Origin of the sequence: Psychrobacillus sp. (assembly GCF_032154225.1) — a bacterium.
Lineage (GTDB): Bacteria > Bacillota > Bacilli > Bacillales_A > Planococcaceae > Psychrobacillus.
This window is the reverse complement of sequence record NZ_JALDYF010000020.1, coordinates 1-57671: the sequence shown is the minus strand read 5'-3', so window position 1 is coordinate 57671 and position 57671 is coordinate 1. Positions and strand designations below refer to the sequence as shown.

General features: G+C 35.9%; 57 protein-coding genes and 1 pseudogene (1 of these 58 running past the window's edge). 7 read left to right on the top strand and 51 right to left on the bottom strand.

What is annotated here, in order from left to right; all coding sequences use genetic code 11:
- The 7 genes from RUH95_RS18600 to RUH95_RS18570 form a co-directional block, all read right to left on the bottom strand.
- Positions 1–142 carry the 5' portion of a helix-turn-helix domain-containing protein gene (locus tag RUH95_RS18600; protein ID WP_313894398.1) on the bottom strand. 74 nt of this gene lie to the left of the window's left edge, so only the first 142 of its 216 coding nucleotides appear in the window; its start codon is at positions 140–142; its stop codon lies beyond the left edge, outside the window.
- An 11-nt stretch (positions 143–153) separates the two neighbouring features.
- A complete protein-coding gene (locus RUH95_RS18595; RefSeq protein WP_313894397.1) occupies positions 154–636 on the bottom strand; it encodes a DUF2975 domain-containing protein in 483 nt (160 codons plus the stop codon).
- Between the two features lie 321 nt (positions 637–957).
- Entirely contained in the window at positions 958–1191 is a 234-nt protein-coding gene (locus RUH95_RS18590) for a permease (RefSeq protein ID WP_313894396.1), read from the bottom strand.
- Between the two features lie 154 nt (positions 1192–1345).
- Positions 1346–1630 (bottom strand): 3-isopropylmalate dehydrogenase, encoded by a 285-nt coding sequence (locus RUH95_RS18585; protein ID WP_313894395.1) that lies wholly within the window; start codon positions 1628–1630, stop codon positions 1346–1348.
- 403 nt (positions 1631–2033) lie between these two features.
- Positions 2034–2435, bottom strand: a complete 402-nt coding sequence (locus RUH95_RS18580; protein ID WP_313894394.1) for a DUF1801 domain-containing protein — start codon at positions 2433–2435, stop codon at positions 2034–2036.
- 57 nt (positions 2436–2492) lie between these two features.
- On the bottom strand, positions 2493–3161 hold the full coding sequence (locus RUH95_RS18575) for a DNA alkylation repair protein (RefSeq protein WP_313894393.1): 669 nt from the start codon (positions 3159–3161) through the stop codon (positions 2493–2495).
- A 344-nt stretch (positions 3162–3505) separates the two neighbouring features.
- The gene (locus RUH95_RS18570) at positions 3506–3790 is read right to left on the bottom strand and encodes a hypothetical protein (protein WP_313894392.1); all 285 of its coding nucleotides are present in this window, start codon (positions 3788–3790) and stop codon (positions 3506–3508) included.
- A gap of 208 nt (positions 3791–3998) precedes the next feature.
- Between RUH95_RS18570 and RUH95_RS18565 the strand changes: the two genes are divergently transcribed.
- Positions 3999–4559 (top strand): hypothetical protein, encoded by a 561-nt coding sequence (locus RUH95_RS18565; protein ID WP_313894391.1) that lies wholly within the window; start codon positions 3999–4001, stop codon positions 4557–4559.
- A gap of 652 nt (positions 4560–5211) precedes the next feature.
- Here RUH95_RS18565 and RUH95_RS18560 read toward each other — a convergent pair.
- From RUH95_RS18560 to RUH95_RS18485, 16 genes and pseudogenes are all read right to left on the bottom strand, one after another.
- Entirely contained in the window at positions 5212–5781 is a 570-nt protein-coding gene (locus RUH95_RS18560) for an SF0329 family protein (RefSeq protein ID WP_313894390.1), read from the bottom strand.
- 88 nt (positions 5782–5869) lie between these two features.
- Positions 5870–6625: a serine hydrolase gene (locus RUH95_RS18555; RefSeq protein ID WP_313894389.1), complete on the bottom strand. Its 756-nt coding sequence runs from the start codon at positions 6623–6625 to the stop codon at positions 5870–5872.
- A gap of 116 nt (positions 6626–6741) precedes the next feature.
- The gene (locus tag RUH95_RS18550; RefSeq protein WP_313894388.1) at positions 6742–7539 is read right to left on the bottom strand and encodes a class I SAM-dependent methyltransferase; all 798 of its coding nucleotides are present in this window, start codon (positions 7537–7539) and stop codon (positions 6742–6744) included.
- Between the two features lie 120 nt (positions 7540–7659).
- Positions 7660–8343 carry a uridine kinase family protein gene (locus RUH95_RS18545; RefSeq protein ID WP_313894387.1) on the bottom strand — a complete coding sequence of 228 codons (684 nt, stop codon included), beginning with the start codon at positions 8341–8343 and terminating at the stop codon, positions 7660–7662.
- Between the two features lie 3 nt (positions 8344–8346).
- A complete protein-coding gene (locus RUH95_RS18540; protein ID WP_313894412.1) occupies positions 8347–9285 on the bottom strand; it encodes a DUF2268 domain-containing putative Zn-dependent protease in 939 nt (312 codons plus the stop codon).
- Between the two features lie 39 nt (positions 9286–9324).
- Positions 9325–9903, bottom strand: coding sequence for a class I SAM-dependent methyltransferase (locus RUH95_RS18535; RefSeq protein WP_313894411.1), 579 nt, complete (start codon positions 9901–9903; stop codon positions 9325–9327).
- Positions 9904–10559: 656 nt separating this feature from the next.
- The gene (locus tag RUH95_RS18530) at positions 10560–11030 is read right to left on the bottom strand and encodes a YjdJ family protein (protein WP_313894386.1); all 471 of its coding nucleotides are present in this window, start codon (positions 11028–11030) and stop codon (positions 10560–10562) included.
- A gap of 123 nt (positions 11031–11153) precedes the next feature.
- Positions 11154–11708 carry a D-glycero-alpha-D-manno-heptose-1,7-bisphosphate 7-phosphatase gene (locus RUH95_RS18525; protein ID WP_313894385.1) on the bottom strand — a complete coding sequence of 185 codons (555 nt, stop codon included), beginning with the start codon at positions 11706–11708 and terminating at the stop codon, positions 11154–11156.
- 44 nt (positions 11709–11752) lie between these two features.
- Positions 11753–12730 (bottom strand): HD domain-containing protein, encoded by a 978-nt coding sequence (locus RUH95_RS18520; RefSeq protein ID WP_313894384.1) that lies wholly within the window; start codon positions 12728–12730, stop codon positions 11753–11755.
- A 186-nt stretch (positions 12731–12916) separates the two neighbouring features.
- Positions 12917–15523: a cation-translocating P-type ATPase gene (locus RUH95_RS18515; RefSeq protein WP_313894383.1), complete on the bottom strand. Its 2607-nt coding sequence runs from the start codon at positions 15521–15523 to the stop codon at positions 12917–12919.
- Positions 15524–15819: 296 nt separating this feature from the next.
- Positions 15820–16446: an alpha/beta fold hydrolase gene (locus tag RUH95_RS18510; protein ID WP_313894382.1), complete on the bottom strand. Its 627-nt coding sequence runs from the start codon at positions 16444–16446 to the stop codon at positions 15820–15822.
- A 56-nt stretch (positions 16447–16502) separates the two neighbouring features.
- A pseudogene (locus RUH95_RS18505) lies at positions 16503–17038 on the bottom strand (P-loop NTPase family protein).
- 47 nt (positions 17039–17085) lie between these two features.
- The gene (locus RUH95_RS18500; protein WP_313894381.1) at positions 17086–17478 is read right to left on the bottom strand and encodes a DUF4181 domain-containing protein; all 393 of its coding nucleotides are present in this window, start codon (positions 17476–17478) and stop codon (positions 17086–17088) included.
- Positions 17479–17651: 173 nt separating this feature from the next.
- Complete coding sequence (locus RUH95_RS18495; RefSeq protein WP_313894380.1) at positions 17652–18773, bottom strand: DUF2812 domain-containing protein; 1122 nt, start codon at positions 18771–18773, stop codon at positions 17652–17654.
- Positions 18770–19069, bottom strand: coding sequence for a PadR family transcriptional regulator (locus RUH95_RS18490; RefSeq protein ID WP_313894410.1), 300 nt, complete (start codon positions 19067–19069; stop codon positions 18770–18772). Before RUH95_RS18490 ends, RUH95_RS18495 begins: the two co-directional genes overlap by 4 nt.
- A 566-nt stretch (positions 19070–19635) precedes the next feature.
- Positions 19636–20865, bottom strand: a complete 1230-nt coding sequence (locus RUH95_RS18485) for an MDR family MFS transporter (RefSeq protein ID WP_313894379.1) — start codon at positions 20863–20865, stop codon at positions 19636–19638.
- A 98-nt stretch (positions 20866–20963) separates the two neighbouring features.
- Between RUH95_RS18485 and RUH95_RS18480 the strand changes: the two genes are divergently transcribed.
- Complete coding sequence (locus tag RUH95_RS18480; protein ID WP_313894378.1) at positions 20964–22616, top strand: ABC transporter substrate-binding protein; 1653 nt, start codon at positions 20964–20966, stop codon at positions 22614–22616.
- A 58-nt stretch (positions 22617–22674) separates the two neighbouring features.
- Here RUH95_RS18480 and RUH95_RS18475 read toward each other — a convergent pair whose 3' ends face one another.
- Positions 22675–23556, bottom strand: coding sequence for a LysR family transcriptional regulator (locus RUH95_RS18475; protein ID WP_313894377.1), 882 nt, complete (start codon positions 23554–23556; stop codon positions 22675–22677).
- 97 nt (positions 23557–23653) lie between these two features.
- Here RUH95_RS18475 and aroA point away from each other — a divergent pair, with 97 nt between their 5' ends.
- Complete coding sequence (gene aroA, locus RUH95_RS18470) at positions 23654–25003, top strand: 3-phosphoshikimate 1-carboxyvinyltransferase (protein WP_313894376.1); 1350 nt, start codon at positions 23654–23656, stop codon at positions 25001–25003.
- Here aroA and RUH95_RS18465 read toward each other — a convergent pair.
- The 7 genes from RUH95_RS18465 to RUH95_RS18435 form a co-directional block, all read right to left on the bottom strand.
- Positions 25000–25605: a hypothetical protein gene (locus tag RUH95_RS18465; RefSeq protein ID WP_313894375.1), complete on the bottom strand. Its 606-nt coding sequence runs from the start codon at positions 25603–25605 to the stop codon at positions 25000–25002. The genes aroA and RUH95_RS18465 overlap by 4 nt on opposite strands.
- A gap of 132 nt (positions 25606–25737) precedes the next feature.
- Positions 25738–26730 (bottom strand): LLM class flavin-dependent oxidoreductase, encoded by a 993-nt coding sequence (locus RUH95_RS18460; RefSeq protein WP_313894374.1) that lies wholly within the window; start codon positions 26728–26730, stop codon positions 25738–25740.
- 94 nt (positions 26731–26824) lie between these two features.
- Positions 26825–28126 (bottom strand): FtsW/RodA/SpoVE family cell cycle protein, encoded by a 1302-nt coding sequence (locus tag RUH95_RS18455; RefSeq protein WP_313894373.1) that lies wholly within the window; start codon positions 28124–28126, stop codon positions 26825–26827.
- Between the two features lie 7 nt (positions 28127–28133).
- On the bottom strand, positions 28134–28538 hold the full coding sequence (locus RUH95_RS18450) for a PadR family transcriptional regulator (protein WP_313894372.1): 405 nt from the start codon (positions 28536–28538) through the stop codon (positions 28134–28136).
- The gene (locus RUH95_RS18445) at positions 28531–29088 is read right to left on the bottom strand and encodes a sigma-70 family RNA polymerase sigma factor (protein WP_397469525.1); all 558 of its coding nucleotides are present in this window, start codon (positions 29086–29088) and stop codon (positions 28531–28533) included. Before RUH95_RS18445 ends, RUH95_RS18450 begins: the two co-directional genes overlap by 8 nt.
- Before the next feature lie 336 nt (positions 29089–29424).
- On the bottom strand, positions 29425–29673 hold the full coding sequence (locus tag RUH95_RS18440) for a hypothetical protein (RefSeq protein WP_313894370.1): 249 nt from the start codon (positions 29671–29673) through the stop codon (positions 29425–29427).
- Positions 29674–29717: 44 nt separating this feature from the next.
- Entirely contained in the window at positions 29718–30353 is a 636-nt protein-coding gene (locus tag RUH95_RS18435) for an HAD family hydrolase (RefSeq protein ID WP_397469524.1), read from the bottom strand.
- A gap of 166 nt (positions 30354–30519) precedes the next feature.
- Here RUH95_RS18435 and RUH95_RS18430 point away from each other — a divergent pair, with 166 nt between their 5' ends.
- From RUH95_RS18430 to RUH95_RS18420, 3 genes are read left to right on the top strand one after another with little or no spacing between them, the layout of a single operon-like run.
- A complete protein-coding gene (locus RUH95_RS18430) occupies positions 30520–31221 on the top strand; it encodes a response regulator transcription factor (RefSeq protein WP_313894368.1) in 702 nt (233 codons plus the stop codon).
- Entirely contained in the window at positions 31218–32687 is a 1470-nt protein-coding gene (locus tag RUH95_RS18425; RefSeq protein WP_313894367.1) for a sensor histidine kinase, read from the top strand. Before RUH95_RS18430 ends, RUH95_RS18425 begins: the two co-directional genes overlap by 4 nt.
- Positions 32671–33753 (top strand): LolA family protein, encoded by a 1083-nt coding sequence (locus tag RUH95_RS18420; RefSeq protein WP_313894366.1) that lies wholly within the window; start codon positions 32671–32673, stop codon positions 33751–33753. Before RUH95_RS18425 ends, RUH95_RS18420 begins: the two co-directional genes overlap by 17 nt.
- 61 nt (positions 33754–33814) lie before the next feature.
- On the opposite strand, the gene RUH95_RS18415 is transcribed toward RUH95_RS18420, so the two are convergent.
- From RUH95_RS18415 to RUH95_RS18390, 6 genes are all read right to left on the bottom strand, one after another.
- Positions 33815–35116, bottom strand: coding sequence for a dihydrolipoamide acetyltransferase family protein (locus RUH95_RS18415; protein WP_313894365.1), 1302 nt, complete (start codon positions 35114–35116; stop codon positions 33815–33817).
- 202 nt (positions 35117–35318) lie between these two features.
- Positions 35319–36302 (bottom strand): alpha-ketoacid dehydrogenase subunit beta, encoded by a 984-nt coding sequence (locus RUH95_RS18410; protein WP_313894364.1) that lies wholly within the window; start codon positions 36300–36302, stop codon positions 35319–35321.
- Positions 36302–37312 (bottom strand): thiamine pyrophosphate-dependent dehydrogenase E1 component subunit alpha, encoded by a 1011-nt coding sequence (locus tag RUH95_RS18405; RefSeq protein ID WP_313894363.1) that lies wholly within the window; start codon positions 37310–37312, stop codon positions 36302–36304. Before RUH95_RS18405 ends, RUH95_RS18410 begins: the two co-directional genes overlap by 1 nt.
- 16 nt (positions 37313–37328) lie before the next feature.
- Positions 37329–38759, bottom strand: a complete 1431-nt coding sequence (gene lpdA, locus RUH95_RS18400) for a dihydrolipoyl dehydrogenase (RefSeq protein ID WP_313894362.1) — start codon at positions 38757–38759, stop codon at positions 37329–37331.
- 90 nt (positions 38760–38849) lie between these two features.
- Positions 38850–39944 (bottom strand): Leu/Phe/Val dehydrogenase, encoded by a 1095-nt coding sequence (locus tag RUH95_RS18395; RefSeq protein ID WP_313894361.1) that lies wholly within the window; start codon positions 39942–39944, stop codon positions 38850–38852.
- An 85-nt stretch (positions 39945–40029) separates the two neighbouring features.
- Complete coding sequence (locus RUH95_RS18390) at positions 40030–42048, bottom strand: sigma 54-interacting transcriptional regulator (protein WP_313894360.1); 2019 nt, start codon at positions 42046–42048, stop codon at positions 40030–40032.
- Positions 42049–42175: 127 nt separating this feature from the next.
- Here RUH95_RS18390 and RUH95_RS18385 point away from each other — a divergent pair, with 127 nt between their 5' ends.
- Positions 42176–42421: a DUF2627 domain-containing protein gene (locus tag RUH95_RS18385; protein WP_313894359.1), complete on the top strand. Its 246-nt coding sequence runs from the start codon at positions 42176–42178 to the stop codon at positions 42419–42421.
- A 636-nt stretch (positions 42422–43057) separates the two neighbouring features.
- On the opposite strand, the gene RUH95_RS18380 is transcribed toward RUH95_RS18385, so the two are convergent.
- The 14 genes from RUH95_RS18380 to RUH95_RS18315 all read right to left on the bottom strand — a co-directional run.
- Positions 43058–43774, bottom strand: a complete 717-nt coding sequence (locus tag RUH95_RS18380; protein ID WP_313894358.1) for a glycerophosphodiester phosphodiesterase — start codon at positions 43772–43774, stop codon at positions 43058–43060.
- Positions 43767–45338 (bottom strand): flagellar assembly protein A, encoded by a 1572-nt coding sequence (locus RUH95_RS18375; RefSeq protein ID WP_313894357.1) that lies wholly within the window; start codon positions 45336–45338, stop codon positions 43767–43769. Before RUH95_RS18375 ends, RUH95_RS18380 begins: the two co-directional genes overlap by 8 nt.
- A 429-nt stretch (positions 45339–45767) precedes the next feature.
- Positions 45768–46559, bottom strand: a complete 792-nt coding sequence (spo0A, locus tag RUH95_RS18370) for a sporulation transcription factor Spo0A (RefSeq protein WP_313894356.1) — start codon at positions 46557–46559, stop codon at positions 45768–45770.
- 205 nt (positions 46560–46764) lie between these two features.
- Positions 46765–47727: a SpoIVB peptidase S55 domain-containing protein gene (locus tag RUH95_RS18365; protein ID WP_313894355.1), complete on the bottom strand. Its 963-nt coding sequence runs from the start codon at positions 47725–47727 to the stop codon at positions 46765–46767.
- 93 nt (positions 47728–47820) lie between these two features.
- Positions 47821–49524 carry a DNA repair protein RecN gene (recN, locus tag RUH95_RS18360; protein WP_313894354.1) on the bottom strand — a complete coding sequence of 568 codons (1704 nt, stop codon included), beginning with the start codon at positions 49522–49524 and terminating at the stop codon, positions 47821–47823.
- Positions 49525–49551: 27 nt separating this feature from the next.
- Positions 49552–50001: a transcriptional regulator AhrC/ArgR gene (ahrC, locus tag RUH95_RS18355; protein WP_313894353.1), complete on the bottom strand. Its 450-nt coding sequence runs from the start codon at positions 49999–50001 to the stop codon at positions 49552–49554.
- A gap of 100 nt (positions 50002–50101) precedes the next feature.
- Entirely contained in the window at positions 50102–50920 is an 819-nt protein-coding gene (locus RUH95_RS18350) for a TlyA family RNA methyltransferase (RefSeq protein ID WP_313894352.1), read from the bottom strand.
- Positions 50917–52812: a 1-deoxy-D-xylulose-5-phosphate synthase gene (gene dxs, locus RUH95_RS18345; RefSeq protein WP_313894351.1), complete on the bottom strand. Its 1896-nt coding sequence runs from the start codon at positions 52810–52812 to the stop codon at positions 50917–50919. Before dxs ends, RUH95_RS18350 begins: the two co-directional genes overlap by 4 nt.
- A gap of 88 nt (positions 52813–52900) precedes the next feature.
- Entirely contained in the window at positions 52901–53785 is an 885-nt protein-coding gene (locus RUH95_RS18340; protein WP_313894409.1) for a polyprenyl synthetase family protein, read from the bottom strand.
- Complete coding sequence (locus tag RUH95_RS18335; protein ID WP_313894350.1) at positions 53778–53999, bottom strand: exodeoxyribonuclease VII small subunit; 222 nt, start codon at positions 53997–53999, stop codon at positions 53778–53780. Before RUH95_RS18335 ends, RUH95_RS18340 begins: the two co-directional genes overlap by 8 nt.
- Entirely contained in the window at positions 53992–55356 is a 1365-nt protein-coding gene (xseA, locus tag RUH95_RS18330) for an exodeoxyribonuclease VII large subunit (RefSeq protein ID WP_313894349.1), read from the bottom strand. The genes RUH95_RS18335 and xseA overlap by 8 nt, the downstream gene beginning before the upstream one ends.
- Positions 55357–55423: 67 nt before the next feature.
- Positions 55424–56281: a bifunctional methylenetetrahydrofolate dehydrogenase/methenyltetrahydrofolate cyclohydrolase FolD gene (gene folD / locus RUH95_RS18325; RefSeq protein ID WP_313894348.1), complete on the bottom strand. Its 858-nt coding sequence runs from the start codon at positions 56279–56281 to the stop codon at positions 55424–55426.
- A 27-nt stretch (positions 56282–56308) separates the two neighbouring features.
- Positions 56309–56686, bottom strand: coding sequence for a transcription antitermination factor NusB (gene nusB / locus RUH95_RS18320; RefSeq protein ID WP_313894347.1), 378 nt, complete (start codon positions 56684–56686; stop codon positions 56309–56311).
- A gap of 753 nt (positions 56687–57439) precedes the next feature.
- Positions 57440–57671, bottom strand: a 232-nt coding sequence (locus RUH95_RS18315) for a tetratricopeptide repeat protein (protein ID WP_313894346.1), incomplete at its 5' end; no start/stop codon positions are given.

Below are 57671 nucleotides of genomic sequence, written 5' to 3'. Positions count from 1 at the left end.
AAGTGGATAATCGAATCGCTTTTGCCTTTCCATTTTTCAATATAGAAATGTTCGCCATTGTAATTCCAACCTTTTCCGCAAGTTCTGTTACGCTCATTTTCCTTTTTGCTAACATCACATCAATATTGATTATAATTGCCATTGTTATTCACCTCAGACCGTTAAATCATTTTCAGTTTTGATATTAATTGCTTCTTGTAAAAGTTTTTGGAGAACAGCCGCAAAGACTGCGATAACCATCGAAGCAAAGGGAACAACCAATCCGACAAAGATAACTCCTGGTGCGTCGTCTACTTCCGCAAAGATATAGAAGAGCGGCATAACTAGCACATGCAAAATACTGATTGTGATGGCACAGTATTTGATTTTCTTTAAAGCTTTTACAGATAAATCAGAGAAAGCTTTATTTTTGTCAATATATTGTAAGAGTTTGAAAGCCTGATACAAAGCAAAGTAAAAAGGTATTGCCGATGTATCAAAAGCGATGTAAACGAGGTATTTTATAAAAGCAAACTCTGGAAGCAATTTTACTGCAAGATTCGCCATTTCAGGCACAAAAAAGATGCACAGAGCAAGAACTGGTACTCCTAAAAGGATAACAGCTATTTTTAAAAACAACGTTGTTACTTTTTCCATAAAAAACACCTCACTTATTTATTCTCATTTTGATTTTAATATATTTTTTATCGTTTTACAATAAATTTTTATTAATTTGAAGAATGTTTTTATTGTAGATTTTTGTTTTAAGCAAAAATAAAGAGCACTCCTCATTCAAAGAAATGCTCTACAACTGTAAACCATTAAATTTATTACTTGTACAACTAACCCGCTTCGTTAGTTCAATTTGAAAAAATGCTTTACCTCTTCTTGAAGCATCCGTTAGCGATCCATGAAGCCATTCTTCATCAAATAATATGCAAGAAAATTACATTCTTCCATGGTAGTTGAACAAGCAAGTTACAAATCACAACTGTTACCCGTATTAGTACTCTTCTTTTTATCACCAAAATACTTCCAAAGGTGGTATGTCGACCAAAATAAAGCAGCAGGTATAAGCATTAATAATGGTGCAACGTAACTTTTTTCAAGAATATAATCAGGGGTAAAAACAGCAAACAAGACCAAGATAATTATAGCTGGAATCAAAAGAATCCAGTAACGTTTGTCTTTAAAAGTGCTAAAACTCCACATACAATCCTCCCTGTACCACAAATGATTTTCAAACTAAAGATATCCATTTATTATACAACACTGTTCAACTAACCTGCTGCGTTAGCTCAATAAGAAAAAGGCTTACACTTTCTTGAAGCACCCGTTAGTTGAATATAATCGTGAATTACATTTTTCAGTTCCTAAATTTCTTTATTACAGTTACTAAAATTGCAATAAGAAAAACGATCACACTATTTACTAATAGATATTGTCCTAGTTGAAAACCATAAAATATTGCAAAAGCATCACGAATAATAAATACTGCTAATGCACCACCGATTGCCCCAAATAAAACTGCTAATATCAATATTATAAAAGCTGCAAAATATAAATTTTTCTTTTTTTTGTAAGATATAAATCCAATAATATTTGCAATTACAATAAAAAAGCCCATAAGTATTAAGAAGAAATTAGTCATTTAAGTCCCTCTTTTCGCTAATATTACAAAAATGGCTAATGTCATTTTAGAAAACCCCTCTAAATATATTTTACCATTTAAACCAAAATCCTTGTTGAACTATTCTACTGTGTTAGTTCAATAAGATAAAAAGAGTTGCCTAAGCAACCCACGATCTTGAACTAAAGCACCAGTTAGTTTAAGTACATTTATTCACAATCATATAGAAGGAAATCAATAAAGTCAGAACCTTAAAGCATTTTGGAATCAAAATGGAATATTACTTTTGAAGTGAAAAAGGACCAATAAAAAAATTTCGCGAGGTATGGATACAGATTGGGAAACAAGCTATTACAATTACAAAAAGTCAGTAGGACATGGATTTAGAACAGTTGCAATAACTTTATTCGTTCGGATTAAGATTCTAATATATTTCTACTGTATGTTTTATTAAATCCTTTAAAACATTGGTATCAATATCAGCTAATTTATTCACATAAATACAAGCCTTACTCTTCGTGTGCTTACCAAAAATTTCTAATAACTTTTCTCTTTCCTCACTTTCATAGGCCAAATAAAGACTAATTTTCGCCTTTCTTGGTGAAAAACCTACTATAGGCGCATCCCCTTCATGTCCTGAAGCATACTTATAGTGATAGCTACCAAAGCCTATAATACTAGGACCCCACATTTTTGCGTTATAACCAGTTACCTCTTCAAAAATTTCTAATAACTGATAGGCATCTGCCTTCTTCTTCTCATTTTCCACACTTTCAATAAATTCAATTACACTATTGTCGGTTTCTTTCATCTTTGGTTCATACATTTATACGCCCTCCTATTCTCTGAGTAAATACTTGTTTGCATTATTTTTCATAGGTAACTACTTATTATGTCGTTTGTTAACTTCAATCGTAATAAACTCCGGCAAATAGTTAGGAGTACATCCTTTTGATACCATTTCACCTTTGTAAAGACCGTTTTTCTCACCAAGTTCAATGCAACGTGCACGGTTCTTTTCATCATAAATGCCTATCCAACCTGCAGTGAAATTCATAGCCCATTGCACTTCCGGTTCTTCCTGCATAATATTAGCTTCTAATGCAGATAGCAAGTCTGCAGTGTTATCAGGCGGTGTTTGTCCAGTCCATCTCAATCGCCCTTGATAATACCAGAAAGCTCGCCTTTGAAGAGCAGAAGGACTATTTTCCCATGACTCCATCAATGCAATTTTCTTCTTGTCTTTGGTGAGCTGATTAGCCATTAACCAATCCATTAAGTTATTTCGCTCATCAAAAGTGTGAGTCTGCATATCCTTATCAAGCTTATTTAGCACATCTTGTGAAAGAAGTTTTTTGTCCATAATTAAGATTGCTAATAGTCTGGGCAAAAACTCTTCGGTTGACCAAAGTTCCATAGCAAGTTCGTGATCTTTTTTAATCACCTTCGCGATTTTTCGTAAGTCGCCTAGAAGAGTTTTACTATTGATCTGAGCTAGAATGTTTTCTGCTTTTGAAAAGCTTTTTATCTCTGTATCTTTTTTTTCATCCATTTTATACAACTCCTTTATTAAAGTACTGTATCCTTGACGGGATAAATCAAGAACTTAATATCGTTATAAGTCTTATTGCAGTGGTCTTTCTCCAAAGTTTATCTTTTTAAATATTGTAGCATATATCGTATTAAAGCTTTCTCTACCTATGATAGAAGAGCAACCATCTTTAATAAAACAATTACACTTACTTCCTTTTAATTGAAAACGAAAAGAGCATTCCTTTTAAAAGATACTCACCTGTTTGCCTTCCATGCAACACAGAGAATGAAAATGCTTAGGAAGTTATACATAAAGATTTACACAACAATTGCACATTATATAAATGATGCGACAATAAGTAATTATTTTTTATTTTTTAATTCTAAAAGTATAGGTGCTATATTTAGTAAGATAGAAACAATAGTCAGAAACCATAATGCCTTTTCCATGGTAGGTACAACATCCAATAAAGCCGACCAATCTTCACCTTTTACCCAATTAGATACAAGGCTATGCTCTGCACAGAGTGTCAATGCTGTAAATGATAACCCCATTGCCATCGCAAGTTTATAATCTTTCCCTGCCTTATACATATAAAGATTTATAAAAGTTGCCACTATAGCAATAAGTCCTAATATTAACCACATAATTATACCTCCATTATATTTTTATTTAAGATGAACTTGTTGAACTAAAGCATCCGTTAGTGTTCGGAAGAATCTAGGCTGCGTGTAGTGAATTTGCTGCCTGAGTATCTGCTCTTTGTATATTTAAGTAATAGTTTCAATAAAGTCTAACTCCAAACAACATACTGCCATATATTAAAGATAGGTTACTCTGTTAGGAGGTGAGTATATGCTACATTTTTCACCAGTTCCAGAAAGTTCCTTTCCCCAAGGAAATAGACAAGTATTTGGCTCTCCTTATCAGGAACAACAGTTTGGTTCTTCTTATCAAGGACAACAGTTGGGCTCTCCTTATCAGGAACAACAGTTTGGTTCTCCTTATCAAGGACAACAGTTTGGCTCTCCTTATCAGGGACAACAGTTTGTCTCTCCTTATCAGGGACAACAGTTTGGTTCTCCTTATCAAGGACAACAGTTTGGTTCTCCTTATCAGGGACAACAGTTTGGTTCTCCTTATCAGGGACAACAGTTTGGTTCTCCTTATCAGGGACAACAGTTTGGCTTTCCCTATCAAGTACATCAATTTGGATCCCCTTACGAAGGACAACAGTTTGACCAAACTTACGACAATAGATGGAATCCATCTTCCATGTCCCCTTACAATTCATCTCCAGGTATTTTTGGAAACCTGCCGAACCATTTCAACACACTTATGGGCCACGCCGGCACTATAAAAAATGGATATAGTTTGATAAGACAATTAGGATCTTTTATGGGCTTGCTTAGATAGTGAAAAGCCGATGCTCTCTTATACATGGAACATCGGCTTTTTCTAATAATGCTCCTAACAATACATCCTCCATCATATCAAATCGTCCAATACAATTAGAATACTTCTCGAACCCCTGAAATCTTCCTCTCCATTATTACACTAACGTTCTTCCAGAAAAAAAGTTCATTTATCAGAAAAATTACACATTACAAAAATTTTCTTTATGAAATTAAACTGCAGCATTAGTTCAATAAGAAAAAGCTTTACTCCTCCTTGAAGTAAAGCACCCGTTTGTTTAAGTGTAATCTAGGGGGAATGGAATTGTTACTGTCAAAAGCATGGGCTTCGTTTGAAGCTGATAAGTGAATAGAGGGATTTTCTTCGCAAACGTTGAAGTTCTACCAGTTACAGCATTGGCTACTAATTGGTTATTCTGTGGATGTACATATAGAACTGTTGAGTTCAAATCAACTGCAGGAACAACTTGCTATATCAATAAAGAATTTGGAATCATGCAGTTTTTTACCACTATGCAACAACAGAAATATCTCAATTCACCTTCCTTCCATAATACAACAAAACCAGTACCATCAAGGCACTGGTTTCTATTTTATCGATACTACATTTGTTTTACATAGCTCTCGATTGGATGCGAATCGGTTATTTATTTTCATAACGTACTAAGCCGTAGTTCATAAAAATACTGCACAATTGGATGCTTTAACTTCATCTTCTCTTTCATATTTAAAAGGCGTTTTTTTCCAACCCTTCTGTCCATCAAAGCTAGAATATTCAATAGGATATCATTGCTCTCTAAGCATTCTTCTATAGAAGTGGATAAAAAGTTATTAGCTATAACGACAAAGTTTGATTTACTTAATGATGACTGTGCTGACAAAAGCTCTTTTGCATGTTCTGCTATTTTCCTACTTCTTGCAATTACTTGAAGACGATCTTCTGGTACTGTTCCCTTGGTATCTTTTCTGACAGCTTCAATTTCTTCATTGCTGATAGGAATTTGGATAGTTGAATCATTCTTAATTTCCTGCTCCGTCTGATACCATCTGATTAAGGTCGTTTTATCACTCATATTGAGTACATTTTTTTTATCTACCGCAATATAACAAAGTCCTACTTTATCTGGTAAATAACGATAGCCGGTTGCACGGTATTCAACCCTTCCATGTACCGCAGGACAGAGAAAACTCTCCAGTTGTTGCTTCAATTTGCTCCAGGACATTTTATCCTCCTATGTTCTATGTTTTAAATACCTACTGAGGTAGTCATTCTATTATCTATAATAGCATTTAAGGTGCCAGTCACGCAGACTAATTAATAGACGCACTATAAAGCGATTTCAATGCGTCCATAATTATTTCATCTGCTAATCCCTCTTCATGTCGATTTGGCAAATTTTTTGCACCTAAAACATACAACAATGGATTTTGATTAAATTCACCCATTATCCCTACATCAACAACTACATTATCTAGTCCACCTGTCATATGATTTAAAAAATGGCTTGGTATTTCTTTAATCTGACCTTGTTGCCTAATCAAGCCATTAATAATTGGAATCCATAGTTCAGGATTTGTTTTATATCCTTGATACGTTTGACGTAAAAGTTCTAGCAACTGACTCAATTCTCCGCTATTATCCAAGTCTGTTGGATTTTGAGTAATATTAATATTGTTAAAATATGATTTTAGTTTTTGATTCATCATTTCCCAACCACCACAAAATTGAACAATACTATTCGCAACGAAACTATCATGGCAGGCAATCATTACTTCCACTGAGTCTCGGAGTGCCAAGGTTTCTCTATTTTGAAAATGGGGATATACTTCATTGCTATCTTCTTTAGGATTTAATGTAATATCCCTGACAATATCTGTCCATTTATAGTGTCCTTCTTCAACTAACTTTGCTATACAAAAAGCGATTGCAACCTTACTAGCAGAGGCAAGAGGTACTGATAAATCTTTATTTAATGATAAAACTACATCTTGTTCTAATGGAGAATAAACAACAAGACCTACTTCACCTAAACTTATTTCCTTTAATTTTTCTAGAACTTTTTGCATTTCAAAACCCCACTTTATTTAATAGAACTTTTACAGTACAGCTTAAGTTCATAATATTATTCGGATTTGTTGACCGTCTAATCATTAGTTCATTTTGTTTACACTCTAAGACAAACCTATATATTTTTTATAGCCAGTTTGACTGATAAGTTTATTTGTTCTTTATAAATTCCTGTATTATCAAGCTCGAGTAATTCTTTTTTCAAATGGTTTTCAAATAAGTGAACGTTACCACCTAAAAATCGCTTAGCTCCATAAGAAGTCGAATATAGATTGCCAATGATAGAGTCAATTGTCCAAAGCTGTTCATAGGTAGGTATTTCATGGGTTTCCAAATCAAATTTTGAATTCTTAATAATAGCTTGATGACTAATTATTGGATGGGAATATGTCGTATTACCCGCTCTTCTTTCATTTCCATACCAATGTTCTACTACTTCGTTAACTTTATCTTGCCATGGTAAAATCTCTTTATTTGGAGAATAATTATCTATAATCGCAATACCACCACCAAGGGAAACCATTTCATATAAAGTGTCCAGAACCTTTTCTCTATCCATCCAATGAAATGCCTTAGCAATAGTCACAAGTCTAAAATTTTCATAAAATTTTTCTTTATATGTATCAATATCACCATTAAAACAATCGAGATTTTCTACTCTTACTTCTTTGCTTAGTCGTATTGCTTCCTCAATCATTTCAGGCTCGGTATCAATTCCAACTATTCCTTCAAACCAATCAGAGAACCTAAGTGCTAATTGCCCAGTGCCACATCCCAAGTCGAGCATTTGCCCTTTACCGTCTAGAGAAAATCGACTTATTAAGTACCTTATTAGAGAAGCAGGATACAGGGGTCTATATCGTGAATAATAGCTAGATGTTCCTTCAAATAAACTATTACCGTAATCAGGCATTTCAAACTCCTCCTTGGATAACGGTGCCAGTCACCCAAACTATTCAAAACTTTGTTGGTATCCTGGCACCAAAAGTTATAACAGAACTTGTTACGCGCACTCGTTAGCTGAATAAGATATTTATTTAGTCCCATTAATAATGAAATCTGCTCTTTTAAAAGGTTTATGATCTTCAATATAGACATCTTCTGAAATCATCCAATTATTTTCCCACATATCACGTGCCTCTTCCCCGTCTCTTTCAAGACCTCGTGAAAGCCTTAATTCTCTTGGACAATCAACCCATATAGTAAAATCATACTTTTTTACTAATTCACTACGAATAGAATAAACACCCTCTATTATGACAATTCCCCCAATGGGAACAGTATGCCATTCTGCTAAACTATCCGTGTCCCAATCATATCGCTGATAATGTCCTTCTTTGTTTTGACTAATGGGTTCTAGAACTTGATTTAATACACGATTCCAATCAAAATCTGCACCAATTGGCTTGCTCACTGGATGTATTTTCATAATTTGTGATGATGGTAAATAAAAATCATCCATATGTACAATAGTTACTCTAGAAAACTTATCCCTCAATTTATTTGCAAAAGTACTTTTTCCTGAACCCCCACAACCATCTATTCCAATTAACAAGGTAGATTGTTTTTTGGGAATTGAAGCAATTAATTTAACCAACTGTTCAAAATTAATAAATTCACCCTTTTTTATTTTGGCATTCACTATATCACCACTTTCAAATTTTTTACGACGCAAGGCACCCAAACTATTCAAAATTTTGTTGGTTCCTGGCATCAAAAGTTATTTCACCTTATATTCACTATTTAAAAGAATGTCTTCTGCAGGCATTTTAGTCCACTCTTCAATCGTTACGTTTGGATTTTCTTTTAGAAAACTCTCCATGATTTGATAACCGATTTTATAATTTGACCACTTGTCTAATCCTTTATAATGGTTTCCATTGGTAAATTCATACCATAGTCCTGTATCAGTTGAATCCAAGTTTTCCATAAAAAGCTTCCATCCCTGTTCTTTAGAATAACCTGTTAACGGTTCAATCCACGGCACATCAGTATCTGGGTATTGCATTTTAGCAAACAAATCAGCCTTTCCCTCAGTAACACTTCTATCTAGTAATGTAGAATCGTATCCATTTTCCTTAACAATCAAATGGTGATACTCATGAACAATTGTATGTTTTAAGTCCTCTTCAGAAAAAGCAGGATCAATCAGTATAAGCATGGAATTTTTGTACCTTACTTCTCCAGTTACATACTTCATTTCTTTCATAGTAGCAGAGAATTCAGGAATAGCAGGCATGACATGTATAGTCTTATTTCCCCCTGGAAGCTGCTCAGAGGATGTCGATAATGCTTCTTTAATTGACGTATTAATTAAATCTTGCTTGTCAATAAGTGCAACTACTGATTTTTCTAAAGCCTCTACATCTATTGGGGTGATAAACATCCACTCAGAGAGTTCATTATACCCGATACCGTTTTCACGAAGTACTTCGATTACAGATTCTTTGTATAATTTCTCTAGTTTATCTGGTTGTTTTTCTGCCTTTTCCAAAAATACTTCGAATTCTTGAAAATAGTTATTAATTTTAAACTCCTGTTCATTATGTTTAAATACGAATGGATTTTCTACTTCACGTGGGCTTCCCACTTCTTCCTTTTCATTAGAGCAACTAACAAGAAGAACGGAATAACACATCAATATAAAAAGGTAATACACTTTCCTCAAAATTGTTTCCCCCATCAGCACCAAGTTATTTTAATCCATCAACACATACTCTCGTTTTACAGCATCAATCATTAAGGACGGGCACTTAACAATATCCCCATGGTTTCTCGGATCAAACTTTTTCGAACGGAAAATCAAACCATCTTTTTCATTCCAATCAATACAATGAAAATGACCACTTTCATCGCAATATTCCAATAATTGAACAGAAAATCCAGCTGCTTCAAACATTTTAGTTAAAGTTTTATAGTTATACACTATTTTATGACTTGCGGCTGGATGATCTTTTGGACCTGGCCCACCTATTTTCACTATGTCTTGGTATGCCTCATCTTGGAAGTACCCGTCTGGGACAGCACAGCGAATGTAACCTGAGTCCTTTAGATAGAAGTAGCAGAGTTTTGCAGCTTCAATTCCTTCTTCATATGTAAGATGCTCCCATACATGTTCGGCTAATATAGCTGATATAGACCCCTTTGGAAACATTCCCTCCCAAGTGCTAGCCTCAATTAAATTCAGTTCTTCTTCCTGCGTATGTAACCAACCTGGATTGTTATTGTACTCTCCTGCACCAATTACAATTTTGATATCCTTATGTTTTATGTTCACTTTTTCACCTCTTAGCCCTCTGGATATTTTGTCTAATATGCTTCGAAACCAATCTCTTACATATACTTCCCTCTGTATTTCTGTGAAGTACTCTGGTAGATTAAGCGATTGTAAGTGTTCAGGTAAAAGATGCATTTTTTGTCTAATTCTTTGATTATCTTCCGATTCTGTATCTATAAAAAACAAGTACCGACCTTCCACTTCCTCCCGGTAAACAGCTGAACAGTCCAATGTTTTGTAAACAAGAGTAGAATATTTTTTGCCATTTAACTGTACTTCAAAATGCCCTCGTATATTGTAATGACATCGAATATGTGTACCTGAAAGCTGCCGTAGTTCCTTTTCGAATTCGACAAATCTATTTTCTTCTATATTGTATACTTCATAAAAATAGTCACTCCATGCTAAATTCGTTAAGTTTGCATCATATGAATCAAAGCTTATTTCCATTGTTGTTTCATTTCGTGTTTCAGTTTCTGACACTAAGTGTTTTTTTATTAGCTGACTCATTAGGTCGTAATCTAAGTCACAACCATAACTGAACATTTTCACTTGTTTTCGTTGCTTGCTCACAAAATGCAACATTTCAGTAGGGTTAATAAAATCCCATCCTAAATTACGGTAATACTTAATATGTTTACTCTGAGTCATCACTTCTAAATCTCCTTAGTTTTCATTCGAGTCAATCTAAACAATACAACGCCAATAATTAAAATTCCCATTATTAAGAAGCTATTAAAAAAGATTTTTAATCCAGTTGTTGGAGAATTAGAGAGAAACGAGCTTAATCCTAAAAAGAGTACTCCAATTGTTGATAAAAAATAAGAAAACTTCTCTTTGTTATGCCTGAATACCAAAAATCCTTGCAGTATTAAAATATACGTTCCACTGAGAAACATAAGTAAAGGAAAAGTAGGGGCAAATTTAGCGGCATAGACAAAATGATCAATTGGTAAAATATCACTTGGCTGTTTTACTGGGCCATTTATCAACTCAGAAAAGATCGTCGTATATTTCCATTCCCAGGATACTTCTCGTATTTGACTACCTTCATACCACGCTGCTACAGTAGCAAATATGAAAATCATGGCAGCTGTACACAATTGCAACATAACTTTAAAAGACATCTTTCCACCTCTTTATCATTTCCCTTATTTTACATTAAAAAGAAGTTTTTTGCCATTACTGGAAATACTAAAACCCCAATTATTTAACAACTAATACTTACTAGCTTCATAAATATTTATTCCTTATTCTTTCAAATCATTTAAAATCCAATTAACCGCATCCACTAGGTCAGCCGCTATATAGTCAGGTTCTACTTCTTGCCACTGATCCCTATATGTAGTCAGTGAGCCAACTCCCCATCCCGTTTTAACTAACACCTTTTTCGCTCCTGCTCTGTCGGCAGCGAGCATATCAGAACCACCTGTATCACCCACAACATAACATTCTTCGAGCTTCAAATTATGCATTTCTTTTGCTTTTAATAGCAACCCAATATTTGGTTTTTGGCATTCACATCCGTCATCAGGCTTATGTGGACAGTAGTAAATGCCATCTAAAAAAACCGAATGATTTGCTAGCTCATCATCCATCCTCTTAAATCCCACCAACAATTCTTCTTCCGTAAAAAATCCTCTTCCTACTCTTGTCTGGTTTGTAAAAAGAAATACCTTTACACCCATTTCATTAAGAGATTTTATAGCAGTTGGAGCAAAATCGTACATAGAGAAATCCTCTGGATGGACCCCTCCCCCAGTTCCTCCAATCGTTCCATCTTGGTCTAGAAACACAGCTCTCATTTCCGACATCTCCTCCTATTTGTTTAATTCAGGAAAACCAAAATTTAATTGGAAATGATTTTTACATACATACCTCGTGTGGCTTTTTCATTCGCAATCCTTCCCATGTTTCTTACCTTTTCCGATAAAATAGATGCTCTGACTAACTCCTTATGATTAAAGATTGAAGGGTCAATTAATCGGACTTTGTTTTTACGATGTATATCGTATTGTTTTCTATCTTCTTTTACTTGTACATGCTGATGCAGTTGCTTTAAAAGGTCTATGACTTCTTTATTTTTTGATGATTTTATCTTATAGATTACGTCTTCATCTTCACTAAGAAAATCATCAAGATCTATAATTTTTTTTTCTAAGGATATTTTTAATGTCTTGGCTAAAATATCATTTCCATAAATGTTTAAAGGGTCCATAAATAAATCAATAACTTCTTTATAATAGGTTGTAACAAACCACTCCGCTATTTCTATGTTTTGGAGATACATTTTCCCTTCAAATACTATTAAGTTTCTTAAAAAACTCTGAACCTCTTCAAAAGAAATATGACCATATGTATACATGTCTCTTAAAGTATAGTCGACCCTATCTGCACATAGCTCAGGAGCTGGTTGCTCTAGTAATGCCCACTTTGAATCATCGAACAAAATGTCTTTGTAATTGTACCCGTACTTTGATAGGATTGTGGGAATCTCAGAGTTTATGATTACACTACTATATATTTTCTCATGATAATCCTCATCCATATTTTCAAAAACGAAATCAATTACATGTGAGAACGCTGTGTGTGATACGTCATGTAATAAGCCTGCAATTTGCTCCTCTACTGAACCGCCAAGTTTTCTAATTAAGAGCATTACACCAATTGAATGATCATACCTAGTTACATTCCACTTCTCATTAACTAAGTAACTTGCACCCGCTTGGTGTACGCCTCTAAGTCTTTGCAGCGGCTTACTCAATATTAATTCTTCTAATACTATGTCTACCTCAAATTCTCCATAAATATCATCCAACAGAATCACTGAAAATCCCCCCCAATCCTAGATTATATATTAATACCAGCAATAGCTGATATTTATTTCAACTAAGTTTACCTTTTCGATAGAGGCGGCAAAAATCCCTCTAAAAAAGGCAGATTAAATATCTAAAGAAAACTAAAAAAAATCCACAAATTAGACTTACCTAATTTGTGGATTTCTTCTACTCAATTATTTACTTCTCACGAACAACACTTTATACCACTGATTCACCAAAAATGGCATAAAAGACAAGATATAAATATAACTCAATTGTCCCCAACTTAATGTGGCGACTTCAAACACACCCGTAAGTGAAGGGACAAATAATACTAAATGTAAACTTAAGAAACCTATTATAAATGCTAGCCAAGTATATTTATTCGAAAATAGACCAATTATGAAAATCGACTCTTTCGATCTGGAGTTGAAGCCATGTACTAATCTGGACAAACATAATGTCGTAAATGCCATTGTAGTTGCTGTTAGGGTATCCCCTGTCTGCAAACCTAATCGAAAAGCAATAATCGTAGCGATACCAATTAATAAGCCTTCTAGTATCACTTGTGTTGTAAATTTTTTATTTAATAACGGAGTGTGAATGTCTCTCGGCTTGTCCTTCATTGTGTTTTTATTATGCGGCTCTAAACCGATTGCAATTGCTGGCAAACTATCTGTAAGTAAGTTAATAAATAATAGATGTACGGGTGCAAAGGGAACTGGTAAACCTAATACAGTTGCGTATAAAACAACAAAAATAGCACCTGCATTCCCTGATAATAAAAATAGAATCGCATTTTTTATATTCGTATAGAGGCTTCTTCCATTCGAAATCGCTTTGACAATCGTTGAAAAATTATCATCTGTTAAGATCATTGAAGATGCATCTTTCGCTACCTCGGTACCAGTTATCCCCATAGCTACACCGACATCAGCTTGTTTTAACGCCGGTCCATCATTGACACCATCTCCTGTCATCGCCACGACATGTCCTTTCTCCTGCCAAGCTTTCACGATGCGAATTTTATGCTCTGGCGTTACTCGGGCATAGACAGATATTTCTTGAACCTTTTCTTGTAGTTGTTGATCCGTTAATTCTTCAATTTCATATCCTTCGATCACTTCCGATGGATCTTTTAATAACCCAATTTGTTCGGCAATAGCCATTGCTGTTATTTTATGGTCACCTGTAATCATCACTGGTTTAATGCCAGCTTTTATACAGCTTTCAACCGCAGCCTTTGACTCTTGTCTCGGGGGATCCATCATTGCAATTAATCCGACAAAGATTAAATCACTTTCACCCCAGGCATCGATTGATTGATGCACCTGTATATCTTTGTAAGCTATCGCTATTACTCTTAATCCATTCATCGAAAAATCACGATTCACTTCTTCTATTTTGTTACGGTGTTCTTCCGTTATAGTACGTACACCTGTAGAAGTTTCGATTTTCGTAATCTTAGGTAGAAGAACATCTACTGCTCCTTTTGTAATCATCATAGACAGCAGATTAGACCTATGCACAGTCGTCATTAGCTTTCTGTCCGAATCAAAAGGAATTTCCGCCACTCTAGGATTGTCGCTTCTTACGATTAATTCATCAAGACCGTACTGCTTCCCTAATTTTACAAGCGCTAATTCAGTAGGGTCACCGATTTCTTTATGATCTCTTTCTAATGCGTCATTACATAATAGTCCCATTACGATAAGGTTTTTCTCCATTGCATTTCCTGTATTTAATTGGTCCTGCCGTATAACTTTTTGATCAATAAATACTTGTTGAACTGTCATTTTATTTTCGGTTAATGTTCCCGTTTTATCTGAACAAATAACCGATACACTTCCGAGACTTTCGACAGCATAGAGCTTTCGTATAATGGCATTCTCTTTCGCCATTTTCTGTGTCCCAAAAGCCAGTACGATGGTAACAATCGAGCTTAATGCTTCTGGAATTGCTGCAACTGCTAATGAAACTGCAAACATAAACGATTCTACTAGCTCTCGGCCACGAAAAAGATCAATCGTGAAAATAGCTACACAGAGCATCGTAATCCCTAAAGCTAGGTTTTCACCAAAATGATCTAGACTTACTTGTAGTGGTGTTTTCTTTTCTTTCGCATTATCTAGTAAGTTAGCTATTTTTCCGATTTCTGTTTCCATTCCAATAGCTGTAACAATTACAGTCCCACGACCAGCAGTGACAAACCCACCAGTGAAAACCATGTTCTTTTTATCCCCCATAGTTACTTGGTTTTCATTGATTGGTGCGGTACTTTTCGCTACAGCCAATGATTCACCTGTTAATGAGCTTTCATTAATATGCAGATTATGGCTTTCTAATAGTCTTCCATCCGCATTTATATAATCACCAGCGACCAAATAGAGAATATCTCCAACTACTATATCCTCAGAGGAAATTTCCACTACCTGATTATTACGCATGACTTTTGCAACTGGAGTATTCAACGCTTTTAGCTTGTCCAAAGATTGCTCTGCCTTCACATGCTGTACAGTGCCCAGGATTGCGTTTAAAATAACGACAATCAAAATCACAACAGTACTTCCTACTTCACCTAATAGAAATGAAATGAACGCAGCAATTAGTAAAATAATGACTAATAGATCTTTAAATTGTTCAAAGAAAATGGCGAATGTACTTGTTTTTTTACCTTCTACTAATTTATTATAACCGTCTACTTCTTGTCTCCTTTTGACGTCATAATCACTCAATCCTTGAGTTGTCACTCCCAATTTTTCCAGGACTTTATCTGCTGATTGCTGATGATATTCTAACATTCGATTCCCCTTCCCATGTAAAATTGCTAGACTATCTACTCCACCTCTATAATATTTTAGCTATAACAATACTATTCCTTGCCCTATGAGAGTATGATAATTATTGAGATAGAAATTAAAAAGAATCCACAAATTAGACATGCTAAATTTGTGGATTCTTATTTGATTTCCTTATAACATAAATTTAAGACGAGCATTACCTTTCTAGAGCTACTTTCATTTCTCTAATTGCATCTATTACAACTTGTGGTTTATCAATATGAATTGCATGACCAGCTTCCTCAATGATGAAGTGTTTACTTTCCGAAGATAGCGTTGCAAGTTCTCTTTGAAATTTCATCCAAGCAGCCATAGATTGGGATGTATGATGAGGCTGTTAATACGGTAAGTGGAATACTGCCAATACTTCTATCTCGAACTTGTTCCAGACTTTCTTCGAATTCTTTAAGAGAACCTTCTACACTAAATTGCTGTAAATAATCTCTCCTCATTTCTTTTGAAAATAAAGGAACCATAATACTATTTTGATCCTCGTGACAGGAATCTAAAAGAATCACACCAGCCACATTATCAGGATATGTACTTGCATATAATCTGACATTTACTCCTCCGAATGAATGTCCTACTAATAAAAAAGGAGGCTTAATATTTGCTTTTTCAAGTAATGCTCTTAGATTCTCTACAATTTGCAAACTATGTTTGGACTGGTTTCCTTTATCACTTTTCCCAACACTTGCTCTATCGTAAAGAAATACCTTAGCAAACTCTGAAACTCCTGCTCTAATCGGTTCCCAGTTATCTAGTGCCCAGCCATATCCTGATTCAAATACTACTGTTGGACCTTGTTTATACTGACCAATGCATTCGTAATATAACCCAACTCCATTTACATTTACTTTATTTACCAAGTAATTACTATTCAAAATCTCGCCCCTTTAACAATTGCACTACATTACTTCTGCCATGTGTTTCTTTTTACTTATTGCCCATTAGATTTTAAGTAATCTAAAATAATTTTTACTCGTTCTAGTACCGAGTAGTCTCCTTCAATTTTCACTATTGGGCAGTTTAGATCCTCCATCCAATGTTCGTGCAAGATTTTACTTCTAACCTCCAACCCAGCCACATCATATAAAGAAGCCCATTCTATAAAAGTCTCGTATTGTTCATGCATACTACCTCCAGCAAATATTTTATCACCATATCTTTGAAACTCTCTCTGCCGTAGTCTTTCGAGTCTTAAATTTTGGGGAATCCATAGAAATATGACCATATCAAAATGCGATTTAAAACTGTCACCCCAACCACATAATGCCCCAGACAGAATTGACTGCTCGCACTTTGATAAGTCTGCGTTCAGCATTTTCTTTCATCTATTTCACTTTGCTCAGTAAATTTGTCTTTCCAAAAATAATCATCCGTATCAAGATGCGTGTAAGATAATTCATTTGATAACGCTGCTCCTAGTGTTGATGTTCCTGAACCCGAAGCACCGAATATATGTATTTTATTCATTTTTCTCCTTTCAGTCTTAGTTGATTCTCACGGAGGTGATATACGCATTAAGCGAGTAGCCAATCAATAATATTCAATTGAAAAAATAAAAACATAAATATAACGAAAAACACTAATTCACTTAAGGTAATAATATGTTCTTTCGATTCTTTTTTATATTTCCATTCCATAAATGCACGATAACAATTCAAAACGATTATAAATGTAATCAATAGGCTAGGTATTCCTCCTATTTGAACCGAGTCTAAAGTCTGAATAACTAAACCTATAAAAAATAGGATTAACAACACTCTTTCCACTGTTTTCTGAGTTTTGTTTACCGGCTTATGTATGCGAATTTTTCGCTTTTCAGTTTTCAAAACTCTCCGTAAGATGATGCCAAGCAAATGTGAAATAGCGAAAATTACAAGGAATATTACAATCAGTTTTAATAAAAACATCTATTTTCCCTCTTCCCAGTAACTCAATAAGAAAATTACTACATCGTAAATAATCTTGTACAATTTTCCATGTAATTATTAATTCGACACCAACCCACAAATTCCTTCTTGTTCCAATTTCTACAAATGAAAAAAAGACAAAAAATTCTTTGTAGAATCCTTTGTCTTTTTTATTAATCTAAAGCCTTCAAACTCTTCCGATAGCTAAACAGAATTTGAATGAATTTATACGACCAAAATAGTAAAAAAACAAGTAATAATACTCTCATGACTCCACCAAAACTCCAGTAAATAAAAGGCTCGACTTGTTGAAGTGTATTTGTGTAAAAAGAAAATAATAATATCGCTATTAGATAAATACTCATACCAATATTCATTTTAAACGCACGTTTGATAGCTTGACGTTGCTCCTGTTTGTCATATGAAAATTGAGGCATTTCCTCATCATCTTCATAAGGCATAGCCCAAATCGAATAATTCAATAAAGTCATATTAGAAGAATATTTTAGCTTCCAGCCAAGTTCTTTATGCGTTGCAAAATAGGAAGGCTGTACTTTGTACTCAAACATACACTCATACTTTAAATTACTAGGATTCGTTTTTCTAAATGTAAAAACCGCCGCAGTGACCTTTTCGAGTTCATATCCTTCTTTTGCAATTCGCTCAAGCCAAGCTTTTGTTTCCTCTAGTTGATACATCCAACCACCTTTAAATTTACGCAGCTTATTACCAGAGGAAATAGAGTCAATCACCGCATCCATCTCACGTTTCTCAAACCGACGATAAGCCCTAAATACATAGATGGAGAAGGAAGCTATTACGATTATTTCAGTTACTAATAGTAGAATAAACCAAACGTTACCAGCTAAAATGCTTTCTTCTTCCATCACTGATGCGAGAATTCCCAGTATTATAATTGGTAGCATCGAAAAAGATATTTGAAAAGTGGCCAGTACGCTCAACGTATATGCATGCGTTCGGTTTCGTTTCACTAGTTTATCTCGAGATGGATACAATCGAATCGTTGGTACTTCATTCGTTAGAAAAAGCCAGTTGCCTACAGAAACTGCAATGTTCCAACCTTCTTTTTGTAAAGTTGTAGGTAGCGAATGATTCTTTGAATCATATTGGATATGATATGTTACATGCTTTTGTTCCCCTTTTTCGAGTGTGAATATACGTGTCCATCGATTTACACTCGATAAATGCCAGCCCTTTTTTGCCATTTCGGAAAGCCAACACTCCGTTTTATCGACATTGTAGCTCCACAGCCATTTCACTTTCTTTTCTTTCATTGAAAGTCCCCCTCGAAACGTAGTACATTGTCATGTAATTCTTTCAATCGTTTCATTTCCGCTTGCATTAACTCTTTTCCTAAGTCCGCTATTTCATAAATCGTTTTACGCTTATCATCCGCATAAATCGTAATGATTTCATCTCGTTGCATTTTCGTTAATGTGCCGTAAATCGTACCTGAGCCAAGTGTAATCCGACCATTTGTCATTTCTTCTACTCGTTTAATAATGCCGTACCCATGCCTTGGTTCTGTTAATGAAAGCAAGATATAGAACGCTGTTTCGGTCATCGGCATATACTTCTGGATAACTTTTTTCACTTCGTCACCTCTCTGCTATGTCACACCTCGACTATATCACAACGTGACATATGAGAACAAGTAGGAATTTTCTGTTATTCGTACTATAAATTAAAAAATAGCAATTAAATGAGTATTATGCTATAGTATGTGTATAGCCTTTCGTTTTGGCTTCCAATAATACCGATTGTCATTCAGTCGCTATCATTTGGGTGCCAAACCCGCAGGAACACTTAAGGAACGAAGTGTTCTCTACCAAAAAGCATCATCTCTTTTGAGATGATGCTTTTTTCTATGTATAATTGATTAAATTTCTTGCATAAGTTAGAATTTCATCTTTCTTGCATCACTTTCGATTGCATTTTTACAAGTAAGACAGGATAAATTAGCTTTCTTGTTGCGTTTATATAATCTATACTGCGGATCATTATCGTAAAGCTTAAACTCTCTTTTGCAGAACATACACTTTACCATATAAAATAACATATCATCCCTCCTAGTCTATTTATATCAGATTATGTATCCGAAAGAAAGAGATACATGAATCTATTTTCATGCACCTCTCATAAACTTTCATTATACTTCTTAACAAATAACCCGGTATATACAAAAAAGACACCAATCATCAGTATAATTCCAATATAAACGGACATCATCGTTGGGATTAAAAATGCACCAATGATAATGGTAGATCGTGCAATTAAGTCTGCCCCGCTAAAAGAGAAATTGGAGAATGCAGAATACGAACCTCTTTTATCAGCAGGAATCATATTTGCTTGCTCTGCGTTACGAACAGGTGAATAGATTAATTCACCAATTGTTGCAATCAAATTAAATAGAATCAATATATACCATGTGTTTGCCGATGTGACTGTGATATAACCAATACTGTAAATAATAAGACCGATCAATAATACCTTCTGATTACTAAAACGATTTGTAATTCGATTGATCAAAAACGTAAAGCACACGACTAGCAACATATTCTCTATGTTGAGAATACTCAACATTCGTACACCAGCAACTTCAAAATCCCCAATACTTACTGATTCAAAAGTTTCTGCTAGACGAACACCTATATAACTATTTAAAGTAAATTCAGCAGAAAATATAAACATGGAACCTACAACTAACTTTACAAATGGTTTATCCCGAAAAGCAACCTTGTAGTTTTGAACTAAATCCAAAAATACATTATCATGCTGCTTTTCTAAACGATTTGCATGCTCATCGATTAGCCAAATCTTATATGCAATTGGTAGACTAATAGAAGTAATAGATAGTACTGCAAAAAGCTCCATTTGATGATTTAGGTACAACAAGCCACCTAAAGCTGCTCCTATAGCCATTGATAAATTCACAAGCCAATAATCCAGTGCATAAACCTCTTTACGATTTTCAGGTGTAGTCGAATCAATTATAATTGCATGCATCGCTGGGCGCCCAAGACTACTCGTAACTATGTAAGCTACATAGGCAACAGCAAATAACCAAATAATATTTTCCTCTGGCAATAAACTAATCGTCATGCATAAAAACATCAATGCACTTAAAAACGAAGTTAATACTAACACCTTTTTTCGTGGAAATCGGTCAGAAATATAGCCACCAATTAGATTAGTAAAAAAACTGACGATGACAGTAAATATTAAAAAGACTCCTGCCCAAACCTTACTCATTTCTTGTGCAAAAAATAAGGCCATAAATGGCATAACTGCCGATGATACAGCACGATTAAAAAAAGATGTAATTAATCGAACCTTAATATTTTGTGGATAGCTTTTCCAAGTCATGTTGTCATCTCCCTCTGTCTTATGTATATTAAACTAGACTCAAATAATAAAAAATGGACACTTTAATTACTTATGTCCACTTTTAAAAGGAGTATATGATGGACAAATATTTATTAACCCTTTGGCAATCTGTCCCCTCAGGTAACATTAAACAATATGAATTAGCTGATTTTCTCCAATTAAGTCCCAAACAAACGGCTCGTTATATACAAAAATGGTCAACAGAAGGATGGCTTACATATACTTCTGGTCGTGGTAGAGGAAATGTCTCAAAACTTGAGTGGTTGAGAGATGTGGAAGCTATTTTAGAAGAACAGCTCATGAAAACAATCGATGAAGAACCTGTCGAAGTAAGTAGTAAATACTTATTATTCGATTGGTCACTTGATAGTAAACTCCGCTTGATGAATAAATTTCGCTCGAAATTTGGATACGTTCATTCATCCAATGATAAGCTTGTGATTCCTAGAAGATATCCTTTTCTGACTATACATCCAATAGATGCTGCGGATGTAAGCAGTGCTAGCATAGTAGCTAATGTTTATAATCGTTTAGTAGCTATCGATGAGCATGGCGTTGTTTCACCTGAACTTGCGCATAGTTGGGATATTGCTTCTACTAAACTTCGAATTTATTTGAAAAAAGATATTAAGTTTCATGACGGTTCCATATTAACAGCAGAAGATGTGGTTACCTGTATTGAAAGGTTGCGAGTTCATCCACAATTTAAAGGGGTATGGGAACCTGTAAAACAAGTATTTATCGTTGCTCCATTAGTCATCGATATTTGTTTCCCTAATGGATGCAGTTACTGTTTACAAATGTTAGGTACGATGAATGCAAGCATATATAAAGAAAACAAAGAAGACGTAATTGGTACAGGATGCTTTTATATCGAAGCTAACAATGAAAAGAAAACAACTTTAGTTGTCTTTAAAGATTATTTTGGTGAAAGACCTTTATTAGATGTAGTGAAATTCGTTCAAGTTCCCCAGGAATTTGATGTAGTATATAGATCCTCTGCTCAAGAAGACACCAACACTACTTTTCAAGTGGAAAGCGATTCTGGTTTTGGCATAGTTATGATGAATACGTTTCGAAATACTGCAATTCAGCGGAAGGATGTTCGTGATTATTTGCATTATATTATTGCAAAATATCGACATGAAATTAGCGAATTGGGTACACGTAAGCTACCGAATCATCATGGGTGCCTCATTGATAAAAGTGAGGAAATTGCTATTGCTAAAGTAAAAAAGCCACATTTTACAGAACCACTTGTTTTAAAATTAGTAAATTATACGGAGAAAGAGACGATGTGGTTAAAACACATATTGGAAAAAGAGGGAGTCCCGGTAGTAACTAAGGATGTTTCTTTTAAGGATTCAGTTTTCAATAGCTTAGAAAACGAGGATGTTGACTTTTTTATACACGGAGAAGTATTTGAAATGAATCAAGATTTTTCTTTTTTCTATTTTCTTAAAAATGGGTATTCATCTTTAGCAGATATATTAAAAAAAGATTCTATCATAAACCATTACCTAGATGAATACGCACATACTCCATTTCAGAATTGGACAGCATTAAATTTGAAAGTGGAGAAAAAACTAATTGAGGATTCCGTCATGATTCCTTTATATTATGCCAAACGACAAATCCCTTTTTCAGCAGATTTGATGAATATTACTATTAAGCATTTTGGCTATGTAGACTTTTCAAAACTATGGGTGAGGCCCGATATACATGAATAAATTTACTAGAAAAAGTAATGCTCTACTACCCTTTCATAGGATAATAGAGCATTGCTTTTTACGATTCATCTAACAAATGTTGATAAAACTTATCCGCCGCGATTGATAATGGAATACTTTTTTTTGTTACTAATCCAATTGTTCGCTCTTCTATGTTTTCATATATCGGCACCTCGAATAGTTCACCTGCTGCTAGTTCTTTAGAAACTAACTCTTTTGTGACAAATGCAACGCCCATTCCAATTTTTGCACACTCCATTAACAGTTCGACACTTCCTACTTCAATATCTGGTGTAACACTGAGACCCTGTTTTTGAAATAACTGATTAAGGAAGTTTCTTGAACTACTAGTTTCAGAAAAAGATATAATGGGGTAATTTAACAACTCTTCAAGATGACGTTTACTAGTTGCCAACTCTTTCAATCTATTTCCAACTACAAATATACTTTGTATCGTTAAAAATTCCTTCTGTTGAATGCGACTTTCATTAATGGGCAAATGAACGATTCCAAGATCAATCAAACCATTATTCAACTTATCTAAAATTTGCGGAGTTGAGCCGTGCTGAAGCTTGATCTGAATTTTGGGATACAGTTCTTGAAACTCCTGTATAAATGGAAGCAAATAATGCTTACACGTTGAATCACTGCCTCCGATCGTCACATATCCATTTTCTAAATTTTTCATGTCCACCATTTTTCTTTCCGCGCTTTCTAGTAATCCAAAAATTTGCTGCATATATTCATATAAAACTTCCCCCTCACTTGTGATTTCAACTCCTTTTGACGTTCTATTGAATAATTGTACCGCTAGCTTTTCTTCTAATTGCTTAATAGCATGACTGACACTTGGCTGCGTTATGTACAGCTTTCCTGCTGCTTTTGAAAAGTTTTTTTCTATTGCTGTAATATAAAATACACGGTACAAATCTAAACTCACGATATAGACACCACCTATGACTGTTATTCAAAATGTTCATTTCATTTATACCACTTAATTTATTATACTGAAATTACTGAAAAGGAGTGAGTGGAAATTGAAGAATTCTATTGATATAAAAGCACGGAGTCCTTGGACTTCATTAAGTAATGTGAAGTCCATCATACTTTCTCCAAACGATAAGAAAATCGACGGAACTGTTACTATTCCTGGAAGTAAAAGTTTAACGAATCGAGCATTAATTATGAGCGCTTTAGCTGATGGGGGATCTAAAATTACAGGCATATTAAAAAGTGACGACTCTTATTGGTGTATAGATTCTTTAAAAAATTTAGGAATTAATATGGACATTCTACAAGATACTGCTTTTATAAATGGGAATGGCGGAAAATGGGATTCAGGCAGTTTATATATTGGAGCAGCTGGCACGATTGCACGGTTTTTGCCTGGTGTTTTGGCATTATCAACTAAAGGAGAATGGAAAATCGAAGCCAGTAGTAGCATGAATAAAAGACCAGTCTCTTCTTTAGTAAATACATTAAACGAATTAGGTTGCGACATTCAGTGTATAGATCAGGAAGGATACTATCCGCTATCTATTAAAGGAAAGAAAATAATAGGAGGAAATGTAAGTCTTTCCGGTAAAATTTCTAGTCAGTTTATTAGTGGTTTATTGATAGCAGCTCCATTAGCTAAAAAATCGATTACGATTAATATCGAGGATTATATCGTCCAACATTCTTATGTGCTATTAACACTGCAATTGATGGAACAATTCGGAGCAAGTGTGGAATATGATAATGACTTAACGAAAATTGTCGTACATCCTTCGCAATATACTCCTCAAAATATCGCGCTCGAGGCAGATGCTTCTACAGCATGTTATTTCCTTGCACTTGCGGCACTGACAAATGGGAAAATTAGAATCGATAATTTAACCTATGAAACAGAACAGCCCGACATAAAAATGGTCGATATTTTGGAACAAATGGGATGTACAGTAACAAAAGGAGCGACTTTTATCGAATTAGAAGGAACTGCACAATTAAAAGGAGGGTTCGAAATTTCGATGAGAGCACTGTCCGATCAAACACCCACGTTAGCTGCGTTAGCCCCATTTGCAGATGATCCGATAACGATTAATGATGTCGAACATATTCGCTATCATGAATCAGATCGCATTCGGGTTATGAGTGAGTCTTTAACGAAATTAGGAATTAGAGTAGAAGAATTTAAAGATGGATTAAAAATATACCCCGGCAAACCAAAATCGACATTATTACATACGTATGATGATCACCGAGTCGCGATGTCACTAGCTCTAATAGGCACTAGAATCGAAGGAATTGAACTAGATGACCCTGGTTGTGTGTCGAAAACTTGTCCTAACTATTTTGAGTTACTAGAAAACCTGGGAGTGAATATACAAAAAGAGTCAAACCTTTAATGGTCGACTCTTTTCTGTTTTTTGGCCCGTCGAATAAAATAAATACTTGCCAGTAGTAATACAACTAGTAAAACAATCAAGTATACCGCATAATCCATTACTGCTGGGGCATCCTCTTCTAGCGGTTTAGCATCGAGATTGATCGACACTTGTTCGATTGGTTTATCCCCTAGCCCAAGCGCTTCAATATCAGCCACTGCTGACGCCAAATCTGTCGTTCTCGAACAAATAGTTCCTTTAAGCTCCCCGTCTATTTCTTGCGCATATACGAGATATTCATTGTTCACTGTAAATGGAAAGCCACAGCTAGCAGAATCTCTTTCTGTAGAAACGACAACTTGCGATTGAGTTACTCCCTTCCAAGCCTCATCCACTTCAAACAAAAAAGCGATAGGATCTGCGGAAGACTGAGTTAAATTATGCTTATTTACATCTAACATATCAATAACTTTTCCAGTGAAAACAGCTGAACTACTTGCTAGTTCTTCCTGTGCTGATGGCGGTGCAATACACGAACAAGCGTAACTAGTCGCTGGTGAATAGCTGAAGAAGAAAATAATTGAAAAGATCATGAGCAAAGCAATATTTTTGTGTTTTAACATATTCAATACCTCCTTTCCCACTTAGACGGTTCAATGCAAGTCCAGGTTACATGTTGGAATGGTCGTTTTCGGAGATCCTCGACCGCTCCCTAATCTAATAAAAAAGAATCGCCAAAAGCGGCGATTCTCTCTTTAAAACAGTTCTTTTGCTAATAATCGGTACACATTCAATCGTTTTTCCTGTGAATGAGGAATACTGCAAATCATTGCTTCGTCAAAGCCGTATAGCTGTTGCTCTTCTTGTAACTTTGTAGCAACCTCTTTTGCTGTACCTACTAAGTGGATTTTACGATTATCTTGAATCATCATGCGATCCATTTCTGTTAGCGGATAATTTTGTGCTTCTTCTGGTGTCAACGTTTGACGAAGTTGGCCTCTCATTAACGATAACCGAGAAATATCTTGTGGAAGTGCCTCGTATTCCGCTTCTTCTTTTGTTTCTGCAACAGTCACCATATATGTTACATTGATTTCTGGCTTCTCCATAAGGGCAGACGCTTGGAAATTTGTTCGGTACGTATCAAAAATTTCCTTTGTCATCCCACCTTGAAAAAACTGTGCAAAGGAATATCCAACTCCTAAACGACCTGCTTGCACAGCACTATTTCCTGTTGATCCAAGCAACCATGCTTCGGGTAACACGATATTCGCTGGTGTTGCAACTGTTCGATTGTAAACACTATCTTCTGGTACTTCATCATTTATTAACTGGAGTGTTGTTGCTAGTTTGTCATACATATTATCGAGCATTGGTTGGCGGCCTTCGGAAAGTGCATACATGGCATAATTATCTCCGCCAGGTGCACGCCCTACTCCAAAATCAATACGACCAGGTGAAAGAGCACTTAGCGTTTTAAATACTTCTGCAAGCTTCAAAGCTGAATAATGCATCATCATTACCCCACCTGTTCCGATACGAAGCTTAGTCGTTTTCGCAGCTAAGTGTGCTGCAATAACTTCAGGCGCAGAGCTTGCAATAGTGTTCGTCCCATGATGTTCCGCCATCCACATACGATAATATCCTAACCTATCTGCTAAAATAGCAAGTTCTTCTGCATTTTTTAATGCACCAGCAGCCGTGTTTCCAACTGTAATCGGTGCTTGATCTAGTACACTTAGTCTCATCTATAATTCATCCCTTCATTCGCAACATAACCTACTTTATCCAATATTATAGAAGGAAGAAATGGAAGTAAACGAAAGAGACTCACAGCCGTTATTACAGCGATTGTAAGTCTCTTTTATGAGTGCTTGTAGTCAAATCTTTACGTCGATATACACTTAGTACTATACCAATAAGAAATGAATTAAACAAAATCGGCATCAATCCATAACTTATAAATGGCAAGGACATAGAAATCAATGGGAAAAACCCAAATGTCATTGCAATATTCGTAACCATTTGAACGGAATAAAGAGCAACCGCACCAATAAGCAGAAGTTTTCCATAGGATTTAGGCATTTTTCTAGCGATATACATAATTCTAACAATAAATAAAGATAGAATTAATACAAGTGCCATGGCAAAGAGCCAACCATAATAGGAAGTAAGACTTGCAAAAACAAAATTGGTATGTGCTTCGGGAAAATACTGTTTGTCAATTGAGTTCCCAAACCATCCAGCCTGTGAGATTAACTTTTTAACGAACAATATCATATTTCCTGCACTGTCTGGATAACTTTCAGGATTTATAAATGCTAATAGTCTTACTTTCTGATAAATTTCTAATAATGGCCATATAATTATTCCGATAATGCTAAAGGAACTAATTACTAAAGTAGTAATTGTAATAATTGCCTTTCTACTAAATTTACTCCACCAAAACATAACAAATACCATAGCAATGTAAATATAGGCAGTTGAGGCGCTAGCCAAGTCCAAGATTAAATAAAAAGAAAGTGCATATAACATTCCAAAATGCCATATCTTCAATCTTTTATTATTGATAAAAGATGCCCATGCGAGAAAAAAGAAAGGAAGAGCCATCATGCTTTCAATCGTTATAGGTCCAAGCTGAATTACGGGAAGTCCATATACTATTCGGGTTGAAAAAAGTCTTATAGTTAAGAGAATCAACACACCGATCGCGTAAAACATCCAGCCAAACTTTTCTAGATTTCTATAATTGATCAGCATCATTCCAAAGGCTGTTAGTCCACCGAGAAAAACAAAAACAACTTTAGATTGAGAGTAATGACCTAGAAAATTCCCATTATCTATATATCCAATAGAAAACAACGGCAAAAACCCTAGTGCTAATGTTGTTAACAATAAACTAACCGTTATCCAATCTACTTTCGGCCGATGAAGTTTGTTTAGCTGTTGACCAAGGGTTATGGGGCTTCCCATTTGTTCAACTGCCTTTTTTTCCGCTTCTGTTTCGGTTAACCCCTTCTTCATCCATTCTCTTTTCGCTTCTTTTATGTGGTAATCCAATTCAATTGAAACAAAATCCTTCGCCTCTTTTGATCTGATTTGATCGCTTACTTCGCTCAAATAAGCTTGACTCCTTTTTTCCACTGAACTGTCACCCCTCAAATAGTTCTTTTAAAGCAAATTTTTTATCTATATGTTGCTTTTCTAGTTTTACTAATTTTTTTCTTCCTTTATTGTTTAATCGATAATATTTAATATTCCACTCATTCCAGCTTGATTTTAAACAGCTATCTTGCTCTAACTGGTGTAAAAGGGTATATAAAATCCCTTCATTTTCCTCAAATTTACGTATTCCTCTTCCCCGTAAAAAATTCACTAATTCGAAGCCAGTTTTTTCTTTAACAAGTAGCTGCATAACTGCTAATAAAATATCCTCGTCTTTTATTTCTTTATTAACTCTTTCACGAATTGCTTTTTGGTGTTGATCGGTGAATCCCAAGTCAGAAAAAACACTTTTATCCATTGATTTTTTCAATCTTTTTAAACGCTCATCCATTTTTGGAGCCCTCCAATCGTTCTTCTAAAAGTTGTTTAGCACGTCTAAGTCTAGTTTTAACCGTGTTAACACTTACTTCCGTCATAACCGCAATTTCCTTGATTAGCAAATCCTCGTAATAGAAGAGATAAATCACTTCTCTATATTTAATCGGTAGTGTCATTACGACGGAGATTAACTGATCATCTTCTTCTTTTTGTATAACAACTTCCTCTACCATTCCTTTATGCGTTCTATTTTCGGCAATCTCTTCTTTCATAACAACATTCTTGTTATACCAGCTTTTTAAAAAATCCTTACAATGATTAATAGCAATACTCCATAGCCATGTTTTTAGTTGAGATTTACCATTGTATGTATGCAGTGCTTTGTAGCATTTGACAAATATGTCCTGCGTTAAGTCTTCTGCAACTTCTTTATTATTTACATAAGAATAAACAAGCCTTATTATTTCCTGCCCATAATTGTCCATCAGTTCCTCTATAAGCGCATCCTTCTCATCTAAATCGAGTGCTTTAACAATAAGTTCCTCCACTTCCACACCACCTATCTAGTTATTAGACGATGTGCCTCCATAGAAGGTTTTTTTACTTTAGAAAATAAAAAGGAACTTCCCTAAAATTCATTAGAAGAGTTCCGTTTATGTCTATTTGAATGTGAAAGCATACTACCTATAAATTTAATTTTTTCTTAACTTCCAGTATATATTCTATGGAAAGACCCGTTACTGCTGCAATTGTCTCAGGTTCGAGTTTATTGAATAATGCATTGCGGACAATTTCTAATTCCTTTAATGTTCACCTTGCTCAACACCTTCTTCTACACCCATATGTTTTACATCATCTAACTTCGCTTCTTCATCTAAAATATACTTTAATCTGGATTGCTATGCTAGAAACTGCTCAGGAGATTGACCTAACTCTTGCCAAACTGTGAAAGCATTCATTAAATTATCATCCTTCATTGCAAGCTCCTCCAATTCTTTATAAATTTCCTCGTAAACCATTTCTTTTCTCGCATCCACCATACCTAGCAATAGTAGCCATCTTGCAAGAATATTATTCCATGAATCTAACTTCTTTTCATACCATAGTTGGATAAATTTTTGCATTTCAATAAAATGAATTTCAAGCACATCATCTACGCGAAACTTAGCTTAGGACATACTAATAATATCTTTTATTCTTTTATAAACTTCATAAATTCTCCAACATTTTTAAAAATAGCATGTGGTTCAGATGTAAATTCTAATGAATGATAATCTGGCAGCCATTGAACCCCTATCGTCAAAACATTCGCTTGTACGCCAGATAGTATGTCTGCATCACTGTCACCTACAAAAATCGCCTGACTATGATCAACACCTAAAAGAGACAATGCTGTTATTAACCCTTCTGGATCTGGTTTCGGCTTGACCACATCATCACCAGTTATGATGACATCAAACATCCCTTCCATACTCAGTGCTTGGAGAGAAATATCTAAACTTCGCTTTGCCTTTCCGGTAAAAATGCCAATTTTATACCCCGACTCTTTCAAAAACGCTAGCAAATTATTTATCTCTTCATTATTTACTACTAATTGGTCATGATGTTCTGCGTAAATTTTATAATACAATTCAATCGCTTCGTCTTTATTGCTGTTCGACAAATTTCCTCTAATAATTCCTGTTTCAGAAGGTCCAAACATCGTTTTTATTTGTTCCTCTGTAAGTTCTTTGTTATCAAACTGTTTGAACACATGTTGAAAAGCATCAAAACAAATTGGTAACGTATTCGCTAATGTTCCATCGAAATCAAAAATAACTGTTTTTATGGTCAACACTTCCTTCCCATTAATTCCATCTCTATTATACCAAAGTAAAAGACTAGCATACCTTTTGTAGTTCACGTCACTTTGATATGCTTAAATAGTAAAGAATTTATAAAGTTTGAAAGTTTCACTTTTAAAGATGCTACTGTATGTACAGGAGGAATGAGCCGTGGTAGAACAGATACTACTTGTCGAGGATGATGCAGAAATTGCGCGTATTATACGCGATACTTTACTACAAGAAGGCTATCAGGTCACCTGGGCTTCAACAGGAATGGAAGGATGGGAAGATTTTCAAGTTGTAAAATATGATTTAGTGCTTGTTGATTGGATGATGCCTGAAATGGATGGGATTACTTTATGTCAAAATATTCGCTGGAAAAGCGATGCTCCCATTTTAATGATTAGTGCACGTAGCGAAGATGCTGACAAAGTGAAAGGGCTTCATATTGGTGCAGACGATTACTTAGCGAAACCCTTTAGCCTAGAGGAATTGAAAGCACGTGTTGCCTCTCACTTAAGAAGATGGCGTCGTTATAACGGACAGCAAGAAAATAGTGAAATAGAGCGATATGAACATGGGTTAACAATCAACTGGCAGCTTGGACAAATAAAGCTGTCCGGAAAACCACTTATGTTAACAAATAAAGAATATGAGTTGTTAAAAGTATTAGCACAAAATCCGGTACGTACTTTTTCTAAAGTCGAGCTATATCAACATATTTGGCAGCAACCTGAGCTAGATGAATCACATACTATTACTGTTCATATTAAATCATTACGTGAAAAGCTTGTAGATCCAGTGAAAATGCCACACTTCATCCAAACTGTTTGGGGTAAGGGCTATCGTTTTATCGGGGAGCGTTTATGAAAATTAAAACATGGCTTCTTCTTTCCTATCTTATCGTGATGATTTTGCCACTTGCTGCTGCTTATGCTCTCTTTGCTTGGATTAACTCGTATCATGCAGATAGGAATGTAACAGAATACGTTGAACAGTGGAATAACCTTCAAAAAATGAAAGATGTTTTGGATAACCCCTTACTTTATGAACGGGGAGCCGATTTCAAACCAGTTGAGAGCTTAAAAAACGAGCAAGTAGTCATTACACTATACGAGCGTTCAGGGGTACTTTTATTTACGACAGATCCATACGCTGTAGGTTCAATTTCTTCCTTCAATAGAGAAAAGTTATATCAAGATTTTTATACGATAAAACAGCAGTACCGTACTAACATTTATAAAGCGCCCGTTTTCAAGGAAGGTAATGTTATTGGAATCTATGAAATTACAACAATGCGCTCTGACTGGGTAGCTGGTGTAGAAAATCGTACTTGGTTCGTTGTTTCATTATTTTTACTTTTATTTGTAAGCATTTTTGTTATCGTCATATGGTTTGTAAACCGAAAGCTCAATAATCCACTTAATCTACTCAGGAAAAATATGCAGGCTTTTGGAACTGGACAACAACTTACACCGTTCACAAAACGGCAAGATGAGATTGGTGATTTAGCGGAAAGTTTTGCAGCAATGCAGGATGAAATTGAAAAAGCTCGACAGCATCTAGCAAGCGAGCAACAACAAAAGGAAATGATGATTGCAAGCATTTCACATGATTTAAAAACACCTTTAACTTCCATTAGCGCTTATGCTGAAGCATTAAAGGGTCAAACATTAACGAAAACACAGCAAGTGGAGTATACAGAAGTAATCGTTGGAAAGGCGACTTACATGAAACAATTGCTAGAGGATTTGCTGACATATACTTTATTGCAATCTGCAAATTACGAAGTAGAGCGTGTTTCTGTAGATGGGCAGGAGTTTTTTGACATGCTGACTTCTGACTATGCCCCCCTCTGTCTGAGTAAAAATATAGAATTGACGACAGTGTGTCGGGTAACTGGATCGTATTTAGTTAATCCAAAACAATTCATGCGTCTTGTAGACAATTTAATGACGAATGCTCTCACACATGTTTCTTCAAATGGTCAAATATTACTTGCTGCTTTGGATGCTGGCACTAAACCTGCCGAGTGCTATTCTTTTGTAGCCTCAGCACTTCCAAAGAAAAATGGGATGTACGTCATTGTACAAAATAGTGGTTCTGGTATTTCAGAAGAAGATTTAGCAAGAGTGTTTGAGCCTCTTTACCAAGGTGATACAGCACGTACAAAGGTCCATTCACAAGGCACAGGACTTGGTTTAAGTATTACAAAGCAAATTATAGAAAAACATGGTGGTAATGTAGAAATGCTGTCCCAGCAAGATATTGGCACAGCAGTTATTTGCTACTTACCTTCAATTAAAGGAGAAAACCAACATGAAATGGTTAACTAAATTAGGAAGTATTATGTTAATTTCTGGAACGCTTATTGCATGCAATTCGGAAGAAAGCCAGTTTTCACCACAACAAGTAATTGAAAATGCATTGCAAGAAACGGAACAAGCATCCACTTATTATGGTGAATATAAAATGCTGACCAGTATAGATAATACCGATGAGCTAGCAACTGTAAAAGAATGGTTTCAAAATGGAAAACGTCGAATGGAAATGACTGCAACTGGAGAAAATTCCTCAGAAGAATTACTTCTTATAAATGATGGTTCTAAGATGTATATTTATAATAAACCGGCAAATAGTGTAAAGTCTTTTGCACTTGAAAATGAAATGGATCAATTAGGCATTCCATCACCACGAGAGCAAGCAGAAATGCTCTTAGAATCGGTGAAAGGTTCACATGATATTACGATTGTTGGTGAAGAAAAAATTGCAAATCGTGCAACCTACCATATTGCGGCAAAAGCAAAAAATAATAAGAGTATTATTGGCGATTTGGAGGTATGGATCGATAAAAAAACTTGGATGACTTTGAAGAGCGTATCAACAACCGGTAGCATAACATTTACACAGGAATACACAAAAATTGATTATGATGCAAAAATGGACATAAACACTTTTACATTTGATGCCCCTGAAAATGTAACCATTGAAGAAATCGACACTTCTGCTTATACGCCTGTAGCAATAACGGAAGAGGAAATAAAACAAACGATTGGATCTTACTATAAACTTACTAACACTGATTTACAGCTAACTGCGGTAACTGTCACTGGAAAAGATGAGCCACGACCAGAATTTTCTTTTGAATACGAACGAAATCAAATACCTGCGCTATCACTAATTGTATTTAAGCAAACAGCTCAACAAGTTGACTTTGGCTACTCGGCCGAAGAACAAGAACAAATTATTCGTGGACAAAAGGGCACGAAAATGGAAATGAATAATTTCCGAACGCTAAGTTGGTATGAAAATGGCTTATCCTATAGTGTTATTCTCCTTGATCCAGAGTTAACCTTTGAACAAACACTTAATTATTTGGAAGAAATGAAGCTAGAACAATAAAATAAGATCGACAATGAAAAAACGGAGCATTTCCTATAAAGGAACGCTCCGTTTTTAGCTATTAGTATACAGATGTATTTTCTTTCGTAATGTTCTCCAAAATTTCTTTCACGCGTGCTAGGAAACGACCACAAACTAAGCCGTCTAGTACACGGTGATCAAGTGATAGACATAGGTTAACCATGTCGCGAGCTGCAATCATGCCACCATCCATAATAACTGGACGTTTTACGATTGATTCCACTTGAAGAATTGCCGCTTGTGGGTAGTTGATAATTCCCATTGATTGAACAGAACCAAATGATCCTGTGTTATTTACAGTGAATGTACCACCTTGCATTTCGTCTGATTTTAATTTACCAGAACGAACTTTTGCAGCAAGCTCATTTACTTCACGAGCGATGCCTTTAATCGTTTTCTCGTCAGCATTTTTGATGACAGGTACGAAAAGAGCGTCGTCTGTAGCAACTGCGATGGAAATGTTAATGTCTTTTTTCTGCACAATTTTATCTCCAGCCCACATAGAGTTCATCATTGGGAATTCTTTCAATGCTTGTGACACTGCTTTTACGAAGAAAGCAAAGTATGTTACATTGAAGCCTTCTTTTTGCTTGAACTCATTTTTAATCGAGTCACGATATTGTACTAAGCTCGTTACGTCAACTTCAATCATCGTCCACGCATGAGGTGCTTCGTGTTTGCTACGTAGCATATTAGTTGCGATTGCTTTACGAATACCTGTAATCGGGATTTCGATATCTCCAACTGCTACAGGAACATTTACTGGAGCTGCTTTTGGCGCCGCAGTTGCTTGCGGTGTAGCCGTAGTTTGTTCCACTGCTTGTTGTGCTGGAGCAGCTACTGGAATTTCTCCACTCTCAATAATTTTCAGTAGGTCTTTGCGCGTTATACGCCCTTCATTTCCAGTGCCAGTAACTAATGAAAGATCGATGCCATGTTCTTGTGAAATTTTTAATACTGCTGGTGAAAAACGTGCTTTAGCACCTTTTTCACGCTCGATTGGAGCGGCAGATGTAACTTCTTTTTTCACTTCTGCAGGTGTTACTGCTTCAGCTTTTGGTTGCTCTGGAGCTACTTTTTCTACCGTTTCCGTAGCTCCGCCTTCTGTTTCAATCGTACAAACGATTTCCCCAACTGCAAGCGTATCGCCTTCTTTTGCAAGAAGCTCTTTAATAATACCAGTGAAAGATGAAGGCACTTCTGCTGTAACTTTATCAGTATTTACTTCCGCAAGTGGATCGTATTTATTTACATGATCGCCTGGTTTCACTAACCATTTTTCGATCGTTCCTTCAGTTACACTTTCCCCTAACTGAGGCATTTTGATTTGTTCTATAGCCATGTATAGTTCCTCCTTATCAAATTCGCCTTGGCGTATTTGCGTCCAGATTTTTATCGAGCTTGAGGCCTACAGGAAGTAGGTCATGCAGTCGTTGCGACAGGACGTCACGTACTTAGACTGCCTTCCTCGACTCCTTTAAAAAATCTGTGACATCCGCCGGAGGCTGCTATAACAATATTCAGCATGTTTTTGCTGAATGTTGTTAATAGCTCGCTAGCTCGCGCATCGCTTTTTCGACTTTATCTGGATTAATCATAAAGAATTTTTCCATCGTTGGGGCATACGGCATAGCAGGAACATCTGGTCCAGCAAGTCGCATAATAGGTGCATCTAGATCAAATAGGCAATTTTCTGCAATAATAGCAGCTACTTCTCCAATAATGCTACCTTCTTTATTGTCTTCTGTAACAAGAAGTACTTTTCCAGTTTTAGACGCAGCTTCTATAATTCCTTGCTTGTCTAAAGGATAGATTGTACGTAAATCAAGGACATGCGCAGAAATGCCGTCTTTTTCTAGACGCTCTGCCGCTTGAAGTGCAAAGTGAACTGCTAGACCGTACGTAATAACCGTAATGTCTTCTCCTTCACGTTTCACATCTGCTTTCCCGATTTCGATTGTGTAATCTTCTTCCGGTACTTCGCCTTTAATCAGACGGTACGCACGCTTATGCTCAAAGAACATTACTGGATCTTCGTCGCGAATAGCTGCTTTTAATAATCCTTTTGCATCGTAAGGTGTTGAAGGAATTACTATTTTTAAACCAGGTTGATTGGCAAATATCGCTTCCACTGATTGTGAGTGATAAAGTGCACCATGAATTCCGCCACCGAACGGGGCACGGATAACCATTGGACATGACCAGTCATTGTTTGAACGGTAACGTACACGAGCCGCTTCTGAAATTATTTGGTTTACTGCTGGCATGATGAAATCTGCAAATTGCATTTCTGCGATTGGACGAAGACCGTACATCGCTGCACCTATTGCTACTCCTGCAATTGCTGATTCCGCAAGTGGTGTATCTAATACGCGGTATTCACCAAATTCATCATATAAGCCATTTGTTGCTTTAAATACGCCGCCTTTACGGCCAACGTCTTCACCTAAAACGAAAACGCGTTCATCACGAGTCATTTCTTCTTTCATTGCAAGTGTAATTGCATCGATATAAGACATTACTGCCATTATGCGTTCCCCCCATCATTTTCAGCGTATACATATTTAAGCGCGTCTTCTGGAGCAGCATATGGAGCACTTTCCGCGTAGTCCGTCGCCTCATTAACTTCCTTCATAATGCGATCATTAATTTCTTTTTCTAATTCAGCAGTTAAAACATTCGTTTCTTTTAAATACTGAGCAAACGTAATTAGTGGATCTAGTGCTTTTCCTTCTGCAATATCTTCCGCAGTACGATATTGTCTATCATCATCATCGGATGAATGGGCAGTTAGTCGGTATGTTACCGCTTCGATAAGGCTTGGACCTTCTCCGTTACGCGCACGATCTGCAGCTTCTTTTACTACTTTGTATACTTCAATTGGATCTTTTCCGTCTACTCGTACACCAGGCATTCCGTAACTTGAACCACGTTCTGCAACTGTTTTACTTGCTACTTGGCGTTCGAATGGTACAGATATTGCATAGTTATTATTTTCAACCATTGTAATACATGGTAATTGATGTACGCCTGCGAAGTTCAAACCTTCGTGGAAGTCCCCTTGGTTAGAAGAACCTTCTCCTAATGTCACAAACGTAATAAAATCCTTTTTCTCAATTTTCGCAGCTAATGCAACACCTACAGCATGCGGTAATTGAGTTGTAACTGGTGAAGACCCAGTTAAAATTCTATTTTTCTTTTGACCAAAATGTCCAGGCATTTGACGTCCGCCAGAGTTTGGATCTTCTGCTTTTGCAAATGCAGATAGCATTAAATCTCTTGCCGTCATTCCGAAGTGTAAAACAACACCCATATCTCGGTAATATGGTGCAATATAATCTTTTGTATTATCTAACGCGAAGGCAGCTCCAACTTGAGCTGCTTCTTGACCTTGACATGAAATAACAAAAGGAATTTTCCCTGCTCTATTTAGTAACCACATACGCTCATCAATACGACGTGCCATAAGCATCGTCTCAAACATTTTTAATACATCTTCATTTGTTAAACCTATCTCTTCGTGACGGTTTTTCGTCATGTAGAACTCCTCCTTCTTACATATGAATAGCTTTTCCATCGACTGCTAATGCCGCTTCTCCCATCACTTCGCTAAGCGTTGGATGCGGATGAATTGTATGTGCAATTTCCCATGGAGTTGCATCTAGTACCATAGCAAGACCTGCCTCTGATATCATATCTGTTACATGCGGTCCGATCATATGAACACCTAGAATATCATTTGTTTCTTTATCTGCAATAATTTTCACGAAGCCATCTGATTCACCATAAACAAGTGCTTTACCAATTGCTTTAAATGAGAATTTACCTACCTTCACATCAAAACCTTGTTCTTTTGCTTGCTGCTCGGTAATACCAACGCTTGAAGCCTCTGGACTCGAATAAATACAACGAGAAACTAACTTATAATCAATCGGTGTAATTTCATTGCCTGCTACATGTTCGATTGCTGTAATTCCTTCATGGCTTGCAACATGTGCCAGCTGAAGCCCACCGATAACATCCCCAATAGCATATATATGTGACTCTTTTGTTTGCAATGTTTCAGATACTTGAATAAACCCTTTTTCGACAACGATATCCGTGTTTTCTATCCCAATACCTTCTACATTTGCTTGACGCCCAACAGAAACAAGCATTTTTTCAGCTGAAAACGATGTTATTTCTCCGTTCAATTCAGCAGAAATGGTTACTCCGTTATCTGTCGTTTGAAGTGTTTCAGAAAGTACTTTTGCACTTGTTGCAAACGTAACTCCTTTTTTAGCTAAAAGCTTTTGCATTTCTTTCGAAACATCTTGATCTTCTGTTGGAATGATGCGATCTGCGTATTCAATAACTGTGACTTCTACACCGAAGTCATTAAGCATAGATGCCCATTCGATTCCAATGACGCCACCTCCGACGATTAGAATGGATTTTGGTAATTGTTCCATTACTAATGCATCGTCTGAGCTCATGACAAAAGTTCCATCTATTTCAAGCCCCGGCAATGTGCGTGGTCTTGAACCAGTTGCGATCACTACATTTTTAGGGATAAGCATTTCATTTTCATCCCCATTATTCATTTCAACAGAAACAGTTCCACCAGGTGAAGGTGAAAAAATAGATGGACCAAGCATTCTACCAGTTCCTTCATAAACATCTATCTTCCCTTTTTTCATAAGTCCTTGTACACCTTGATGTAACTGATTTACGATCGATTCTTTTCTTGCTTGTACGCGGCTAAAATCAAGTGTTACTTCTTTTGCATTGACGCCAAATTCTGCTGCATGATTTTTAGTTGTTGCATACACTTCTGCACTTCGTAGTAATGCTTTACTAGGAATACATCCTTTATGTAAGCATGTTCCGCCTAGTTTTCCATTTTCCACAATAGCCGTTTTCAAGCCTAACTGTGCAGAGCGAATTGCTGCTACATAGCCTCCTGTACCGCCACCAATAATTACTACATCATATTCTTTTGCCAAGCGTAACATCCCCTTTTTACTAGAGCTGAAGCGTACAATTTGGACGAAGAAGGCCGTCTTTCAAAAAGTCGGCCCTCCTCCTATCCAAAATTAACGTCCAGATAAAATATGTTTTTCGTTTTGTAAAAACTGGCTACGAGATTTGCCAACACGGGCAATTCTTTCTTCTGCTAAACGGTCTGCAGCAACATACGTTGGAATTCCGTGACGTTTAGAAATTGCATAAATTTTTTCGATTGTATCATAAATGCCTGATACGCGTTTCATCGCACGGTCGTGGTTATATCCGTTTAACTCATCCGCTACATTAATAACTCCACCTGAGTTAATCACATAGTCTGGCGCATAAACAATGCCCATTTCATGGATCAAATCACCATGTTTTGTATCTTTTAATTGGTTATTTGAAGAACCAGCAATCACTTTAAATTTAAATTGAGGAATTGTATTGTCATTAATAATCGCGCCTAGTGCACATGGTGCGAAAATATCTGCATCTTGCGAATAAATTTCGTCTACGCTTACTTGTACAGCACCGAAATTAGTTACCGCGCGATCAACGGAAGCTTGGTTAATATCCGCTACAATCAGTTTTGCTCCTTCTTTATGCAAATACTCACATAAAGTATAAGCAACGTTTCCTACACCTTGAACTGCAACTGTTTTTCCTTCTAGTGAATCAGAACCGAATGCTTCTTTTGCAGATGCTTTCATTCCTACGTACACGCCGTAAGCAGTTACTGGTGATGGATTACCTGAAGAACCGAATGCTTCCGAAATTCCAGTTACATAATTAGTTTCTTCATGAATTAAGTCCATATCCGCTACAGTTGTTCCAACATCTTCTGCTGTAATATAACGACCGTTTAATCCTTGGATAAAGCGACCGAAAGCACGGAACATTTCTTCATTTTTGTCTTTTAAAGGATCACCGATAATAACTGTTTTCCCGCCACCTAAGTTAAGACCAGCAGCTGCATTTTTATACGTCATTCCTTTTGCTAAACGCAATGCATCTTCAATTGCTTCTTCTTCTGACGCATAATTCCACATACGAGTTCCACCTAGTGCTGGACCTAATGTTGTGTCATGTATTGCAATAATTGCTTTTAATCCTGAAGTTTTATCTTGGCAAAATACTACTTGTTCGTAATCATACGTCTCCATATACTTGAAAATTTCCATTGTTAATTCCCCCTAAATAATTGAGTGTTACTTTTATTTTTGCGAAAACTTTCATTTCCGGAAAATACATGTTCATCGGTTTTGCCTACGCTAAATTATACTTTTCCAATTTATAATATAATGTGCGCAATGATATATTGAGCTTCTTCGCCGTTTGCGATTTGTTTCCTTCACACACTCTAAGTGCATTTAAAAGAACTTTTTTCTCCATCTCGTCCATCTGTTCAGCAAGTGTACCAATCACTTGGTCATCGTCTTCCGTTGCATGCACAGTAATTAACTTAGGTAAATGATGCTCTTCTATGATTCTGTCGGTAGATTGCATGAAAATCATCGTCCTACTCATCACATTCTCTATTTCCCTGACATTGCCTGGCCATTCATACAATAGTAAGGACTCACTTGCAGACTTCGATAAACCTTCGATATTACGACCATATTCTTTGTTTAAGTTAACTAATAAATGCTCAACGATAATCGGAATATCCTCTTTCCTTTCCCTTAAGGAAGGAACATGGATAGGCATTCGATTTAGTTGAAAATAAAAATCTTCTCTAAATGTACCTTCGCGCATCGCTTTTTCTATATTCAAGCTACTCGCAGCAATAATCCGTACATCTACCGGAATAGGTTTTGTACCGCCAACTCGGAGAATCGAGCTTTCCCTAAGAACCCTCAGCAACTTTGCTTGAGTCTTTTTCGCAAGCTCTCCCACTTCATCAAAGAAAAGAGTTCCGCTTACTGCAGCATCGAAAAGTCCTGGGTAGCTAATACCACTTTCTTCATAACCAAATAATTCTCGTTCTAATAAATGCTCTTCTAAGGAACTACAATTCACTCGAATGAACTTATTAAATTTACGATTACTTTCGCTATGAATAGCGTGCGCAAATAATTCTTTTCCTGACCCAATCTCTCCCCTTAAAAAGACAGTTATAGGAACACTTGCAGCAAGCCTTGCTTGCTCAATTGCAAATTTGATAACTTCAGAATCACCGTGAATATCTTCAAATAAGTAGGGCGACTCTAATGTACGTATAAGCGTTCTGGCATGATCAAGCTCTTTCATCAGCGAACGTATTTCCGTCATATCATGAATAACGCCGACACTGCCTTTTAAATGATTATTCACGATAATTGGCGCCACATTAACGATAACGTCTTTTTCTTGTCGTCCAACTCGTAAATTGACTCCTCTGATCGGTTTTTGCGTTTGCAACACTTTTAAGTGAATACTCTCGCCTTCGGAAATATCCGCAGTTGCTGGCTTTCCGATTACTTCTTCTTCACTAAAACCTGTGATCCGTGTGTATGCAGGATTAATAAGAATACCTTTTCCTTCTTCATCTACAACAGATATGGCATCATCACTGGAATGGATAATTGCTTCTAGCATTGTTTGAATATCAGTAAGGTTCGTAATTTCTTCTGCTAGTCGGACGACTTCCGTAATATCTTTAAAAACCGCAAATGCTCCGATCTTTTTTCCTTCATCATTGATCATTGGATATCTAGAGGTAACTATTTTGGTACCGCTTTCAAGAATAAGTTCCTGATTTAATTCGACATGGCCCGTCTCGAATGTTCGTGGTAGCTCACTATGTGATATTACCGTATTTACATGTTTTCCAATTGCATCTTCTACTCGAACGTTGGTCATTCTCGATGCACTCTTATTAAAAAAGTTCACGATTCCAAGCGGATTTACGCTAATCATGCCTTCCTCAATGGAGTTGAAAATTAATTCTTGCATCTTTTTCTTACTATCCATGATTTGTATATATTTATTTTTTTCTTCTAATAGGCTTACGATTAAGTTTGCAATTGCACCTGGTATTAAAACAGCTGTTTCAGGTCGATTTGCAAGTAGTTCTGTGAAAACATCATTACTACCAGTAACATCAATGATTATTTGGATATTTCTGGTTAATAACTGTTTCCATTCAGAGTAAGTTTGAATGTTGTGCTCCCTTGCATAGATCATTCCAGGGGCATCTTTATTAATATCAACAATGCCTTTTACTTGAAGGTATTCGGCTTGTTCTATTAACTTCAGTAATGCATATCCACCATTACCCGCACCAACAATTAATATGTTTTGCAAAAATATGCACACCCCCATCACAACTCTGCAACTTATTGCACTTCTTCTTTATCATAACGCAAGTTTCATTGGTTGACAATAATATTCTCACATGTAAAATTAAAAAAGTAGAACAGGAGTGATTATGATGGCTCGTTTAGCTGCTTTAATCGTATTATTGATTCCTGGAATTTTAGCTGCATTTGGGATTAAATTGATTAGAGATACATTTTTCGGATTACATATTCTCCCTTTTGGAGCGTTATGGTTTCAATTTATTTGCGGAATTCTTTTTACCGTTTTAGGATTAGGCTTTTTTGCCGGTTTTTTATTAAACAGAGATCGAAAAAACGGAAAAGTAGCGCCACGTTTTCAAAAGAAAAAGGAATCTTGACTTTTTAAAGTCAGATTCCTTTTTTTATGAATGTACATAAAAGAGTAAGGATTTACTGTACCTATAGTGAGGAAGTTGAGTGGATTTCGTTACAAGCGGACGCGTTCGGTGGGCGTTGCTTCAGCCTCCTCGGTCGCAAGCGCCCCACTGTGGGGTCTTCAGCTAACGCTTTTCCCACCCGATTCGCCGCTTTCACTACATCCATTTTGCTTTATGAGAGTGGATTCATGTTTTTTCTACTTATGCTCTTAAGAGAAAAAGTTCATCTTCACTTCTAATTTAAAATAGGCCGACAATTTTCGCACCAAGTAAATTTGTCATCCACTTCTCCAATTTACGTCCAAATGCAGAAGTGTAACTTTCTAAAAACCTACAAAGAGTCGCCAAAATTATATCTTTGGCGACCATCAAAGAATATAAAAAGAGACTTGCTTCTCCTATTTCCAAAAATATTTAATTACTTGGCACGGAAGTTTATCGCGAGTGGAAGGCGAACATTTGCCATACGATGAACGAAGAAAAAGCTTGTTGAAAGTGGTACAGCCACTTTCAACAAGCTTTAAAAATTTTACCGTTCATCGTATAGCCCAATGGGAAGCCTGAAACTAAGTCGCTGAGATGTTTTTGACGTTTTTATCATCTATTTTGTTTTTTCATCACTTTGTCTGGAAAGTCGGTAATCCATCCAATTACTGACTCATGTGGATCACTAATATATTTTTCTTTCCCACTAACATGATAAAAGCGGATCGGAAAGCCAGCATTCCATATAGAATACATTAAATCCGAACCATAAAACTTTTTGTTTAAATGAATCGCGTCGAACTCTTTAATAGACAAAATATAATCCCAATCCGAATTCTTTTTCCCGATAAAAGCAGTTTGCACATTGCTGTTCATCGCATGAATTGTTTGAAGGACACTAAATTCGAATGAAGAAAAATGTACATCTTGCACAACTTCTGCCATCTTTACGACTTCTTGAATCTTCTCATTTTTTCCAAGAAACGACTCTTTCAGTTCAATATTCAGCTTAATGCCTGTTGGAACAGCAAACTTCAAAAATTCTTCAAATGTTAAAACACGGCTACCGAAAAATTTCCGTAGAAATACTCTCCCAAGTTTTAACTGCAATACTTCTTCAGCGGTCATATTCGTTATTCTTACATTTTTCCCTGCTAATCGAAAAAAATCAATATCATGCGTCACAAACGGAACCCCATCAGCAGATAGTTGCAAATCTAACTCAATTCCATCCGCTCCAAGCTGCACCGCTTTTTGAAATGCCTTTAAAGAATTTTCAGTCGCTTTTTCACACGCACCTCTGTGCGCATAAACGAAAATATTAGACATTTAACTCCCCATTCTCAAGCTTAAATCTACCTTTAGTTCGTTTCGATAATACTGTAGATTTCGTACCAATATGAATGATTGTTCCAGCATTCGCTTCTTTTGTCACATTAATAAAATACTCTACACTTTGTCGAAGAACATTTAATATTCTTTGGATTTCTATATCCAATTCTTTGATGTCACTTTGCATGTTATTAAATTTTTGCTTCGTTTGCTCGTATACAGCAATTTGTTGAACGTTCATATTATTTTTTAATAATTTCAGTTGATTTACTTGTGTGTTTAATTGAGTTAAATCTCCTTGGAGCTTCATCATTTCTTCCGCTTTTATTTTTGCATTTTCAGTTAAAATCTTTCGGTCAATTCCTTGCACAATTAACTCTGTTTTTCTTTCTAAATTATTCCCAGTATATGCAGTAGTTATAGAATTGGTCGCAATAACTTTCCCACCAATGATTTTCCCTTTTCGTTCATCGAGGAATACTTCATTTGCAGCAACGGTTGAACCAAGTGAGTATAATCCAATATGAACTGCTTCTTTTGCTTCTAATGTGCATTCATTTGCATGTTTAATGTAGATATTTTTTTTCGCTTCTACAAGTGTCACCCCGCGTCCAAAAATACCCCCTTTAATAAACACATCACCCTCTGTAGACTTAATAAGCTTGGCCGAGTTTACGCCGTCACTTGCCTCGACAGAGACATCTCCAGATGCGATAACTGAATATCCAGGCATTACTGTCCCTCTTACTTGAATAGAACCGTCAAATGTTAGATTACCAGTTTCTAATCCAACATCTCCTTGAACAACTAAATGATTTTGAACAGACAATAAACCATTTGTCTCTCCTATAATCCCTTTCTTTTTAGAACGAAGCACTACTTTACCGTCCTCTTCCACTTCGTAGGCTGATTCTGGATCATACTTTATAGGAACATCCGCTCCTGACAAAGCATTGATTTCTTCACCGAATATATTTTTCCCTGGAATTCCTTCTTTTGGCAGTGTTTTTTCTCCAAGCCAAGAGCCTTCTGAAATTTCAACGATAAAATTCATATCAAAATAGTCTGCTTTTCCATCTTCGTGAATTTCCGGTTTCTTTTCTGCTTGTTGTAAGTATGTAACTTGTGCATCTTCTCCAGCTTCAGGAACTAAACCATTTGCAGCTATGTACGTTTTACCTGTTTTCACTGTTTGTAAGTCAATTTGCTTATGTCCATAAATAACATTATGTTCTTCAAGTAATTTGTTTATTTTTGCATTTATTTCTTCTGTATGTTGTTGAATATAGTTTTGCGATTCATAAATAGTTACTAATGCTTGCATTTTATCTGAACTAATTTCTACATCTACACTTTCGATCCAACTACCTATTTCAATAGGTTCACGAGATTTAGTTTCAACAGCTTTTTTTAAAGCCATGAAATTAGTAACTCTAAGACGTGGAAACTGTCTAGTTACCTCGTCAAATTTCTTCAGACTATATCCTTCAGCTTTGATCGTAATGAAAGCCCTTCCATTTTCATTTGATAAAGCAACTTCATTGTTTTCTTCAATGATCATGTTTTGGACACATCCCTTCCGTCTTCTATTATACTCACTTTTAAAAATATTTGCTTAAAAAAATAAAGTCGTTCAAAACTTTAAATTATGTTAATAAAATTTTCAAATTGCATAAGCAAAAAGAACTATGAATTGTTCTGCACTATAAAAATAACTGTTTGTATATTTAGAAAATAGGTAAATACACACAATACTTTCTGCTCTATACTATTCGTAGAACTCCACAAGCGTAACACCCAAAAGATATTTCGAATAATTCGTTGAAAAATAAAACTAAAATATTAATATTCTATAGTTTTTTTAAGAGATTTATTTTTTAATCATTTAACCTAATATTTCTTCTTCAAAATCAAAATCAGACACAACAAAAAAACCTCCACCCACTAGCGAAAATACTAGTAAATGAAGGTGTTTCATACTCAATAACAATCAACTAGCCATATTCTCCATCCGAATTTTATCAGCGATCATTGCGATAAATTCTGAATTTGTCGGTTTGCTTTTTAGGTGATGTACTGTGTAGCCGAACATTTTAGAAATACTTTCGTAATTTCCTCTGTTCCATGCTACTTCAATTGCATGGCGAATCGCTCGTTCTACTCTGGAAGGAGTCGTTTGGAATTTTACTGCAATTTCTGGATATAGTACTTTTGTAATCGAGCCAAGTAGCTCAATGTCTGTGTAAACCATTTGAATTGCTTCTCTTAAATAAGAATAGCCTTTAATATGCGCAGGTACGCCAATTTCTTTAATAATATTTGTAATTGTATTGTCGATCATTCGTTTATTTTGCATTGCCTCTTTCTCAGGACTAGACTTTTCTGGCACTTCTTGCATACTGCTTTTTCGACCAGCTACTTGTTTAATCTGTTCTACTAGTCTATCAAACTCAAAAGGCTTCAGCATAAAATAGGAAGCACCTAGTTCTGCCGCTTGTTTCATCACATCTTCTTGTCCGAATGCAGTTAGCATAATAACTTGAATTTTACCGAATCGGTCATTTTTTTGCATACTATCTAATACTGCAATACCATCTAGGTGAGGCATTATAATATCTAGTAGTAATACATCTGGTTCAATCGTTTCGAGTAGCTCTAAGCAAAGTTTACCATTTAAAGCAGTACCCACAACTTCAATCTCTGAATGCCTGTCGAAATAAGCATCCATTGTTCGAATCAAATCCTTGTTATCGTCTACAATTGCCACTTTGATTTTTTCCATTACACTCAATCCACCTTTTGATATTTTTAACTTAGATACTATTCGCTATTTTTTTACTACATCCTTTATTTTTGTAAAAAATAAGTCTTTTGTAGTACATTTTCCCCACATCCCGACATAAACTATTCTTTTCCAGCGCATTTGTCGAATTTTAATTCGCATATAAAAACCACACCTATTTCTAGGTGTGGCCAAAGAAAAAGCATTATGGATTTTTCTTCATCATTTCTGTAATGGCTAATGCTGCTCCATTTTTCGGTTTATCGACGTACATATGCGTTACGACTCCAATTAATTTATCCCGTTGGATAATCGGGCTTCCACTCATCCCTTGTAAAATGCCTCCCGTTTTCTCGATTAGTGATTCATCAATAACGGTGAATTGAAATAAATGATCTTCTACAGTCGTTATTTCGATTGCAAAATCCTGTACTTTTTCGCCATCGATAGAAGTACGCATAATTGCTTCACCAGTCATTATTGCTTCTTTGTCAGCGACTTCCACTTCTTGTAGAGAGTTATCCTGAAACGCATTCGCTTCTAATTTGCCAAATATGCCATATACATTGTTTTCATTCACACCACCAATTGGAGAAGTGTTGTTTTTATGAGAAGTTATTTTATAACCTGGCTTACCTGGAATACTTTTTCTAATTTGTTCAATGGAAGACAGGTAAATAGAGCCTTCCGAAAACTTTGGCGTTATACCTGTCGTATGATCGACGATTTGATGCCCTAACGCGCCGAATTCATTTGTTTCTGCATCATAATACGTTAACGTCCCAATTCCTTCTGTAGCATCTCTTAAAAATGGAAGAAGCTTCAACATTTGGTCAGAAGTAATTTCTTTTGTATACATTTTTTTGTTTCGCTCATAATGAATAGTAGCTTGCACTTTTTCATTTACATGTTTTCTAACGTCTTCCATTGATGTGACAGCTTCTGCATTAATTTGTTGAATGGAATCTCCCGCACGTAGCCAGTAATCGTCTGTCAATAAAACATCATTACTTATAAAGACTGCTCCATACTGTAGATCAATTTGAATGGATTGACCTAATGGAACGACTGAGGAAGTAGTTTTTTGTGCTAAAGTAGGACTGACTAACAAGAATAAACTAAAGAAAAGTATTGGCATTAGCGACCATATACGATAGCTTTGCTTCATATTTCACCTCCTATACGTTTACTATGTCCTGTCGAGCAAACTCTATGTGAGGTAAATAATTGATAAAAAAAGAAGACCTTCAAATGAAAGTCTTCACACATGCCTTAAGATCTTTTTCCGTTCTTCTGCTAAGGTCAACAACTCTTTCGAGTGCTGTAATGTCGTTGTAGTAATCTCTGCACCTGACATCATGCGACTAAGCTCTTCTGCACGTTTATCATCGATTACTTCTTCTAACACTGTAAATGTTCGATTGCCACTTACTTCTTTTTTAATCATTAAATGTTGATCTGCCATCGCAGCTACTTGTGGTAAATGTGAAATACATAACACTTGGGAATCTGTCGCAATGCCAGAAATTTTTTCAGCAATTGCTTGCGCAACTCGTCCACTTACTCCAGTATCTACTTCATCGAAAATAATGGAAGTAATTCCTTGGTGTTTCGAAAAAATGCTTTTCAATGCTAGCATCATTCGGGATAATTCTCCACCTGATGCTACTTTTGTTAATGCTTTTAATGGTTCTCCCACATTGGTTGATATGTAAAAAGCTATTTCATCCATTCCATTTTCATTAAACATTGTTTTCGTTTGTTCATGAAACATAACAGAAAATGTTGCCTTTTCCATATACAACTCTTGAAGTTGTTCCATAATTGCTTTACTTAAATGCTTTGCTGCAATTTTTCGTTTTTCTGTTAATTCATTTGCTTCTAATTCTAAGTCTTTTTCAAGCTGCTTAATCTTAAATGCATTTTTTTGAATTTGTTCATCGCGATTAACTAACTGTTCTAAACTTTTGCTAATTTGTTGTTTATATTCGAGTATTTCTTCAACAGATTGACCATATTTGCGTTTCAATGTTTGAATTAATGCCAAACGATCTTCGACAAACTGGAGTTGATTGGCATCATATTCCATCTCATCTAATTCATTTTTTAACTGAGAAGCTGCGTCCTGCAAAATATAAAATGCAGAAGATACATTTTCACTTAGCTCGAGCATATCTTTATCGACATCCGCAATATCTTGTAAATCTGCCATTGCAGTTCCTATGTAGTCCAATCCTTTCGATTCTCCAAGAATCGCTTCATAAGTACTGCTCATTTTATCGAAAACTCGGTGGAAGTTTAACAATTTTTTCTTTTCTTCTTGTAACTGTTCTTCTTCCCCAATAACTAAATGAGCATCCTCAATTTCCTCTACCTGAAATGTATATAAATCGATTTTATGTGCAATTTGTTGCTCATTTTCCGTTAAAGTAGCGAGTTCCTTCGTCAGCTTTTTATATTTCGTAAATAATTCTTTATATGAATCTTTTACTGTTTTCAAATCTTCTCCGGAAAATTGATCTAATAAATGAATATGTGCTTTTTCATCCATTAGTTCTTGGCTCTCATGCTGACCATGTATATCAACTAACGAAGCACCAATTTCTCGTAGTATACCAATTGTTACAAGTTTCCCGTTTATTCGACAAACACTTTTGCCAGACGTATTAATTTCACGTCTTAATACAATTGCTTCTTCATCAATTTCAATACCAACATCCGCCATTTTTTTAAAGACACTATGTTTCGGATTTGCTATTAAAAACATACCTTCTAGTTCTGCTTTTTTTGCGCCATGACGAATAAATTCTTGAGAGCCTCTACCTCCACATAATAAATGCACAGCATCAATAATAATCGACTTCCCTGCACCAGTTTCTCCTGTTAATACAGTAAGCCCTTCTTCAAAACTGACCGTTAGTTCGTCAATGATTGCTAAGTTTTTAATAGATAATTCATTTAACAAAAGTTTTCACCTCGTTATCAAGTAAGATTAAAGCATTTCGAGTAAACGATTTTTAACAATTTCACTGTCTGATTCTTGTCGACATAAAATAAGACATGTGTCGTCACCACAAATAGTACCTAAAATTTCCGTCCAGTCTAAATAATCGATCAAAGATCCAACTGCATGCGCATTACCTGGCAGCGTTTTCATTACTAAAAAGTGACTTGCACCATCTATACTGACAAATGCATCTGTTAACGCACGACGTAATTTTTGCATTGGGTTAAATCGTTGATCTGCAGGTAGACTATATTTATAGTTACCATTTGGCAATGGAACTTTTACTAAATGCAGTTCTTTAATATCTCTTGAAACGGTTGCTTGTGTAACGTTATAACCGGCATTTTTTAAAAAATCTACTAAGTCATCTTGCGTTTCAATTTCATGATTCGCAATGATATCTCTAATACGAATATGTCTTTGTCCTTTATTCATTCGAAATCACCCCATTGTATATTTATACTATTTACTTTATACCTTAGCATTACATTGGAAAAGTAACAAGAAAAAACACGACTCAATTTTTGAGTCGCGCTCATTTTAATAATGTATGTGCTTCATTTACAAGTTGAACAAAGTTTATATCGTGCGGAACGACCTCGCCTTGTGGCACATTTATCAAATGAAATAAAAATTCAATATTCCCTTCTCCTCCTGTAATAGGTGAGAAGGAAGCATTTTTTAGTTGGTAATATTGACTTTCTGCAAACTTTGCAATGTCCGTTAAAACGTCTACATGAACGGCCTTATCTCGTACAACGCCCTTTTTCCCGACTCTGTCTTTTCCAGCTTCAAATTGTGGCTTCACAAGTGCAATGACGTCACCATTTGGAACTAAAATTGTTTTCAATGTCGGAAATATTAGTTTTAATGAAATAAAAGACACATCAATAGATGCAAAAGAAGGTAACCCTTCTAAAAAATCAGCTGCTGTACAATATCGAAAATTCGTTCTTTCCATGACAGTAACTCTTTCATCTTGTCGGATTTTCCATGCGAGTTGGTTATATCCAACATCTAAAGCATAGGCATGTTTTACTCCATTTTGTAAGCCGCAGTCTGTAAAACCACCTGTGGAAGATCCAATATCGAGCATAATTTTATCTTGAATGGTTAAATCAAATTGCTCGATTGCTTTTTCAAGCTTTAATCCTCCACGACTTACATATTTCGATACTTGACCTTTCACCGTCAAAATCGAATCTATTTCTATCTTTTCACCTGGTTTTTCCAGACGTTCTTCATTTTTATATATAAGCCCTGCCATAATTGCTCGTTTTGCTTTTTCTCTCGTCTCGAATAATCCATTTTCTACCAACAGAATATCGACACGTTCTTTTGCTATTTTAGTCATGAGGAAATAACCTTGCTCGGCCGCTTAATCGCTTTTTCTACCGTTTTAACGATTTCTTCACTAGTTACATTTATTTCTCCTAGTAATTGATCGACATCTCCATGCTCAATAAACATATCCGGAATACCAATACGTTTAACAGTAGCTTGTAAATCTCTATCATTGAAATGTTCTAAAACAGCGCTACCGAATCCACCTTGCAACACGCTTTCTTCGACTGTAATAATTGGAATATTACGTTGTTGAAGCGAAAGCAGCATTTCTTCATCTAACGGTTTGATAAATCGTGCATTTATTACTTCGACTGAAATATTTGCTTGTTCCAATTGTGCTGCCGCTTGCATAGCCATTGGAATTGTTGTACCAAACGTTAAAATAACAGCTTGTGTTCCTTCTTTCAATACTTCCCATGAACCGATTGGTATAGCTTTCAGTTCTTCATCCATTGGAACACCTAAGCCATTTCCACGAGGATAACGAAGTGCGATAGGACCACCCTCATAATCAATTGCAGTTTTAACCATATGTTGGCCTTCATTTTCATCTTTTGGCATCATAATAACCATATTTGGCATATGACGTAAGAATGAAATATCAAAAACTCCTTGATGTGTTTCCCCGTCTGCTCCTACTAAACCTGCACGATCGATTCCAATCATGACATTTAAGTTTTGACGACAAATATCATGTAAAACTTGATCGTAGGCACGTTGTAGGAATGTCGAATAAATCGCTAAAAACGGCTTCATCCCGTCAGCTGCTAAACCTGCAGCCATCGTTGTTGCATGCTGTTCTGCTATTCCTACGTCGAACATTCTATCCGGAAACTCAGAAGCAAATCCTTCTAACTTCGAGCCAACTGGCATTGCAGGAGTAATCGCAACAATGCGTTTATCTTCTCTTGCTAGCTTTCTTACTGTTTCTGCAACAAGACCACTCCATGAAGGCGCTTTTGTACTAGATTTAACGAAAGCTCCTGTCTCTGTTTTATATGGTCCAGTTCCGTGCCAAGTACCTACCTTATCTTCTTCTGCTGGCGTATAGCCTTTACCTTTTTTCGTTAGGACATGAAGAAGTACAGGACCTTTCATCTTTTTAGCGTAGCGTAAGTTGTCTTCTAAATCTTGCAAATTATGCCCATCAATTGGACCTAAATAAGTGAAGCCCATTTCTTCAAAAAACACGCCAGATACGAGTAAATACTTTAAGCTATCTTTCACTCGTTCAGCAGTGCTCGCAAGCTTTCCACCAACTGCCGGAATTTTTTTCAAAATAGATTCTAGCTCATCTTTGGCTTTATTGTATGTGCCATGCGTTCTTAGATTTCCTAAGACATTATGAAGAGCCCCAACGTTTGGAGCAATCGACATTTCATTATCATTTAAAATAACAATCATATCTGTTTTTTCATGCCCAATATGATTTAATGCTTCTAATGCCATACCACCTGTTAGTGCACCATCCCCAATAATTGGGATAACATAATTTGATTTCTTTTGAATATCACGTGCTTTTGCCATTCCCATTGCAGCAGAAAGCGAAGTAGAGCTATGCCCTGCTTCCCATACATCATGTTCACTTTCAATTCTTTTCGGGAATCCACATAATCCTTTAAACTGGCGAAGTGTATCGAATTGATCTGCTCTTCCAGTTAAAATTTTATGCACATACGCTTGATGCCCAACATCCCAAAGGAATTTATCTTCTGGGCTGTTGAATGTTCGATGAAGTGCGATTGTTAGCTCGACAACACCTAAATTAGGACCAATATGTCCTCCAGTTACTGATAATTTTTCTATTAAAAACGATCGAATGTCTTCACTTAGTTCCTTTAATTGTTCATTATCTAAACGTTTTAAAAAGGATGGGCTAGAAATTGAAGTTAAGTCCATTGCCATCACACACCTTCTATTAGATTTCTTTATTATATGGTAGTTATTATCATAACAATAAAACGCCTCAAAACAAAATTATTAGCAATTAATTAGACCTTTTTGTAATATAATTTGCAAGCTGTTCTAGTAATCCATTGTGCAAATCAACCGTTACTAATGCTTCCATTGCTAAATCATACTGCTTTTGAAGCTGCTCTTTTGCACCAGCTAGCGTTAAAATAGATGGATATGTATTTTTTTCACTTAATACATCTTTTCCAGCTGTTTTCCCGAGTTGGTCTGAAGTGCTTTCTATATCTAAAATATCATCTTGAATTTGAAATGCTAATCCAATATGGAATGCATATTTTCGGAGAGCGTTTACAACATCTTCTGAAGCATTTGCAATAATTGCACCAGCTAAAATGCTGAATGAAAGAAGAGCACCTGTTTTATTGACATGAACTTCTTCTAATTGCTCTAACGTTAGCCTTTTTCCTTCTCCATGCATATCTAGTACTTGTCCACCAACCATACCTTCTGCTCCAGAAGCAAAACTAAGCTGGTCAATCAATTTAATCTTTTGATCTGCTGTAATAGACTCAAGACGAGCGATAATGCCAAAAGCGAGCGTTACTAATGCGTCACCAGCAAGTATTGCTAACGCTTCTCCGTACACTTTGTGATTCGTCGGCTTTCCTCTACGCAGATCATCGTTATCCATGCTCGGTAGGTCATCATGAATAAGTGAATACGTATGAATCATTTCAATCGTACTCGCAACAACGATAGCGTCTTTGTTTTGAACATTTAGTTCTTCTAATACAGCTAATAAATAAAGCGGTCTAATTCGCTTGCCACCTGCTTGAAGTGAATAAGCCATTGCTTCCTTTAGCTGAGCAGGAGCTTTTATATCTACGATCAAAGAATCGAGCTGTTGCTCAATAAGTGGTTGGTTTACCTGGATAAATGGTTTAAGCAAATCATTCATTGTCATTACCAACATCTTCCCCATTCTCTCCCATAAATGATACTAGTTGTTTTTCTGCACTTTGTAATTTTTCACTGCATAGTTTGGAGAGCTCCATCCCTTTTTGATAGAGTTCAATTGCATTCTCAAGTGGTACATCGCCTTGCTCCAGTTGACGTACGATATTTTCCAAATGGATCATTGCTTCATCGAATGGAAGTTCTTTTTTAGCCATTAGTTTGATCTCCTCTCTCTTTCACGTCTGTCTTTTGAACAGTTGCTTCAACTTGACCATCTGCAAGTGTTACATAGATGGAATCTCCCTTTTGTACATCTTGTATGGATTTCACTAACTTACCTTCTTTATACGTAATACTATATCCACGATCCATGATTTTTAATGGATTTAACGCTTCTAATGTTCGTATAGATCCGAGGAAATGCTGTCGATGTTTTTCAAAAGATGCAACGACTACTTGATTCATTTGATTTGTTAAGATGTGTAAAGACTTTTCATGCTGTTCAACCAATTTTCTTGGAGAATGTTGGCTAAATCTATTTTGCACATTCATAAATGCACGTTCCTTATCACGATATAGTCGATTCACTTCTTTTTGAAGCTGTTGCTCCACTCGTACATATCTCTCTATAAAAGGACGATATAACTTCTCTGGAGTTGCAAGTACTGGCGACTCCATTGCTCGCTTATACCTATTCTTCTCATCGGATAGCTTTTTCGTCACTAAATGTAAACAAGCTGATTGATAGGCTAAAATATTTTTCATTAAGTTTTCTTTACTTGGCACAGCCATTTCAGCCGCAGCTGTTGGCGTCGGTGCACGAAGATCCGCAACAAAATCAGCGATCGTTGTATCTGTTTCATGGCCTACTGCACTAATAATCGGTACACGACTAGCCGCAATCGCACGTGCTACTTCTTCTTCATTGAACGCCCATAAATCTTCTATAGACCCACCGCCTCGTCCAACGATAAGTACATCAATTGACCCTAGATTATTTGCTTGTTCAATCGATTTTACAATGGACGGTGCTGCTTGTGGACCTTGAACAATACTTGGGAATACAACGATTTCGCATATTGGGTACCGTCGTTCCAATGTAGTTAAAATATCACGAATGACTGCTCCCGTTTTGGATGTAACAACACCAATTTTTTTCGGGAATAAAGGCAGAGGCTTTTTTCTACTCGGGTGGAATAGGCCTTCCATTTCGAGTTTCTTTTTTAATTGCTCGTACGCTAAAAAAAGCTCGCCAATACCATCAGGTTGAATGCTTGAAGCATACAATTGGTATTGTCCAGCAGATTCAAATACGTTAATATCCCCACGAACAAGGACATTCATCCCATGTTCAGGTGTGAACTTTAACGATCTCGCATTCATTGCAAACATGACAGATGTTAATCTTGCCGCTTCGTCTTTCAATGTAAAATAAATATGCCCACTAGAGTGAATTTTCACATTCGAAAGCTCCCCTTTTACGTAAACATCTCGTAAATGAGTATCTGCATCGAATTTTCGTTTTATGTATTTAGTCAATGCTTTTACAGTTAAGTATGTAGGTGATGACACGAAAACAACTCCTCAGACTGTTGACAATGTAAAAGCTGTCTTTCTGTAGAAAAACAGCTTTACTCTTTTAATTGTTTTTTAATGTAATTTCTGCCGCTAGACAAGTGTTTTCCATTAACATTGCAATCGTCATTGGACCAACGCCGCCTGGAACTGGAGTAATTTTAGACGCTACTTCTTGAGCAGAAGCAAAGTCTACATCCCCACAAAGCTTGTTGTTTTCATCACGATTTATACCAACATCAATGACAACAACGCCTTCTTTCATATAGCTAGCATCGATCATTTTTGCTCGACCTGTTGCTACTACAAGAATGTCCGCTTGTTTTGTAAATGAATGTAAGTCTTTCGTTTTCGAATGACAATAAGTTACCGTTGCGTCGTTTTGCAATAAAAGCTGACCCATTGGCTTGCCAACGATATTACTTCTTCCAATAATAACAGCGTGCTTGGATGCTACATCAATTCCGCTGTATTCTAATAATTTCATCACACCAAATGGCGTACAAGGTAGAAATGTTTGTTGACCGATTATCATTTTACCAACACTTTCCGGATGAAAACCATCTACATCCTTAAGTGGAGAGATAGAAGCAATGACACGATCTTCATCGATATGCTTCGGAAGTGGTAACTGCACTAAAATACCATGAATTTTTTCATCGTTATTTAGTGCTGCAACATTTTCTAAAAGTTCTTGTTCAGATACATTTGCATCTAACTCGATTAAAACCGAATACATTCCAAGTCGTTCACATGTTTTCGTTTTATTATTTACGTATGTTTGTGATGCAGCATTGTTTCCAACTAACACAACCGCTAATCCTGGTGTAATTCCTTTTGCTTTTAGATTTTCTACTCTCGTTTTCACTTTTTCAGTTACTTGTGCAGCTATTTGTTTGCCATCGATGATATTATTTGTCAAAGTAAACGCTCCCTTAGTTCAAGTACATTATTGATTTGTATATTTAGATAAAACACCATTCACAAAACGACTAGATTTCTCGTCTCCAAAGATTTTGCAAATTTCAAGTGCTTCATTGATTACTACTTTAGCTGGTGTTTCTTCTGTATACGTCAATTCGTAAACTGCGATTCGTAGCACCGTACGCTCAATTTTCGGTAATCTTGAAAGTGACCAGTTTTCTAATTTGTCTACTAATGAAGCATCAATTGCTTCTTTATGTTCAATCGTACCAGTAACTAACTGTGTCAAAAATGCATCTTGTTCTTCTGTAACATGTCCAATTGCTTCTTCAATCGAAATTTCGCTATTGTCTAATTGAAATAGTGTTTGTAGTGCTAGTTCCCTTGCTTCTCTTCTTTTCATGATTTGTTCTCCTTTAAATGTAACTATCTATACAATAGTATACTCGATTTTCATGTGTTTTCATATTATATCAGAAAACCTCTACACTACAGCTAATTACATCTTACTTAAACGATTATTTCATACTTTTTAATTCTATATGTAGTTTTTCGTTCGTTTATTTGTACGCTTTTCGTAAAGCCGTTAATGATTAAAGACCTTCTTATTATAGAGAGCATTAGGGACTATTACAAGGTTTCTTCTGTGAAATCCTTATCTTTGTTGGATTTGATTGATTTGGGGTGATTGGTATGTAGTTATTGATTCACTTACCTCATAATCTTACTTTTGGTTTTAGGTAAATAAAAAAGCATCCGTGGATGCTTTTTAGTTATTAAATTTTTATATGCAAACTTTAATATGATTAAAAAATAATCACCTCTATATTTTTCTGAGAAACGGTTATTCCTTCCCTAATTAATTATGTACGAGGAAACTTCACAGAAAGCGATGTAAATACTTATTGCATCATGCCTGCTTTTTCGCATTTGTTTACCACTACTGCTTTTATAGTTAAGAACTATAAACAGCTTTCTATTTTTGTAACACAGTTTTTTTTAACATAAGTTTTCTTCATAGAAGTAACCTAAGAGTTTAGAAAACGCAAATTAAAAATTGGTTTGATTGCGAATAATTATTTATTTGGAAAATAAAACATTGTATCTTTCCTCAGTTAATATGCCTGAATTACACAAAAATTAACCAATAAAACATTTATTTGAAAAGTTCATTATATTTTTGTCTGTCAAAATCACCTGCCTCATTGTTTCCTAATTTTTCATATACCTTAGCTCGATTATTATATGCATGTGCATATTCAGGACTTATCTCGATGGCTTTTGTATAATCAGCTACTGCTTCTTCATATTTGCCCAAATTACCATATGCACTTCCGCGATTATTATATGCTAAAGCATATTCGGGATTTATTTCGATGGCTTTTGTA

Coding starts and splice junctions, on each gene's coding strand:
- RUH95_RS18335 (WP_313894350.1), bottom strand. CDS start 53,999: ATGGCTAAAAAAGAACTTCCATTCGATGAAGCAATGATCCATTTGGAA.
- RUH95_RS18380 (WP_313894358.1), bottom strand. CDS start 43,774: ATGTCTAATATTTTCGTTTATGCGCACAGAGGTGCGTGTGAAAAAGCG.
- RUH95_RS18450 (WP_313894372.1), bottom strand. CDS start 28,538: ATGGATGAGCGTTTAAAAAGATTGAAAAAATCAATGGATAAAAGTGTT.
- nusB (WP_313894347.1), bottom strand. CDS start 56,686: ATGAAAAGAAGAGAAGCAAGGGAACTAGCACTACAAACACTATTTCAA.
- ahrC (WP_313894353.1), bottom strand. CDS start 50,001: ATGAATAAAGGACAAAGACATATTCGTATTAGAGATATCATTGCGAAT.
- RUH95_RS18570 (WP_313894392.1), bottom strand. CDS start 3,790: ATGTGGTTAATATTAGGACTTATTGCTATAGTGGCAACTTTTATAAAT.
- RUH95_RS18495 (WP_313894380.1), bottom strand. CDS start 18,773: ATGAAAGAAAAGAAAGTGAAATGGCTGTGGAGCTACAATGTCGATAAA.
- RUH95_RS18415 (WP_313894365.1), bottom strand. CDS start 35,116: ATGGCTATAGAACAAATCAAAATGCCTCAGTTAGGGGAAAGTGTAACT.
- RUH95_RS18565 (WP_313894391.1), top strand. CDS start 3,999: ATGCTACATTTTTCACCAGTTCCAGAAAGTTCCTTTCCCCAAGGAAAT.
- RUH95_RS18340 (WP_313894409.1), bottom strand. CDS start 53,785: ATGAATGATTTGCTTAAACCATTTATCCAGGTAAACCAACCACTTATT.
- RUH95_RS18365 (WP_313894355.1), bottom strand. CDS start 47,727: ATGAAGCAAAGCTATCGTATATGGTCGCTAATGCCAATACTTTTCTTT.
- RUH95_RS18550 (WP_313894388.1), bottom strand. CDS start 7,539: ATGCCTGATTACGGTAATAGTTTATTTGAAGGAACATCTAGCTATTAT.
- RUH95_RS18585 (WP_313894395.1), bottom strand. CDS start 1,630: ATGACTAATTTCTTCTTAATACTTATGGGCTTTTTTATTGTAATTGCA.
- RUH95_RS18350 (WP_313894352.1), bottom strand. CDS start 50,920: ATGACTAAAATAGCAAAAGAACGTGTCGATATTCTGTTGGTAGAAAAT.
- RUH95_RS18460 (WP_313894374.1), bottom strand. CDS start 26,730: ATGAGACTAAGTGTACTAGATCAAGCACCGATTACAGTTGGAAACACG.
- RUH95_RS18465 (WP_313894375.1), bottom strand. CDS start 25,605: ATGTTAAAACACAAAAATATTGCTTTGCTCATGATCTTTTCAATTATT.
- RUH95_RS18485 (WP_313894379.1), bottom strand. CDS start 20,865: ATGACTTGGAAAAGCTATCCACAAAATATTAAGGTTCGATTAATTACA.
- spo0A (WP_313894356.1), bottom strand. CDS start 46,559: ATGGAAAAAATCAAAGTGGCAATTGTAGACGATAACAAGGATTTGATT.
- RUH95_RS18525 (WP_313894385.1), bottom strand. CDS start 11,708: ATGAGAGCTGTGTTTCTAGACCAAGATGGAACGATTGGAGGAACTGGG.
- RUH95_RS18560 (WP_313894390.1), bottom strand. CDS start 5,781: ATGTCCTGGAGCAAATTGAAGCAACAACTGGAGAGTTTTCTCTGTCCT.
- RUH95_RS18500 (WP_313894381.1), bottom strand. CDS start 17,478: ATGTTTTTATTAAAACTGATTGTAATATTCCTTGTAATTTTCGCTATT.
- RUH95_RS18595 (WP_313894397.1), bottom strand. CDS start 636: ATGGAAAAAGTAACAACGTTGTTTTTAAAAATAGCTGTTATCCTTTTA.
- RUH95_RS18530 (WP_313894386.1), bottom strand. CDS start 11,030: ATGTCTTTTAAAGTTATGTTGCAATTGTGTACAGCTGCCATGATTTTC.
- RUH95_RS18420 (WP_313894366.1), top strand. CDS start 32,671: ATGAAATGGTTAACTAAATTAGGAAGTATTATGTTAATTTCTGGAACG.
- RUH95_RS18555 (WP_313894389.1), bottom strand. CDS start 6,625: ATGCAAAAAGTTCTAGAAAAATTAAAGGAAATAAGTTTAGGTGAAGTA.
- RUH95_RS18515 (WP_313894383.1), bottom strand. CDS start 15,523: ATGTTAGAATATCATCAGCAATCAGCAGATAAAGTCCTGGAAAAATTG.
- RUH95_RS18590 (WP_313894396.1), bottom strand. CDS start 1,191: ATGTGGAGTTTTAGCACTTTTAAAGACAAACGTTACTGGATTCTTTTG.
- RUH95_RS18575 (WP_313894393.1), bottom strand. CDS start 3,161: ATGGATGAAAAAAAAGATACAGAGATAAAAAGCTTTTCAAAAGCAGAA.
- RUH95_RS18480 (WP_313894378.1), top strand. CDS start 20,964: ATGGACAAATATTTATTAACCCTTTGGCAATCTGTCCCCTCAGGTAAC.
- dxs (WP_313894351.1), bottom strand. CDS start 52,812: ATGGACTTAACTTCAATTTCTAGCCCATCCTTTTTAAAACGTTTAGAT.
- RUH95_RS18490 (WP_313894410.1), bottom strand. CDS start 19,069: ATGCCGATGACCGAAACAGCGTTCTATATCTTGCTTTCATTAACAGAA.
- RUH95_RS18410 (WP_313894364.1), bottom strand. CDS start 36,302: ATGGCAGTAATGTCTTATATCGATGCAATTACACTTGCAATGAAAGAA.
- RUH95_RS18405 (WP_313894363.1), bottom strand. CDS start 37,312: ATGACGAAAAACCGTCACGAAGAGATAGGTTTAACAAATGAAGATGTA.
- RUH95_RS18425 (WP_313894367.1), top strand. CDS start 31,218: ATGAAAATTAAAACATGGCTTCTTCTTTCCTATCTTATCGTGATGATT.
- RUH95_RS18580 (WP_313894394.1), bottom strand. CDS start 2,435: ATGTATGAACCAAAGATGAAAGAAACCGACAATAGTGTAATTGAATTT.
- RUH95_RS18375 (WP_313894357.1), bottom strand. CDS start 45,338: ATGATCATTGAAGAAAACAATGAAGTTGCTTTATCAAATGAAAATGGA.
- RUH95_RS18395 (WP_313894361.1), bottom strand. CDS start 39,944: ATGGAAATTTTCAAGTATATGGAGACGTATGATTACGAACAAGTAGTA.
- RUH95_RS18385 (WP_313894359.1), top strand. CDS start 42,176: ATGGCTCGTTTAGCTGCTTTAATCGTATTATTGATTCCTGGAATTTTA.